General features: G+C 71.8%; 54 protein-coding genes (2 of these 54 running past the window's edge). 32 read left to right on the top strand and 22 right to left on the bottom strand.

Annotated elements, in window-relative coordinates:
* Together GPA04_RS19665 and GPA04_RS19660 are read left to right on the top strand one after the other, a co-directional pair.
* Positions 1-709: the 3' portion of a CPBP family intramembrane glutamic endopeptidase gene (locus tag GPA04_RS19665; RefSeq protein ID WP_156225917.1), read on the top strand. The gene continues 95 nt to the left of window position 1, outside the view; the window shows 709 of its 804 coding nt (coding positions 96-804); its start codon lies off the left edge, out of view; the stop codon is at positions 707-709.
* 70 nt (positions 710-779) lie between these two features.
* Complete coding sequence (locus tag GPA04_RS19660) at positions 780-1,472, top strand: histidine phosphatase family protein (RefSeq protein ID WP_156225916.1); 693 nt, start codon at positions 780-782, stop codon at positions 1,470-1,472.
* Between the two features lie 16 nt (positions 1,473-1,488).
* Here GPA04_RS19660 and GPA04_RS19655 read toward each other — a convergent pair whose 3' ends face one another.
* From GPA04_RS19655 to GPA04_RS19635, 5 genes are all read right to left on the bottom strand, one after another.
* Entirely contained in the window at positions 1,489-2,646 is a 1,158-nt protein-coding gene (locus GPA04_RS19655; RefSeq protein WP_241680933.1) for an NAD(P)-binding domain-containing protein, read from the bottom strand.
* 177 nt (positions 2,647-2,823) lie between these two features.
* On the bottom strand, positions 2,824-4,080 hold the full coding sequence (locus tag GPA04_RS19650; RefSeq protein WP_156225915.1) for an RNA polymerase sigma factor: 1,257 nt from the start codon (positions 4,078-4,080) through the stop codon (positions 2,824-2,826).
* A 19-nt stretch (positions 4,081-4,099) separates the two neighbouring features.
* Complete coding sequence (locus tag GPA04_RS19645; RefSeq protein WP_156225914.1) at positions 4,100-4,459, bottom strand: YciI family protein; 360 nt, start codon at positions 4,457-4,459, stop codon at positions 4,100-4,102.
* Positions 4,456-4,872: a YciI family protein gene (locus GPA04_RS19640; RefSeq protein ID WP_206674292.1), complete on the bottom strand. Its 417-nt coding sequence runs from the start codon at positions 4,870-4,872 to the stop codon at positions 4,456-4,458. Before GPA04_RS19640 ends, GPA04_RS19645 begins: the two co-directional genes overlap by 4 nt.
* A gap of 87 nt (positions 4,873-4,959) precedes the next feature.
* Positions 4,960-5,856: an EamA family transporter gene (locus GPA04_RS19635; RefSeq protein WP_156225912.1), complete on the bottom strand. Its 897-nt coding sequence runs from the start codon at positions 5,854-5,856 to the stop codon at positions 4,960-4,962.
* A 39-nt stretch (positions 5,857-5,895) separates the two neighbouring features.
* Between GPA04_RS19635 and GPA04_RS19630 the strand changes: the two genes are divergently transcribed.
* The 4 genes from GPA04_RS19630 to GPA04_RS19615 all read left to right on the top strand — a co-directional run bounded on the left by GPA04_RS19630 (position 5,896) and on the right by GPA04_RS19615 (position 11,148).
* Positions 5,896-6,393 carry a MarR family winged helix-turn-helix transcriptional regulator gene (locus tag GPA04_RS19630; protein ID WP_156225911.1) on the top strand — a complete coding sequence of 166 codons (498 nt, stop codon included), beginning with the start codon at positions 5,896-5,898 and terminating at the stop codon, positions 6,391-6,393.
* Between the two features lie 79 nt (positions 6,394-6,472).
* Positions 6,473-7,135, top strand: a complete 663-nt coding sequence (locus GPA04_RS19625; RefSeq protein ID WP_156225910.1) for a Pr6Pr family membrane protein — start codon at positions 6,473-6,475, stop codon at positions 7,133-7,135.
* A 56-nt stretch (positions 7,136-7,191) separates the two neighbouring features.
* Complete coding sequence (locus GPA04_RS19620; RefSeq protein WP_156225909.1) at positions 7,192-9,909, top strand: lysylphosphatidylglycerol synthase transmembrane domain-containing protein; 2,718 nt, start codon at positions 7,192-7,194, stop codon at positions 9,907-9,909.
* 57 nt (positions 9,910-9,966) lie between these two features.
* Entirely contained in the window at positions 9,967-11,148 is a 1,182-nt protein-coding gene (locus tag GPA04_RS19615) for a PP2C family protein-serine/threonine phosphatase (protein ID WP_156225908.1), read from the top strand.
* Here the strand turns inward: GPA04_RS19615 and GPA04_RS21255 are convergent.
* The gene (locus tag GPA04_RS21255; RefSeq protein ID WP_206674291.1) at positions 11,138-12,508 is read right to left on the bottom strand and encodes an LssY C-terminal domain-containing protein; all 1,371 of its coding nucleotides are present in this window, start codon (positions 12,506-12,508) and stop codon (positions 11,138-11,140) included. The two genes, GPA04_RS19615 and GPA04_RS21255, sit on opposite strands and share 11 nt — an antisense overlap.
* 115 nt (positions 12,509-12,623) lie before the next feature.
* Here GPA04_RS21255 and GPA04_RS19605 point away from each other — a divergent pair, with 115 nt between their 5' ends.
* Positions 12,624-13,703: a DNA glycosylase AlkZ-like family protein gene (locus tag GPA04_RS19605; RefSeq protein ID WP_241680932.1), complete on the top strand. Its 1,080-nt coding sequence runs from the start codon at positions 12,624-12,626 to the stop codon at positions 13,701-13,703.
* Positions 13,704-13,793: 90 nt separating this feature from the next.
* On the opposite strand, the gene GPA04_RS19600 is transcribed toward GPA04_RS19605, so the two are convergent.
* Positions 13,794-14,828: an LLM class flavin-dependent oxidoreductase gene (locus tag GPA04_RS19600; protein ID WP_206674290.1), complete on the bottom strand. Its 1,035-nt coding sequence runs from the start codon at positions 14,826-14,828 to the stop codon at positions 13,794-13,796.
* 128 nt (positions 14,829-14,956) lie between these two features.
* On the opposite strand from GPA04_RS19600, the gene GPA04_RS19595 reads away from it, so the two are divergent.
* A complete protein-coding gene (locus GPA04_RS19595) occupies positions 14,957-16,936 on the top strand; it encodes an ABC1 kinase family protein (RefSeq protein ID WP_156225905.1) in 1,980 nt (659 codons plus the stop codon).
* A gap of 165 nt (positions 16,937-17,101) precedes the next feature.
* Positions 17,102-17,563, top strand: coding sequence for a MarR family winged helix-turn-helix transcriptional regulator (locus tag GPA04_RS19590; RefSeq protein ID WP_206674289.1), 462 nt, complete (start codon positions 17,102-17,104; stop codon positions 17,561-17,563).
* Positions 17,564-17,581: 18 nt separating this feature from the next.
* On the opposite strand, the gene manD is transcribed toward GPA04_RS19590, so the two are convergent.
* From manD to GPA04_RS19565, 5 genes are all read right to left on the bottom strand, one after another.
* Positions 17,582-18,817 carry a D-mannonate dehydratase ManD gene (gene manD, locus GPA04_RS19585; protein ID WP_156225904.1) on the bottom strand — a complete coding sequence of 412 codons (1,236 nt, stop codon included), beginning with the start codon at positions 18,815-18,817 and terminating at the stop codon, positions 17,582-17,584.
* A gap of 112 nt (positions 18,818-18,929) precedes the next feature.
* Positions 18,930-19,319 (bottom strand): VOC family protein, encoded by a 390-nt coding sequence (locus GPA04_RS19580; RefSeq protein WP_156225903.1) that lies wholly within the window; start codon positions 19,317-19,319, stop codon positions 18,930-18,932.
* A gap of 91 nt (positions 19,320-19,410) precedes the next feature.
* A complete protein-coding gene (locus tag GPA04_RS19575; RefSeq protein WP_156225902.1) occupies positions 19,411-20,010 on the bottom strand; it encodes a methylated-DNA--[protein]-cysteine S-methyltransferase in 600 nt (199 codons plus the stop codon).
* Positions 19,994-20,491 carry an RNA polymerase sigma factor gene (locus tag GPA04_RS19570; protein WP_156225901.1) on the bottom strand — a complete coding sequence of 166 codons (498 nt, stop codon included), beginning with the start codon at positions 20,489-20,491 and terminating at the stop codon, positions 19,994-19,996. The genes GPA04_RS19575 and GPA04_RS19570 overlap by 17 nt, the downstream gene beginning before the upstream one ends.
* Positions 20,492-20,534: 43 nt before the next feature.
* Positions 20,535-21,005 carry a MarR family winged helix-turn-helix transcriptional regulator gene (locus GPA04_RS19565; protein WP_156225900.1) on the bottom strand — a complete coding sequence of 157 codons (471 nt, stop codon included), beginning with the start codon at positions 21,003-21,005 and terminating at the stop codon, positions 20,535-20,537.
* Positions 21,006-21,099: 94 nt separating this feature from the next.
* Here GPA04_RS19565 and GPA04_RS19560 point away from each other — a divergent pair, with 94 nt between their 5' ends.
* Positions 21,100-21,636: an NADPH-dependent FMN reductase gene (locus GPA04_RS19560; RefSeq protein ID WP_162458672.1), complete on the top strand. Its 537-nt coding sequence runs from the start codon at positions 21,100-21,102 to the stop codon at positions 21,634-21,636.
* A 9-nt stretch (positions 21,637-21,645) separates the two neighbouring features.
* Here the strand turns inward: GPA04_RS19560 and GPA04_RS19555 are convergent, their stop codons facing one another.
* Positions 21,646-22,221, bottom strand: coding sequence for a 1-acyl-sn-glycerol-3-phosphate acyltransferase (locus tag GPA04_RS19555; RefSeq protein ID WP_156225898.1), 576 nt, complete (start codon positions 22,219-22,221; stop codon positions 21,646-21,648).
* Positions 22,222-22,268: 47 nt separating this feature from the next.
* On the opposite strand from GPA04_RS19555, the gene GPA04_RS19550 reads away from it, so the two are divergent.
* Complete coding sequence (locus tag GPA04_RS19550) at positions 22,269-22,577, top strand: MTH1187 family thiamine-binding protein (protein WP_156225897.1); 309 nt, start codon at positions 22,269-22,271, stop codon at positions 22,575-22,577.
* On the opposite strand, the gene GPA04_RS19545 is transcribed toward GPA04_RS19550, so the two are convergent.
* On the bottom strand, positions 22,567-22,926 hold the full coding sequence (locus GPA04_RS19545) for a YciI family protein (RefSeq protein ID WP_156225896.1): 360 nt from the start codon (positions 22,924-22,926) through the stop codon (positions 22,567-22,569). The two genes, GPA04_RS19550 and GPA04_RS19545, sit on opposite strands and share 11 nt — an antisense overlap.
* A 156-nt stretch (positions 22,927-23,082) precedes the next feature.
* Between GPA04_RS19545 and GPA04_RS19540 the strand changes: the two genes are divergently transcribed.
* From GPA04_RS19540 to GPA04_RS19505, 8 genes are all read left to right on the top strand, one after another.
* Positions 23,083-25,023: a DUF5107 domain-containing protein gene (locus GPA04_RS19540; RefSeq protein ID WP_156225895.1), complete on the top strand. Its 1,941-nt coding sequence runs from the start codon at positions 23,083-23,085 to the stop codon at positions 25,021-25,023.
* Positions 25,024-25,063: 40 nt separating this feature from the next.
* A complete protein-coding gene (locus GPA04_RS19535) occupies positions 25,064-26,044 on the top strand; it encodes an aldo/keto reductase (RefSeq protein ID WP_156225894.1) in 981 nt (326 codons plus the stop codon).
* A 294-nt stretch (positions 26,045-26,338) separates the two neighbouring features.
* Complete coding sequence (locus GPA04_RS19530; protein WP_156225893.1) at positions 26,339-27,349, top strand: siderophore ABC transporter substrate-binding protein; 1,011 nt, start codon at positions 26,339-26,341, stop codon at positions 27,347-27,349.
* Between the two features lie 26 nt (positions 27,350-27,375).
* The gene (locus GPA04_RS19525; RefSeq protein ID WP_241680931.1) at positions 27,376-28,395 is read left to right on the top strand and encodes an ABC transporter permease; all 1,020 of its coding nucleotides are present in this window, start codon (positions 27,376-27,378) and stop codon (positions 28,393-28,395) included.
* Entirely contained in the window at positions 28,385-29,419 is a 1,035-nt protein-coding gene (locus GPA04_RS19520) for an iron chelate uptake ABC transporter family permease subunit (protein ID WP_156225892.1), read from the top strand. Before GPA04_RS19525 ends, GPA04_RS19520 begins: the two co-directional genes overlap by 11 nt.
* Entirely contained in the window at positions 29,416-30,174 is a 759-nt protein-coding gene (locus GPA04_RS19515) for an iron ABC transporter ATP-binding protein (RefSeq protein ID WP_156225891.1), read from the top strand. Before GPA04_RS19520 ends, GPA04_RS19515 begins: the two co-directional genes overlap by 4 nt.
* Positions 30,175-30,203: 29 nt before the next feature.
* Entirely contained in the window at positions 30,204-31,193 is a 990-nt protein-coding gene (locus GPA04_RS19510) for an aldo/keto reductase (RefSeq protein ID WP_156225890.1), read from the top strand.
* 63 nt (positions 31,194-31,256) lie between these two features.
* Positions 31,257-31,652: a VOC family protein gene (locus GPA04_RS19505; RefSeq protein WP_156225889.1), complete on the top strand. Its 396-nt coding sequence runs from the start codon at positions 31,257-31,259 to the stop codon at positions 31,650-31,652.
* On the opposite strand, the gene GPA04_RS19500 is transcribed toward GPA04_RS19505, so the two are convergent.
* The 4 genes from GPA04_RS19500 to GPA04_RS19485 all read right to left on the bottom strand — a co-directional run bounded on the left by GPA04_RS19500 (position 31,653) and on the right by GPA04_RS19485 (position 34,443).
* Positions 31,653-32,567: a phosphotransferase gene (locus tag GPA04_RS19500; RefSeq protein ID WP_156225888.1), complete on the bottom strand. Its 915-nt coding sequence runs from the start codon at positions 32,565-32,567 to the stop codon at positions 31,653-31,655.
* Positions 32,568-32,656: 89 nt separating this feature from the next.
* Positions 32,657-32,998, bottom strand: coding sequence for an HIT domain-containing protein (locus tag GPA04_RS19495; protein WP_156225887.1), 342 nt, complete (start codon positions 32,996-32,998; stop codon positions 32,657-32,659).
* Positions 32,999-33,068: 70 nt separating this feature from the next.
* Positions 33,069-33,530 carry an anthrone oxygenase family protein gene (locus GPA04_RS19490; protein WP_156225886.1) on the bottom strand — a complete coding sequence of 154 codons (462 nt, stop codon included), beginning with the start codon at positions 33,528-33,530 and terminating at the stop codon, positions 33,069-33,071.
* A gap of 142 nt (positions 33,531-33,672) precedes the next feature.
* Positions 33,673-34,443: a sulfite exporter TauE/SafE family protein gene (locus GPA04_RS19485; RefSeq protein WP_241680930.1), complete on the bottom strand. Its 771-nt coding sequence runs from the start codon at positions 34,441-34,443 to the stop codon at positions 33,673-33,675.
* Positions 34,444-34,540: 97 nt separating this feature from the next.
* On the opposite strand from GPA04_RS19485, the gene GPA04_RS19480 reads away from it, so the two are divergent.
* From GPA04_RS19480 to GPA04_RS21250, 6 genes are all read left to right on the top strand, one after another.
* A complete protein-coding gene (locus GPA04_RS19480; protein ID WP_206674288.1) occupies positions 34,541-35,245 on the top strand; it encodes an EcsC family protein in 705 nt (234 codons plus the stop codon).
* Positions 35,246-35,326: 81 nt separating this feature from the next.
* The gene (locus GPA04_RS19475) at positions 35,327-37,045 is read left to right on the top strand and encodes a nitrite/sulfite reductase (RefSeq protein WP_156225884.1); all 1,719 of its coding nucleotides are present in this window, start codon (positions 35,327-35,329) and stop codon (positions 37,043-37,045) included.
* Positions 37,042-37,782 carry a phosphoadenylyl-sulfate reductase gene (locus GPA04_RS19470; protein ID WP_156225883.1) on the top strand — a complete coding sequence of 247 codons (741 nt, stop codon included), beginning with the start codon at positions 37,042-37,044 and terminating at the stop codon, positions 37,780-37,782. The genes GPA04_RS19475 and GPA04_RS19470 overlap by 4 nt, the downstream gene beginning before the upstream one ends.
* Positions 37,783-37,808: 26 nt before the next feature.
* Entirely contained in the window at positions 37,809-38,738 is a 930-nt protein-coding gene (gene cysD, locus GPA04_RS19465) for a sulfate adenylyltransferase subunit CysD (RefSeq protein WP_156225966.1), read from the top strand.
* Positions 38,738-40,066, top strand: a complete 1,329-nt coding sequence (locus GPA04_RS19460; RefSeq protein WP_156225882.1) for a sulfate adenylyltransferase subunit 1 — start codon at positions 38,738-38,740, stop codon at positions 40,064-40,066. The genes cysD and GPA04_RS19460 overlap by 1 nt, the downstream gene beginning before the upstream one ends.
* Positions 40,067-40,834: 768 nt before the next feature.
* Complete coding sequence (locus GPA04_RS21250; protein WP_206674287.1) at positions 40,835-41,272, top strand: DUF559 domain-containing protein; 438 nt, start codon at positions 40,835-40,837, stop codon at positions 41,270-41,272.
* Positions 41,273-41,409: 137 nt separating this feature from the next.
* Here GPA04_RS21250 and GPA04_RS19450 read toward each other — a convergent pair whose 3' ends face one another.
* On the bottom strand, positions 41,410-43,749 hold the full coding sequence (locus GPA04_RS19450; RefSeq protein WP_156225880.1) for a beta-galactosidase: 2,340 nt from the start codon (positions 43,747-43,749) through the stop codon (positions 41,410-41,412).
* 87 nt (positions 43,750-43,836) lie between these two features.
* Between GPA04_RS19450 and GPA04_RS19445 the strand changes: the two genes are divergently transcribed.
* From GPA04_RS19445 to GPA04_RS19420, 6 genes are all read left to right on the top strand, one after another.
* Entirely contained in the window at positions 43,837-47,214 is a 3,378-nt protein-coding gene (locus tag GPA04_RS19445; protein ID WP_156225879.1) for a GH36-type glycosyl hydrolase domain-containing protein, read from the top strand.
* Positions 47,215-47,270: 56 nt separating this feature from the next.
* On the top strand, positions 47,271-48,941 hold the full coding sequence (locus tag GPA04_RS19440; protein WP_156225878.1) for an ABC transporter substrate-binding protein: 1,671 nt from the start codon (positions 47,271-47,273) through the stop codon (positions 48,939-48,941).
* A complete protein-coding gene (locus GPA04_RS19435; protein ID WP_156225877.1) occupies positions 48,938-49,924 on the top strand; it encodes an ABC transporter permease in 987 nt (328 codons plus the stop codon). The genes GPA04_RS19440 and GPA04_RS19435 overlap by 4 nt, the downstream gene beginning before the upstream one ends.
* A gap of 12 nt (positions 49,925-49,936) precedes the next feature.
* Entirely contained in the window at positions 49,937-50,986 is a 1,050-nt protein-coding gene (locus GPA04_RS19430; protein WP_156225876.1) for an ABC transporter permease, read from the top strand.
* Positions 50,986-52,698, top strand: coding sequence for an ABC transporter ATP-binding protein (locus tag GPA04_RS19425; protein WP_156225875.1), 1,713 nt, complete (start codon positions 50,986-50,988; stop codon positions 52,696-52,698). Before GPA04_RS19430 ends, GPA04_RS19425 begins: the two co-directional genes overlap by 1 nt.
* Before the next feature lie 81 nt (positions 52,699-52,779).
* Positions 52,780-53,430 (top strand): hypothetical protein, encoded by a 651-nt coding sequence (locus GPA04_RS19420; RefSeq protein ID WP_156225874.1) that lies wholly within the window; start codon positions 52,780-52,782, stop codon positions 53,428-53,430.
* Positions 53,431-53,467: 37 nt separating this feature from the next.
* Here the strand turns inward: GPA04_RS19420 and GPA04_RS19415 are convergent, their stop codons facing one another.
* The gene (locus GPA04_RS19415; protein WP_156225873.1) at positions 53,468-53,953 is read right to left on the bottom strand and encodes a DUF1269 domain-containing protein; all 486 of its coding nucleotides are present in this window, start codon (positions 53,951-53,953) and stop codon (positions 53,468-53,470) included.
* Positions 53,954-54,039: 86 nt separating this feature from the next.
* Here GPA04_RS19415 and GPA04_RS19410 point away from each other — a divergent pair, with 86 nt between their 5' ends.
* Complete coding sequence (locus GPA04_RS19410) at positions 54,040-54,945, top strand: macrolide 2'-phosphotransferase (RefSeq protein WP_156225872.1); 906 nt, start codon at positions 54,040-54,042, stop codon at positions 54,943-54,945.
* A 17-nt stretch (positions 54,946-54,962) separates the two neighbouring features.
* Here GPA04_RS19410 and GPA04_RS19405 read toward each other — a convergent pair whose 3' ends face one another.
* Positions 54,963-55,337, bottom strand: coding sequence for a DUF2200 domain-containing protein (locus GPA04_RS19405; protein ID WP_436277931.1), 375 nt, complete (start codon positions 55,335-55,337; stop codon positions 54,963-54,965).
* 38 nt (positions 55,338-55,375) lie between these two features.
* Positions 55,376-55,748 carry the 3' portion of an RtcB family protein gene (locus GPA04_RS19400; protein ID WP_156225871.1) on the bottom strand. It continues 800 nt past the right edge of the window, so only the last 373 of its 1,173 coding nucleotides appear in the window; its start codon lies off the right edge, out of view — the gene reads right to left on this strand; it ends in the stop codon at positions 55,376-55,378.

The following is a 55,748-nucleotide window of genomic DNA, read 5'->3' as shown; positions in this document are numbered from 1 at the left end:
CGGTCGCTCGGGCGTGTACGCGGTCGTCAACATCCTCGACCGCCTCACCCGCGGCCCGCTCGGCGAGCAGACCGCGGAGATCAACACCTCGCAGGCGGACCGGTCGCTGCTGGACCTGACCTACCAGGTGCTCTCGATCGGGTTCGCGCTGGTGCCGGTGGCGCTCGCGCTGTACCTGCTGTCCGAGGGTGGGCGCAGCGCCGTCAGGCGGATCGGTCTCGACGGCTCGCGACCCGGCAAGGACGCCCTGTGGGGGCTGGCGCTGGGTGCGGCCATCGGCATCCCCGGGCTCGCGATCTACCTCGCCGGCCGCGCGCTCGGGGTCACGGTCGCGGTCTCGGCCTCGGGGCTGGACGACTACTGGTGGACGGTGCCGGTGCTGATCCTCGCGGCGCTGAAGAACGGGCTGATCGAAGAGGTCATCGTCGTCGGGTACCTGGTGGAGCGGCTGCAGGAGCTGCGCTGGCGGGTGGCCGTGATCGTGATGACGTCCTCGCTGATCCGCGGCTCCTACCACCTGTACCAGGGGTGGGGACCGTTCGCCGCGAACATCGCGATGGGCGTCGTCTTCACCTGCTTCTACCTCTCGCGATGGGGTCGACGGCGGGTGATGCCGCTGGTCGTCGCCCACACCCTGCTCGACGTCGTGGCGTTCGTCGGGTACGCCTACCTCCCCGCGTCGTGGCTGGACGCGCTCGGCATCACCTGACCCTCAGGGCTCTCGCCCCGCTGCCGCACCCGAATTGGCGAACGGTCCCTCCTGCCACGAAGATTCACGCATGCGCTTCGTGGTGATCAGACATGGCCAGTCCTCCAACAACCTCTTGTACGAGCAGACCGGGGTCTCGACGGGCCGGCACCACGACCCGGAGCTGACCGACCTCGGCCGGACGCAGTCGGCCCGGCTCGCCCAGGCGGTGACCGACGGAGTGCTGCCCTGGTCGATCACCCACATCCACACGAGCCTGATGACGCGTGCGGTGCAGACCGCCGCGCCGCTGGCGGATGCGCTGGACCTGCCGCTGCTCGGCCACCTGGACGCCCACGAGACGGCGGGCCCGTTCACCGAGGACGAGGCCGGTGAGCGCACGCCGCACCCGGGTGCCGCGGCGTCGGTGCTGCAGGCGGTGAGCGCCCGCCTGATGCTGCCCCCGAGCGCGGGCCCGGACGGCTGGTACACCAAGGCCTACGAGCACGAGGACGCCGCGCGCGCCGAGCGGGCACGCACGCTGGTCGCGGGCCTGCGTGAGCAGCACGACCAGGACGACGTGGTCGCGATCTTCACGCACGGGGCGTTCTTCCAGCACCTGTTCCGCGCCTTCCTCGGCATCGAGCAGATGACCGGCTGGGTGACCAAGCACAACACCGCGATCAGCCTCTTCGCCGACGAGCCCGAGACCGACTACGCCACGGTCACGGCCCACAGCATCGACTGGATGCCGCACCTGAGCGCCGACCTCGTCTCGGAGTGACGACGGGCTCGCTCGCTCAGCCGCTCAGCAACGACACGACGCCGGCGGCAGCCTCACGCCCGGCCCGGTTGGCGCCGATCGTCGAGGCGGAGGGGCCGTAGCCGACCAGGTGCACGCGCGGCTCGGCGGCCACCTGGGTGCCCGCCATCTGGATGCCGCCGCCCCGGCCGCGCAGCTGCAACGGGGCCAGGTGGTCCAGCTGCGACCGGAACCCGGTCGCCCACAAGATGGCGTCGGCGCGCTGCTCGGTGCCGTCCGGCCACCGGACCCCGGTCGGCGTGATCTCGGAGAACATCGGCCGCCGCTCCAGAACGCCGCGCTCGGCCGCGGCACGCAGCGTGGGTGTCCAGACCAGCCCGGTCACGCTCACGACGCTGCGGGGCGGCAGCCCCCGGCGCACCCGGTCCTCGACCTGCGCCACGGCGGCTCGCCCGGCCTCGGCGTCGAAGCTGTCCAGATCTCGCCAGACCGGTTCCCGCCGGGTCACCCAGGTGGTGCCGGCGACGTGGGAGATCTCCTCGAGCAGCTGCACCGCCGAGATCCCGCCACCCACGACGATCACGTGCTGGCCCGCGAGCTCCTCCGCGCCGACGTAGTCGGCGGTGTGCAGCTGCCGGCCCCGGAAGCTGTCCTGGCCCGGGTAGATCGGCCAGAACGGCTTCGTCCAGGTCCCGGTCGCGTTGATGACGGCGCGGGTCGAGACCTGGCCCGCGTCGGTGTCGACCCGGAGTCGGCCACGCGGGTCGGCATCCTCGCGCTCCACCCGGTGCACGTGCACCGGCCGCAGGATCGGCAGGTCGAAGTCGCGCTCGTACTCCCCGTAGTAGGAGGGCACCACCTCGCGGGAGGGCGCGCACGGGTCCACCTCGGGAAGCTCGCGGCCCGGCAGGTCGTGGACCTTGTTGACGGTGGCCATCCGCAGCGTGCGCCAGCGGTGCCGCCACGCCCCGCCCGGCCCCTGCTCGCCGTCGAGCACCACGAACGAGCCCGACGGCGACCGGTCGCCCTCCGCCGTCGAGCTCGCCTCCTCGGTCGCCGGCCCCAGGCCGCGCCGGCGCAGGTGGTAGGCGGCGGACAGGCCGGCCTGGCCGGCGCCGATCACCACCACGTCCGCGCGAGCGGGCAGCGTCACCGCCGCCTCCTCGGGCGGGCGGACCGCGGGCTGGGCGCTCACGTCGGCCTCAACGCCGCCGACTCCGGGGATCTTCCGGCGTGCTGCGCTCTCCCAGGAGGACGTGCGGGCAGAACTCGTCGCCAGACGGGAGGTGAGCGTTCACATCCGGGCCTGCGGGTCGGCCGACGACGACTTCTGCCCGGCGGTGCGGCCGGACCGGGACCTCACAGGGTGGCGTCACAGGGTGGCGAGCCGGGCGCGCAGGTGCGCGAGCTCGGCCTCGTGGCGGCAGCGGTCGATCGCGACCTGCAGCTGCCGGCGCGCGGCGTCCGTCTCGCCGGCCCGGGCGAGCAGCTCACCGCGCACCGCGGGCAACCGGTGCGACAGCGGCAGCAGCTCGTCGAGGCCGTCGAGCAGCGCGAGCCCGGCCCGGGGGCCGTCGGCCTCGGCCACGGCGACCGCGCGGTTGAGCCGCACCACCGGCGACCCGCTGAGCCGCTCCAGCCGCACGTAGTCGGCGGCGACCGCGCTCCAGTCCGTTCCCTCGGGGTGCACCGCGGTGGCGTGGCGAGCCGCGATCCGGGCCTGCAGCCGCAGCTCCTCGGCCCTGCCGGTGGTCGGCGGCAACGCGGCCAGCAGGGCCAGGCCCTCCGAGATCTCCTCGTGGTGCCAGCGCGAGCGGTCCTGGTCGGCCAGCAGCACCAGCTCGCCGTCGGCGCTCACGCGGGCGTCCCGGCGCGAGTGCTGCAGGACCATGAGGGCGAGCAGCGCGAGCACCGCGGGCGCCACCTCGCCGCGACGCTCCAGCAGCGCGGCGAGCAGCCGCGCCAGCCGGATCGCCTCACCCGCGAGGTCGGCACGCACCACGGCGTCGCCGAAGCCGGGCGCGTACCCGGCGGTGAAGCACAGGTAGATCGCCTGCGAGGCGACCTCGACACGACCGGCCAGAGCGCCGTCGTCGGGCAACGTGAACGGCAGCCCCGCCGTCGCGATCTTCTTCTTCGCCCGGGTGATCCGGGCGGCCATGGTCGGCTCGGTGACCAGGAAGAGCCGGGCGATCTCCGCCGTCGGGACGCCCAGCACGAGCCGCAGCGCCAGCGCCGCCTGCGACTCCGGCGCGAGCGCGGGGTGGCAGGCGAGGAACAGCAGCCTGAGCTCGTCGTCCCCGACGTCGTCCATGTCCACCACCTCCTCGCGCTGTGCGCGTTCCTCCTCCCGCACGTGGTCGACCACGAGCAGCGGCAGCTTGCGACGAGCGGTCTCGGCGCCGCGGACCTTGTCGAGCGCCCGGCGGCGGGCTGCGGTCAGCAACCATGCCGCGGGGTTGCTCGGCACGCCGTCGGTCGGCCACGTCCGCGCGGCCGACTCGAACGCGTCCGCCAACGAGTCCTCCGCCAGGTCGACGTCGCGAAACCGCCCGACGAGCAGACCCAGCAGCCGCCCCCACTCCTGCTGCCAGGCCCTCTCGAGCGCGGCGCTCGCCTCGTTCGTCATGCGGCTGCCGGCGCCCGGGTCAGCTGACCGAGGTGTCGACCGGGCGGATCTCGATCACGTAGGGCGTCAGCGCGGCGAACAGCTCGACGGCGACGTCGAGGTTCGGCGCGTCCAGGAGGTAGAAGCCGCCGATGCCCTCGGTGGCCTCGCTGAACGGGCCGTCGGTGAGCGTCACGTCACCGTCGACCTGGCGGAGCACGGTCGCGCTGTCACCGTCGGTCAACGCCTCGCCACCGAGGAGGGTGCTGTCCTCGCGGCGCTCCACGGCCTCGGTGAAGGCTCCGTGCGCATCCATCTCGGCTGCCTGCTCCGCCTCGCCGGCGCTCGCCCAGCTGTAGTCGGGATCGTTGTAGCCGACCAGGAACCCGATGTACTTCATGTCCTCGCCTCGGCGGCCACGACCATCACGTCGTCCTCGACCGCACGGCCCAGCTGCCTGATCTCGATCGGGACGTGGTGCGCCAGGATCCCGCAGGCCTGCTCGAGATCCGGGAGATCGTCGGTCTCGATCAGGTAGTAGCCGCTCAGCTGCTCGACGGCCTCGGTGTACGGGCCGTCGGTGACCGTGATGCCGTCCGGCCCGGAACGGACCGTGCGTGCGGTGCGCGGGAGGGTCAGCTCGGCACCTCCGGTGACGCGATGACCTCCGCGCGCGAGCCGTGCGGCGAACACCTCGTGCTCGGCGTAGACCTCGTTGCGCTGCTGCGGCGTCATCGCCTCCCACGCGTCGTAGTCATCAGGGATGAGCACCATGTACTGGGCCATCGCGAACCTCCACTCCTCGTTGGTCATCATCGTCGATCCGGTGCCGTTCGGTGCCGGACATCGTGATGACGATCGAGGAGCGACGTTCTCGACAGCCGGTGCGCGAGAGTCCGCTCAGGCGGCTGGGCAGATCTCGGGCGCCCGACGGCGGCGCCACCGTTCCGCGATCGCCGGCTGCCCGAGCAGCACGCTCCCGAGCACCAGCCCGGCGCCGATCGCCTGCATCGCGCCGAACGCCTCGTGCATGACGATCACGCCCAGCACGGTGGCGACGACCGGGTTCACCAGACCGATCAAGGAGACGGCGGCGGCCGGCAGGTGGGCCAGACCGGTGAACCAGCACACGTACGCCACCCCGGTCCCGACGACCGCGATCCACGCGTATCCCAGCGCTGCCGGGACGTCGATGGCAGGCGGCGCGCCCTCGACGACCAACGCGATCGGCAGCAGCACCAGACCACCCATGACGAGCTGCCAGGAGGTCACCGTGATCATGTCGGTCGGCGCCGGCCAGCGCTTGATCAGCACGAACCCGAGGGCGGAGACCGTCATCGAGGCGAGCGCAGCCGCGACGCCCCAGGGCTCGAGCGCGCTCGGCGCCCGGACCACCAGCAGCGTCACACCGACCAGGCCGACGAGAGCGGCAGCCACCCGCAGCAGCGTGGGCCGCTCGCGCAGCAGCGGCCAGGCGATCGCCATCACGAGCAGCGGTGACGCCGCCTGGAGGGTCGAGGCGAGGCCGCCCGGCAGCAGGTAGGCGCCCAGGAACAGCAGCGGGAAGAACAGCCCGATCGTGCACAGCGCGAGCACCGCGGTGCGCCACCACCAGCGTCCCTGCGGCAGCTGCCGCCGCCAGGCCAGCATCACCAGGCCGATCGGCAGCGCGCGCACCACGGCGGAGAACAGCGGCCGATCGGGCGGCAGCAGCGCGCCGGTGACGACGTACGTCGTCCCCCATGCCGCAGCGGCGAACGCCGCCAGCAGTCCCGCACGCACCGAAGTAATTTCCATGGAAGATATAATACCTTCCGTGGAAGGTATAGTGCAACCATGGACCACGACGCCGGTGATCTCGTCGACATGATCGTCGCGCAGTGGCGCCTGGAGCGCCCCGACCTCGACCCCTCCCCGATCGCGGTCGTCGGCCGCATCAGCCGTGCCTCGCGAGCGCTCGACGTGCGCCTCAAGGAGGTCTACGCCACGTTCGGTCTCGGCGAGGGCGACTTCGACCTGCTGGTCACCGTGCGCCGCAACGGCCCGCCCTACCGGCTCACCCCCACCCAGCTCGGTGAGCAGATGATGGTGACCAGCGGCGCCGTCACCAAGCGGGTGGACCGGCTCGCCGAGGTCGGACTGGTGCGCCGCGTGCCCGCGGAGGACGGCCGGTCGTGGCCGGTGGAGCTCACCGCCGAGGGCGTCGCGCTCACCCAGGAGGCGATGGCCGCGCACGTGGCCAACGAGGACCGCATCCTCGCGGCGCTCTCGCCGGCCGAGCGGGAGCAGCTCGCCGCACTGCTGCGCACGCTGCTGATCTCGTTCGAGTCCTGAGGAGGGCTGCCGCGCACGCCGACCGGCGCCCCCACGCGGACTACCGGACCGAGGTCACCCGCGAGTACCGTGACGCCGCATGACCCCCGCTCGCGTCTGGCACGCCATCACCCTGGTGGTGGCCGTCGCAGCGCTGGTCCTGCAGACCCTGCTCGTGCTCGACGGCGGGCGGGTTCTCGACGAGACCGAGGTGCCACCGCTGGCGACCCGGATGCTGCGGCTCTTCAGCTACTTCACGATCCAGTCGAACATCGCCGTCGCGATCGCTGCCGCCGTCCTCTCGGCGAACCCGGCGGCGAGCGGCCGCGGGTTCCGGGTGCTCCGCCTGGACGCCGTCATCGGCATCACGGTGACCGGGCTCGTCGCCTGGTTCCTGCTGCGGCCGTCGATGAGCCTGACCGGCGCGGACGCGCTCGCGGACACGCTGCTGCACATCGTGGTGCCCGCGCTCGCGTTCGTCGGCTGGCTGCTGTTCGGGCCGCGCCCGCGGATCAGGCTCTCGACGATCGGCCTGGCGCTGATCTGGCCGGTGCTGTGGCTGGGCTGCACGCTCGCCATGGGTGAGATCAACGGCTGGTACCCCTACCCCTTCATCGACGTCGGCGAGCTCGGGTACCCGCAGACACTGATCAACGCGGCCGGCGTGACGGCGCTGTTCCTGGCGCTGTTCGCTCTCGCCGCCCTGATCGACCGGAAGCTGCCCGCCGCGCCGCGGGGCGCCCCCCGGCTCGCACGCGGCTAGCGGCGTCCCCGCGCTGCGACGTGGCCCCGGCGAGACCGCAACCTACTATCGAGTCCATGTCCGGTTCGCGAGCTGCCGTCGGCACCACACCGCCGGCACCCGCAACGGGACCGGTCCGCGTGGTCGACCTGCCGTTGCAGCGGGTCCGTCGACCCTCGGACCTCGTGCTGATGGTCACGTCCGTCGTGGGCATCGCCGCCGTGCTGGTGCTCGGCGTCTACGCGAGCCGCACCACGACCGGCGTCATCGACGACATCGAGGCGTCCCCGCTGCAGCGGGTCATCGACGTCGTCAGCAGCATCCTGCTGCTCCCGGTCAACGTCATCGAGGGCTGGCTGACGCTGATCCTGCCGATCGTGGTGATCGCCGAGCGGCTGATCCGGCGCAACCCGCGCGCGGTGCTCGAGGCGCTGGGCGCCGCGATCGTGGCCGCCGTCCTCGCCGTGGTCCTGTCCTGGCTGATCCTCGACCACGCCCCCGTGGTGCTGGTCGACGAGCTCCAGGTCTGGCAGGTCGCGCTCGACGGCTCGGGGCAGTGGGTGATGACGATCACGCCGACGGTCGCCGCGCTCTCGGCGCTGCTGACCGCCACCGGTACCCGCGACCGGAGCCGGATCATCGCGATCTCGTGGAACCTGCTCTGGATCGTGCTCGTCGTCGCCGTGATCACCAGCACGTCGACGATCGTGGGCGCGCTCGTCTCGGTGCTGATCGGCCGGGCCGTCGGGCTCGGCGGGCGCTACCTGTTCGGCGTGCTGTCCGAGCGCGTGCACGGCGACGCGCTGGTGACGGCGATCCGCCGGTCCGGCATCGACCCGGTCAGCGTCATCCGCCTGGGCGGCGCGTCCGCCGTCGAGCACATGCGGGTCGAGACCGTGGTGACACCGGCCGTGGTCGGCTACACGACCGCCGACACCCGGCCCGACCCCCTCGAGCCGGACGTGGTGACCGCCCCGATCCCCCGGGTGCAGCGGCTGCCGGCGGCCGCCCAGCCGGCCGGCGCCGAGGCCGACCCCCCGGCCGGCACCGAGCCGATGACGGACACCGCGTTCCGTGGCATCGCCGCGGTGATGCCCGAGTCCGCGACCGTCGCGATCGAGCGCGAGGGCCTCAACCGGATCTACGCGGTCCTCGACCGCGACGGGCAGCGGTGGGACGCCGTGGTGCTGGACCGCGACCGCCAGGTCATCGGTCTGCTCGCGTGGCTGTGGTCGGCGATCCGGTTCCGCGGTTTCGGTCGCCGCAACGCGGTGTCGCTGCGCCAGGCGGCCGACCGCGCCGTGCTGATGACCTATGCCGCCTCGGCAGCCGGTGTCAACAACCCCCGGCTCCGCGGCATCGCCCGCTCCGACGACTCGATCCTGCTGCTCGGCGAGCACGTCGAGGGCGCCCAGAACCTGTCCGACTACACGATCGAGGCGGTCACCGACGAGGTGATGGCGCAGGCGTGGGAGCAGCTGGGCCGCGCCCACGCCGCAGGGCTCTCGCACCGCAACCTCTCCGCGGAGACCGTGCTGCTGGTCGGGGAGGGCCCTGAGGCCGGCGACGTGTACATCAACGGCTGGGAACAGGGCGACATCGCCTCCTCCTCGCTCTCGCGCCGCATCGACGAGATCCAGATGCTGATGCTGTTCGCCGTGCGGGTCGGCGCCGACCGCGCCTGCGCGGCCGCCGCGCAGGCGCTCGGGACCGACCACCTCGCCGCCCTCGCGCCGCTGCTCCAAGGCGTGGCGCTGCCCCCGGAGACCCAGGCCGAGGCGCGCAAGGACAAGACCGTGATGCGGGACGTGCGGAACAAGCTCGTCACGTACCTGCCGGCGTCGGAGTCCGAGGTGCAGCCGATCCAGCTCACCCGGTTCCGCCCGCGCACGATCGTCACGATCGTCGTGGCGGTCGCCGCGGGCTGGGTGCTGCTGACCGCCGTCAACTTCCGCGAGATCCTCACCTACGCCGCCAACGCCAACCCGATGTGGATGCTCGCGGCGTTCGGTCTGGGTCTGATCACCTACCTCGGGTCCGCGATGGGGCTGGTGGCGTTCTCGCCGGAGAAGCTCGGGCTCTGGCGGACCACGCTCGTGCAGGTCGCCGCCTCGGTCATCGGCATCGTCGCACCCGCGGGCGTGGGCCCCGCCGCGCTCAACCTGCGCTTCATGACCAAGCGCGGCGTCGAGACCCCGCTGGCGGTCGCGACGGTGGCGCTGCTGCAGGTCTCGCAGTTCGTCACCACGGTGCTGATGCTGATCGCGATCGCGCTGCTCACCGGGAGCCAGGGCGCGCTGGCGTCGCTGCCCTCCGGCACCATCGTGATCATCCTGGTGATCGCGATCGTCATCAGCGGCGTGCTGTTCGCGATCCCGAAGCTGCGCAGGTTCCTGATCGCGAAGTCCCGCCCCACGCTGCGTCAGGTGATGCCGCGGCTGATCTGGGTGCTCGGCCAGCCGAGCCGCCTGCTCATGGGCATCGGCGGCAACGTCATCATGACGGCGGGCTACCTCGCCGCGTTCGCCGCGACCCTCGCCGCGTTCGGCCAGAGCCTGCCGCTGACCACGCTCGCCGTCATCTATCTGACCGGCACCGCGATCGGCTCCGCCGTGCCGACCCCCGGCGGCATGGGCGGTGTCGAGACCGCGCTCACCGCGGGTCTGCGCACCGCCGGCATCGGGACCGCCGCGGCGCTGCCGACCGTGCTGATCTTCCGCGTGCTGACCCTCTACATCCGGGTCCCGCTCGGATGGGTGGCGCTCCGCCACCTGCAGAAGCAGAACGCGGTCTGAGACGCACTATCGTGAGGACGTCCACCGGGGCCGGGTGTCGATGGTGAAAGGCGAGACATGGAGGTGACGTTCCGCTTCGCTGTGCGCTCGGACCTGGGTACCGTGCGGACGAACAACGAGGACTCCGCGCTCGCCAGCTCGAACCTGCTCGTGCTCGCGGACGGCATGGGCGGCCACGCCGCCGGTGAGGTGGCCTCGACGGTGGCCACGCGCGTGTTCGCGCAGCTGACCGACGAGCTGCCCGACGACGACGACACCGCGGTCGAGGACGTCGTCTCGCGCATCACGCACGCCGGTCGCTCGACCCGGTCGGCGCTGCAGCAGATGTCGGATGCCGACCCGCTGCTGGAGTCGATGGGCACCACGCTGCTCGCGGTGGTCAGCCACGCGGGCCACGTCACGGTCGGTCACATCGGCGACTCGCGTGTATACGCGCTGCGGGGCAGCTCGCTGTACCAGGTGACCACCGACCACACCCACGTGCAGCGGCTGGTCGACACCGGCCAGCTGACGCCGGAGAAGGCCCGCACCCACCCCTACCGCGCGATGCTGCTGCGGTCCCTCGACGACCAGCCCGGCGGCCCCGACCTCGACGTCATCGCTCTCGAGATCGAACCCGGTGACCGGTTGCTGCTGTGCAGCGACGGGCTGTCCGACTACCTCGCACCCGAGGAGATCGGGGAGGTGCTCGCCCACCCCGACCGCGAGGAGGCGGCCGAGCGACTCATCGACGCCGCGCTCCGGGTCGGCACGCGCGACAACGTCACGGTCGTCGTCGCCGATGTCGTCGGCGAGCCCTCCGACGGCGTCCCGCCCGAGCTGGCCGGCGCCGTCATCGACGGCCTCGAGCTGTCCGAGCCCGCCAGCGCCGCGCTGCGCGAGACGCTGCCCGCGCTCGCCGCGCTGATCGTCCGCGAGCCCGGCCTGCGCTCCGTCGGCGAGCCCACCGTCGAGAACGAGGTGAGCGCCGCCGTCGAGCCCGAGCCCGAGCCCGATCCTCACCCCGCCGAGCCGGTGGCCGCCGAGCCTGAGCCCGTCGAGCCTGAGCCCGTCGCGCCTGAGCCCGTCGCGCCTGCGGCTGCTGAGCCGGCCGAGCCGCCTGTGCCGGCCGAGCCCGCCCCGGTGAGCGCCGCCGTCGAGCAGCGGCACTCGAGCGATCAGCGCGAGTCGGTGGTCCCGGCCGTGCTGGCGAGCGCGCTGCTGGCGCTCGTGACGCTCGCGATGTGGTTCATCCTCTGACCTCGCCGGCGGTGTCGCGCTCCGGCTCACCGGGGCGGCTCCCCACGTAGATGCGGGCGGTGTCGCTCGAGAGCGCGAGGATCACGAGGATCTCGAGCGCCGTGCCGAGCAGGCTCATCACGGTGGCGCCGCGCTCGATGCCGAACCACCACAACGACGCCCACGCGAGCACACCGGCGGTGCTCAGCATCAGCCCGGCGGTGCGCGCCCAGCGGTGCCCGCGGTAGACGAGGATCCCCAGCAGGCCGAACAGCACGAGGTAGACGACGAGGAGCACGCGGCTCGCGGTGACGAAGGTCTCCAGCGCCAGCCCGCTCTCCAGCAGGTTCGCGACGATCGGGATCTGGCGCAGGCCGCCGCCGTCGGTCGGCACCATGAAGCTGAGGCCGAGCATCCCGACGATCGCCCGCAGCAGCGCCAGCCCGACGCCGAGTGCCACGGTCAGCGGAACGGGTCGCAGATAGGAGGCCTCGGCCCGCTCGGCGTCCATCTGGTCGCGCAGCTCGGTGGACGCAGCGGGCGTGGCGCGCAGGTCGACGATGGGGAGGTCGCCGTCGGTCGTGATGCGGTCGCCGCCGCCGTTGCGGTGGTGGTAGCCCGAGGAGAAATGGCGCAGCCGCTCGACAGTGACGCCCGTGTTGCCCGCCGCCGTCGCGGTGATCGTCTCGACGATGTGGTCGCGCTCGGCGTCGGTGTCGGCGTCGATGCGGTGCGTGAACTGCCCGGTGAACAGGGACAGTCCGACCGCGCGGTCGAACGTGCCTGCGGCGAGCCACTCGACGCGGCGACCGCCCGGGAGCAGCCACCCGTCCGGCGTCGGCCAGAAGCGGACGTGATGGCGCTTGGCCGGGTTGCCCTCGACCTCCTGCTGGTAGGTGAAGGCCTGGCGGCGGCCGAAGAGGAACAACGGGCTGACCGGGGCCTCGGAGTAGGAGCGGCGGCTCAACGTGGCGCGCACGGTCCGCCATCCGGTGAACAGGTTGAGCTCGTCGGCGCGGTGCCAGCCGGCGCGCAGCATCGCCGCGTGGATCTGCTCCTCGTCGCCGAGGATCGCGAGGTTCACCGGGTCGCCCAGCACCCCCTCACGGGTCCGGGTGCGGCCGATGAAGTAGTCCGGCAGGTAGATGCGTGAGAGCAGCGAGTGGATCCGCGGCAGGATCAGGTACGTCACCAGCAACCAGAACGGCACGAACGCCCACAGGTGCGTCCACCCCTCCTTGGCGAGCTGGTAGATCAGCAGGAACGCGAGCCACGCGGCGGCGAGCGTCGCGAACCCGGCGAAGACGCGGTCGATCCACCGCACCGGCACGTGGAGGCTCTCGACCGCCGCCTGCGCACGTTCGGTGAGCGATCGGGGCATGGCTGAAACCGTAATCGCCGCAGCCACCGTTGGACATCCTGGTTTCCCCGCCGCAGCCACGGGGGCATCCCCCACCGCGGGCTCGGCCGTCGGCGCGCAGGGCTACCGTGCTGCTGTGCACGAGCTGTCGAGGCAGGAGGCCCGCCGGATCGCGGTCGACGCGCAGTGGCTCGGCGCGGACCGGCCGGCGGACCTGCTGGCGTTCGTCCGGCGGGCGACGTTGCTGCAGCTCGATCCCACCAGCGCGATCGCGCCCAGCGCCGACCTGGTGCTGTGGAGCCGGCTCGGCAGCGGCTACCGGCGGGAGGACCTCAGCGGCGCGCTGGCGCGGCGGGACCTCATCGAGCTCGACGCCCTGCTGCGACCCGCGGAGGACCTCGCGCTGTACACCGCGGCGATGGCGGGGTGGGCGGAGCGGAACGAGGGCAGCGCGGTCGCCCGCTGGGCGCAGGCGAACGAGGCTTGCGCGAACGACATCCTCGCCCGGCTCCGAGACCACGGAGCGATGGTGTCCCGGCAGCTGCCCGACACATGCGTGGTGCCCTGGAGCTCGACCGGCTGGACCAACAACCGCAACGTCACGCAGATGCTCGAGGTGCTGGTGGCGCGGGGGCTGGTCGCCGTCGCCGGGCGCTCGGGCAAGGAGCGGCTGTGGGATCTCGCCTTGCGCGTGTACCCGGACGTGCCGGCCGTGCCCGCCGAGGAGGCGTCCCGACGGCGGGACGCGCGCCGGTTGCGCTCCCTCGGTCTCGCGCGGGCCAGGGCGGCGAAGCACCCGATGGAACCGGTGCACGTGGGCGCCGCCGGCGAGGAGGCCGTGGTCGACGGCGTCCCAGGGACGTGGCGGGTCGACCCCGCCTACCTCGGCGGGCCGCTGCAGCCCCGGGTGGCGCTGCTGTCACCCTTCGACCGGCTGCTCCACGACCGCAAGCGCCTCGAGCAGCTGTTCTCCTTCACGTACGTGCTGGAGATGTACAAGCCCGCGGCCGCACGGCGCTGGGGCTACTACGCGCTGCCGATCCTGTACGGCGCCGACCTGGTCGGCAAGCTCGACGCGGCCGCGAAGCACGACGAGGGCGTGCTCGCCGTCAACGCCGTCCACTGGGAGGGCGAGCCGAGCGCGGCGGTGCGCTCCGCCGTCGACGAGGAGATCGAGGCGCTCGCCACCTGGCTCGGCCTGACCGTTCGCCGCTGACCCGACCCCCTCCCCCCATCTGATCGGAAAGCGCTCTGGGGTCACGAGGGGCCACGTGGTGGACCGAGATACCCCCGGTTCGGGCAGAGGTCAGCGCGACCAGGCCGCCCCGATCGACTCGAAGCTCGCGATCCGGGCGGCGCGGTCGAGCCCGGGCGTGACCAGCACGACCTCGTCGGCCTGGCTCTCCTGCTGGAGCTGCCGCAGCCGCTCGACCACCTGGTCGGCGGGACCTGTCGCCATCCGATCGGGGTCGCGCGGGGCGTCGCGGAACTCGGCGGAGGCGGCGAACTCGTCGACGGCCTCCGGGCGGATCGGCTCCCGGATGTTGCGACGCAGGTTGAGCATCGTCAGCGCCCAGCCGGCCTCGAAGCGCGTCACCTCGGCGGGGTCGTCGCTCGCGAACGCCAGCACCGAGATCGCCGACCACGGCTCCTGCTCGACACCCGGTTCGAAGTCCGCGCGGTAGCGGCGCAGCACCGAGGTCGCGATCTCGGGGCTCATGTGGTGGGCGAACACCGCCCGCATGCCGTTGACCGCCGCGAACTGCGGCCCGTAGCCGGAGGAGCCGAGCATGAAGATGTCCGGGCGGCTCGCCACGATCGGGGCGGCGATCAGGCGGCTGTAGGGATGACCCTCGGGGAACCCGTCACCGAGGAACCCGAGCAGCTCGGCGACCTGCCCCGGGAAGTCGGCGGCGGGTTCGGTCTGGATACCGCGGCGCAGCACGTGCGCGGTGAGCGGGTCGGTGCCCGGTGCGCGTCCCAGGCCCAGGTCCACCCGGTCGGGGGCGATCGCGAGCAGCGTGCGGAAGGTCTCGGCGACCTTGAACGGCGAGTGGTTGGGGAGCATGATCCCGGCGGCGCCCACCCGGATGCTGCTGGTCATCGTGAGCAGGTGCGCGATCAGGATCTCCGGCGCGCTGCACGCCAGCGAGCTCATGTTGTGGTGCTCCGACATCCAGTAGCGCCGAAAGCCCGCCGCCTCCACCGCACGCGCCACCTCGGCAGCCCCGGCGATCGAGTCGGAGGCCGTCTCGCCGTACTCGATGCCGACGAAGTCGAGCACCGCCAGCGGAAGTGTCGAGGGAGCAGGGGCAGCGGTCGTCTCATCGGTCACCTTCACCGCAACCACGAGGGCCCCGCTCTCCTTCCCGGATTCTCAGATCCCTGCCGACAACCCTCGTGCCGGAGGTGAGGTCGGGGCAGAAAGGCACTACCGGGACCGCCCGCGATGATGAAGACTCGGGCCCGATGGAGTCCCTCGACGTACTGCTCACCGTCGTCGCCACGCTGCTCAACGCCGTCGTCTTCGCCGTGCTGGTGCGGCGCATCGCGGGGGCGCCGATCAGCCTGGTGCGCGCGACGATCGCCTCACTGCTGGCCACGTCGATCGCGCAGCCGATCCTCAAGGCCCTGGTCGGCGAGCCGCTGCCGGTCGAGGGCGAACCCACGGTCGCCCTGGGGCTGTACCTGTGCCTGCTGGCCGCGTTCGCGGTGGTGCTGGCCCTGCTGCTGCTGGTTCTGGCGGAGATGATCATCCCCGACGGGAGCCTGCCAGGCCCGGTCGAGCTCTGGCGAAGCTGGCGGTCCCGGCTGTCGCGGGGGCGGCGCTACGCGGAGATCGTCGGCATCGTCACCAAGCACGGCCTGAGCCGGTTCCTGCGCGGGCGTCGCCCCGCCGGGGCGTCGAGCTCGGCCGAGCGCCGTGAGCTCGCGCGCGCCCTGCGGCGCACCCTCGAGGAGGGCGGCGTCACCTTCGTCAAGCTCGGTCAGCAGCTCTCGACGCGTCGCGACCTGCTGCCGCCGGAGTTCATCGACGAGCTGTCGCTGCTGCAGGACGCCGCGCGACCGTTGGCATGGCCGCTGGTGCACGCGACGATCAGCTCCGCGTGGGGCCGCCCGCCGGAGTCGGTGCTGAGCACGATCGATCCAGAGCCGCTGGGATCGGCGTCCGTGGCGCAGGTCCACGCGGCGACGCTGCTGGACGGCACCCCGGTGGTGATCAAGGTGCAGCGCCCCGGGATCGCGGACAACGTCGAGCGTGATCTCGACATCGTCCGGCGGCTGGCGGCCACGCTCGCCGCCCGGACCGAGTGGGCCGACCGGCTCGGGCTCCGCGCCCTGGCCGACGGGTTCGCCGCCGCGCTGCGCGAGGAGCTCGACTTCTCCGTCGAGCTGAGCAGCACCACCCTGGTCGCGTCCGAGCTGGCCCGGACGCACGCGAACCGCGTGCGTGGAGCCCGCACCTATCCGCACCTGTCGACCCCGCGGCTGCTCGTCATGGAGCGGCTGAGCGGGACCCCGCTCGGGGCGGCCGAGCCGCTGCTCGCCTCGCTCGGCCCGCAACGACGCAGCGAGATCGCCGACACCCTGCTCGACGTCGTGATGGGCCAGGTGCTGCGCACGGGCGTCTTCCACGTCGATCTGCACCCGGGCAACATCCTGGTCGACGACGACGGCACGCTCGGGCTCCTCGACCTCGGCTCGGTCGGCCGGCTGGGCGAGGCCACCCGCGACGGTCTGACGCGGCTGTTCGGGGCGATCGGCACGGGAAGCTCGCAGGCGGCCGCCGATGCGCTGCTCGACGTCGTCGAGCGCCCCGAGGAGGTCGACGAGCAGGCGCTGGAGCAGGCGGTCGCCGAGGTGATCCTGCGGTTCGGCTCCGGCGGCCAGGGCGCCGGTGCTGCCGCGTTCACCGCCCTGTTCCGGGTGGTCTCCGACCACGGGCTCGGCATCCCGCCGGCCGTCGCGGCGGTGTTCCGCGCCGTCGCGACGCTCGAGGGGACGCTGCTGGTCGCCGACCCCGGCTACGACCTCTCCGAGCGGGTGCGCGTGATGGGCCGCGAGCAGCTCGGGCAGGCCACCAGCCCGGCGCAGCTGCGGGCCGGCCTCGAGCGCGAGGCGATCACGCTGCTGCCGGTGCTGCGCCGGCTGCCCCGCCGCCTCGACCGGCTCACCGACGCCGCCGAGCACGGCCGGCTCTCGCTCGGGGTGCGGCTGCTGGCCGACCGCCGCGACCGAGAGCTGGTCACCAGGCTCTGGCACCAGGGCATCATGACCGTCATCGCCGCGACCGCCGGGATCATGGCCGCGCTGCTCTTCACGGTCGGACCGGGCCCGTCGGTGGCGCCGGGGATCGGCCTGTTCTGGGTGCTGGGCGGTGCGCTGCTGTGCATCGCGACCGTCCTCGCCCTGCGGGTGCTCATGGCCGTGCTGCGCCGACCGGAGTGAGGCGACCAGGGTGAGGTCCCGCCGTCGGGGATGAGATGGGGAGTTCTCCCCTCACCCCCTCAATCCCACCGCTCCCATCCTTGCCACGTCGCCAGGTTCCGCGGACCCGTGCATAGCCTGTGCTGACGTCAGGGGGACTGATGTACACGAGGGGATGGAGGGACCGTGGCTACGCAGTGGCTCACACCCGAAGAACGACAGGCCTGGGCGGCGCTCACCGGCCTGCTGATCAAGCTGCCGACCGCGCTCGACGCGGCCATGGCGAGGGAGTCCGGATTCACGTTCTTCGAGTATCGAGTGCTCTCGATGCTCGCCGAGGAGGCTGACGGCACGCTCCGCATGAGCACCCTCGCGGACCGCACGAACGGATCGTTGTCGCGGCTCTCGCACGTGGTGCGGCGGCTCGAGGACCAGGGGATGGTCCGCCGCGAGGGGGCGCCGGAGGACCGGCGCGCCACCAACGCGATCCTCACCGAGGAGGGGCGGCGCCGCGTCGAGGCGACCGCACCGGGTCACGTGGACTTCGTGCGGGACCTCGTGATCGACGGCGCCACCCCCGACGAGCTGGAGACCTTCGCCCGGTTCGGCGAGGGTGTCCTCGACCGGCTCGAGTCCGTCTCGGGCTGACGCCCGGCCGGCTGGGCGCTACCAGTCGTGAACGGTGCCATCGGCGAGCCGGTTGAAGGGCAGGTAGGCCTGCTCGTAGGGGTACTTGCCGGCCTCGTCGACGTCGAGATCGACGCCCAGACCCGGGTTGTCGCCCGGGTGCAGGAGGCCGTTCTCGAACGTCATCGACTGCTGGAAGGTGGCGTTGGTGCGCTCGCCGTGCTGCATGTACTCCTGGATCCCGAAGTTGTGGATCGCCAGGCCCACGTGCAGCTGGGCGGCGAACCCGACCGGGGAGATGTCGGTCGGACCGTGGCAGCCGGACTTGATCTGGTACTGCGCCGCGAAGTCCATGACCTTCTTGAGCGGCGAGATGCCGCCGAAGTGGGTCGATGCTGCGCGCACGTAGTCGATCAGCTGCTCGCTGATCAGCGTCTGGAAGTCCCACACGGTGTTGAATATCTCGCCGATGGCCAGCGGTGTGGTCGTGTGCTGCCGCACCAGCCGCAGGGCGTCCTGGTTCTCCGCCGGGGTGCAGTCCTCGAGCCAGAACAGGTCGTAGGGCTCGAGCGACTTGCCGAGCTTCGCGGCCTGGATCGGGGTCATCCGGTGGTGGCCGTCGTGCAGGAGCGGCAGGTCGGGGCCGAACTCGCTGCGCACGGCCTCGAACACCGTGGGCAGGTGGTGCAGGTAGGACCGCGTGTCCCAGTCCTCCTCGGCCGGGTACGCACCGCGGCGGGCGGGCTCGTGGTCGTACCGCTCCAGGCCGCCGTCGATCACCGACTGCGCAGCGATCCCGTAGATCGCCTTCAGGCCCGGGACCCCGGTCTGCACGCGGACCGAGCGATAGCCCAGCTCGCGGTGCTCGCGGATGGAGTCGAACAGCGCCTGCAGATCGACGCCCGACGCGTGCCCGTACGCCATCAGCCCCGTGCGGCTGGCGCCACCCAGCAGCTGGTAGACCGGCATCCCGGCCGCCTTGCCCTTGATGTCCCACAGCGCCATGTCGACGGCGCCGATCGCGGCCATGGTCACGGGTCCGCGACGCCAGTACGCGCTGCGGTAGAGGAACTGCCAGGTGTCCTCGATGCGGTGGGCGTCCTTGCCGATCAGCAGCGGCACCACGTGGTCCTTCAGGTAGGACACCACCGAGAGCTCCCGACCGTTCAGGGTGGCGTCCCCGAGGCCGACGTGGCCCTCGTCGGTCTGCAGCCGCAGCGTCACGAAGTTGCGGTTGGGGCTGGTGACGATGACCTCGGCCCGCTCGATGATCACGGTGTGGTTCCTCCTGTGCTCGGCGCGCCGCCGTCGGCACGCACCGCCCATCCTGCCCCGCCCACCGCCTCAGGCGGCAACCGGTTGTCGCGCCTTGCTCGCCCTGGCCACCTCACCGGATCAGGCAGAACTCGTTGCCCTCGGGGTCGGCGAGCACGATCGTGCCTGATCCGGTGTCCCGGATGACCGTGGCGCCGAGCGCCACCAGTCGGGCAACCTCGGACGCGACATCATCCGCGGCCAGGTCGACGTGCACACGGTTCTTGGTGATCTTGCCCTCTGGCACCTGCTGGAACCAGAACCGCACCCCGGGGCCACCGGCCACGGGGTGCACCAGCACGGTCGGGTCGTCCTCGAGGTCCGTGATGCCGAGCCCGGCCAGCCGTGCCACCTCGGCGTCGTCGTAGGGCGCCACCTCGTAGCCGTCGAGCACCTGGGCCCAGAACCGCGCGAGCGGAGCGGGGCGGGCGCAGTCGGTCACCACGTCGCGCAACGTCGCCATCGTCCCAGTGTGCTCCGACCAGGGCCGCGGTGGGTCGGGTCGTCACGGAATCGTGGTGAAACCGGGAGGTGGACGGAAAGGTGTTGAAACCTCAGAGGTGGGCGAGCTCCAGCTGGAGCAGCGCGGTCTTGGCCTCGGGGCCGCCGCGGTAGGCGCCCGTGGTGCCGTCGGACCGGACCACCCGGTGGCAGGGGAGCACCAGCGGCACCGGGTTCCGGGCGCACGCCGTGCCCACCGCGCGCGTCGCGCCGGGGTTCCCGGCCATCGCGGCGAGCTCGGCGTAGCTGGCCGTGCGTCCGTACGGGATCGTCGGCAGCAGCTGGACCACCTCCCGGCGGAACCCCATCACCAGGGTGAGGTCGATCGCGAGATCGAAGTCGCGCCGTCGGCCCGCGAAGTACTCCTCCATCTCGCGCGCCGCGGGATCGAGGCGGCGGGCGTCGGCGAGCACGCGCGGGCTGACGCGCGCGGCGAGCTCGTCGAGCACCTCGTCCTCGGTCTCGGTCTCGAACGCGACGCGGACGATCCCGCGCGGGGTCGCCGCCAGCAGCAGCCTCCCGAGCGGGGAGTCGACCGTGCGGTAGGCGACGTCGAGCAGGTCGGCGGCCTCGGCCGCGCGGCCCAGGCGGTCGGTCAGGCGGCGGAGCGTGTCGGCGTCGTCGGGCATCTGCAGGTCAGCGATCTCGGTCATCATCGGTTCCTTCTGCGTGGGTGCGTCGGAGGGCGGCGATGCCGTCGGCGCTCGCGCGCCGGGCCGCCGCGGCGGTGCCGCCGAGGATCGCTGCGACCTCCCGGTGCGGCAGCCCCGCGACGTGGTGGTAGACGACCGCGGCCCGCTGCTTGTCGGGCAGCGTCGCCAGGTCCTCCCAGAGGTCGCGCTGCCAGCCCGCGAACGCGGGCTGGGTGCGGGTGTGTCGCGGTTCGGGCACCTCACCCGCGGGGACCGGTGCCCGACGGCGGGACCTCAGCTGGTCGATCGCCTTGCGATGGGCGATCGTCACGAGCCATGCCTCGACGTTGGCGCCGGCGGGCAGGTCCGGGTAGGCGCGCAGGGCCGCCAGGAACGCCTCGGACCACGCGTCCTCGGCGTCGTCGGGACCGGCCACGGCCCGGCAGACCCGCAGCACGGTGGCGCCGTGGGCCCGGACGAGGGCCTCGAACGGTTTCTTCATCACACCCTGCAGACGCTCGGCGGGTCCGAGATGTGAGGTCGGGTCAGCACTCCGGCTCGAGCTCGGTGTCGGACGTGGTGCGCTCCAGCAGCGCGCCCAGGCGATCGCGCAGCGCGGCGAGCTCGCCGTCACCGAGATGCCGACCCCAGTCCTCCTCGATGTCGCGGAAGGTCTTCCGGACGAGCTCCATCGCCCTGCCGCCACGTTCGGTGAGCACCACCAGGCGCGCCCGCTGGTCCGCCGGGTCCGGCTCGGTCCGGACCAGACCGACGCGCTCGAGCTGCACGATCTGCTGGCTGATCGCCTGCTTGGTGACGCCGGAGAGCTCCACGAGGTTGCTCGCCCGCTGCGGCCCGTCGCCCAGGTGCCGGAGCACGTTGCGGGAGTGCGCGAGCGAGAGCGAGCAGAACTCCGAGGTGCGGAGCCGGTGGTCGAACTCGGCGAGGTAGGCCGCCTCGAGCCTGCTGAGCATGGAGACGAGCGGCAGCGCAGCGGTACGCGTCGTCGTCGGCATCCCACCATGATAGCGATCTGGTCAAGGACTTGACAGTGATGCCGCGATCGCCCACTCTTGGTCAAGCACTTGACCGTTCGACCTGAGGACATCCGTGAACGTCTTGGTTCTCGTCGGGAGCGCCCGCCCCGACTCCTTCAACGCCCAGCTCGCCGAGGCCGCCGTCGCGGCGCTCCCCGAGGGCACCGCCGTCGAGAGGTTCGACCGGTTCCACGAGCTGCCCTTCTACAGCGACGACGCCGATGCGAACCCGCCCGCAGCCGTGGCCGAGCTCCGCGAGGTGTGCGGCCGCGCCGACGTCCTCGTGATCGCGACCCCCGAGTACAACGCCTCGGTCCCCGGCTCCCTCAAGAACGGCATCGACTGGGCGTCGCGGCCGTACGCGGACTCCTCGATCCGCGGCAAGCGCGTGGCCGTGCTGGCCGCCAGCCCAACCGCCGGCAGCGCCGAGAGCGCCCGCGAGCACCTCGTCGCGATCCTCGCCCGGGCCCGGGCCGAACCGCTGGCGCGCACGGTGGGGATCGCCGCGGCCCACGAGGCGTTCGTCGCGGGTGAGCTGGCCGACGCCGAGCACGCGGCCGCCGTCGAGAACCTCATGCACGAGCTCGTCAGCGCGCCCGTCCACGCCTGACCCGCCCGGTCAGGGCGCCGTCGTCTCGTTCCTGAGCCGGGGGACCGACTCCAGACCGGGCCGCAGGCCCACGAACGAGTCGTAGAACGCCCGGATGCGATCCATGTCGGCCCGCACGTCACCGGTGAGGTCGAGATGCGGGCCGATGCCGCACGCCATCCGGGAGCGGTCGACGAACCCGAGGATGACCGGCAGCTCCGCCGCCATGGCGAGCCGGTAGAAGCCCGACTTCCAGTGCTCGACCTTGCTTCGCGTCCCCTCCGGGGTGATCACGAGCATGAAGTGCTCGCCGCGGTCCGCCATCTCCACGAGCTGGCGGACCAGCCCCGAGTCGGAGCCCCGGTTGACCGGGATCCCGCCCAGCGCCCGCATCAGGGTCCCCAGCGGCTCCCAGAACACCGACTTCTTGGCGAGGAAGCGGAAGTTCACACCCACGTGCCAGCTCACCATCACCATGAGCACGAAGTCCCAGTTGGAGGTGTGCGGGGCGCCGAGCAGCACGCCGCGCGGAGGTAGCGGCTCAGCCACCGGGGTCCACCGACTGAACCGCCAGTAGACGCTCGAGAGCCACCGACGGATGCGCACGGGCCTACCGTACGGGTGAGCGAGGCTCGGTGTGGCACGCTGCCGCCATGCTCGCCGCCTTCAGCATCGCACCGCTCACCTCCGACCCGACCGGCAGCGTCACCGACGCCGTCGCCCGCGCCGTCAAGGTGGTGCGCGACTCCGGGCTGCCGAACGAGACCACGGCGATGTTCACGACCGTCGAGGGCGAGTGGGACGAGGTGATGGCGGTCGTCAAGGACGCCGTCGACGCCGTGGCGCAGGTCTCGCCGCGGGTCAGCCTGGTCCTCAAGGCCGACATCCGGCCCGGTCACACCGGCCAGCTGACCGCGAAGGTCCAGCGCATCGACGAGGCGCTGGGCGAGGTCAGCCCCTGATCGACCCCGGCTGGAACCGCCGGACCTGCTGCGGCCAGCCGCACGCCTCGGCGACCTTGCCCGCCCACAGGCGCGCGGTCTCCTCGTCCGGCACGTCCACCACGACGAACCCGCCCAGGAACTCGGCGCTCTCGGTGTACGGGCCTTCGGTGAAGACCAGGGTGCCGCTGGTGGCGTCGGCGGCGACGGCCTCCGCGATGTTCTCCTCCAGACCGCCACCGAAGATCAGGACGCCGGCGTCCCGCATCTCCTCGACGACCGCGGTGGCGAGCGGTGCGCGGCTGACGAACCACTCCCCCGTGTGGTCGCCCACCCACTGCTGGTGGAAGTAGATGATGTACTCGGTCATGTCACTCCTCCTCGGGTGAGCCGTTCGGCTCCGACACCATGACGCACGGCGGTGGGACGAATCGACAGCCTCGCCGGGACATGCGCCAGGATGTCGTCGAGATCGTCCCCCCGACGGCCGAGCGTCGCTGCTCGGTGACCAGGAGAGCACCCACCGATGAGCACATCCCTGCGCGCCACCACCGTGTCGGTGACCGGGTCGCTGCCCGGGCCGGAGAGCCCGCTGCCGGCCTTCGCACCCATGCGCGCGCTGCCCCCGATCGAGGCCGGTGACGGCGTCGACGCCGCGATGGCGGAGCGAATCGCGTACGGGCGTCTGCAGACCCCGCTGCCCTACGCACGGCACAGCGACTACACCAGGGCGCGCGAGGACGTCGAGCTCCCCGCCCTGGTCCTCGACAACGGGATCCTGACGGCGACCGTGCTCCCCTCCCTCGGGGGTCGCGTCTGGTCGCTGCGCGACCAGACGCGCGGGCGCGAGCTGCTGTTCGTGAACCCGGTGCTGCAGCACGCCAACTTCGGCCTGACCGACGGCTGGTTCGCAGGCGGCATCGAGTGGAACCTCGGGTCGACCGGGCACTGGACCCTCTCGAACCGGCCGCTGCACGCCGCCCGGATCACCACCCCGTCCGGCGACGGGCTGCGGCTGTGGGAGTGGGAGCGCACGCGCGACCTGATCCTGCAGATCGACCTCGAGCTCGACGGCGACCGGCTCCTCGCGCACACCCGGGTCATCAACCCCGACCCGGAGAGCAAACCGCTCTACTACTGGACCAACATCGCGGTCCCCGAGACGCCGGGCACGCGCGTGCTCAGCGCCGCGGAGTCGGCGTGGCGCACCGACTACACCGGGCGGCTGAGCAGGGTGGCGGTGCCGCACCCGGACGCACCGGACGTCGACATCAGCTATCCGGCGAGCGCCTCGCACCCGGCGGACTACTTCTTCGACAGCCCGGCACCGGGTCGGTTCGTGGCCGCCGTGGAGCCCGACGGCACCGGCTTCGCCCAGACCGCCACCGACGAGCTGCGGGGGCGCAAGCTGTTCCTCTGGGGCACCGGCCCGGGCGGGCGGCGCTGGCAGGAGTGGCTCAGCGGCTCGTCGCAGGGCTTCTCCAGCTACGCCGAGATCCAGGCCGGCTGGTGCACCACCCAGATGGAGCACGACGTCATCGAGGGCCGCTCCGAGCTGTCCTGGACCGAGGCCTTCGGCGGCATCGAGCTCGAGCAGAGCGCCGTGGCCGGGTCGTTCGGCGCGGCCGCCGAGGCCGCTCGCCACGCGGTGCACGAGGCCGCAGCTCCGGCCGACCTGTCGGCTCGCCACGCGCGCTGGCGCGCCGAGGTGGCCGACGGCGCACCGGAGGAGATCGTGTTCGCCGGCTCGGGTGGGGGCCGGGCCGAGCTGGACCTGCGGGACCTGCTCGGCGAGGAGGCCGCCGTCCCGGCCGCCGCACTCCCCTTCTCCTCGCAGGAGGACTCCTCGAGCGGGACCTCGTCGGGGGACGCGCACAGCCTCCCGCTCGGCGGCATCCCGGGGGTCTCGGACCGGTGGCGGCAGGCCTACGCCGACCCGCGGTGGGACGCCGAGCCCTGGGTCCGCTACGCGCGTGCCGTCAACGCCCACGTGCGCGGCGATGCCGAGCTGGCCGACGCCGAGTACGCGGCTGCCGAGGACCTCGCCGCCGGACGCGGGGAGGGCACACCGGTCGCGGCGGTGCGGGGCCGGGCGCTGCTGGCGGCGGCACGCGGCGACGTCGAAGGAGCCCGCGCGCTCTACGCACGCGCCCTGGCGGCAGCGCCCCAGGAGCGGACGCTGCTGACCGAGGTGGTGGGGTTCCTGCTGACGGCGGGAGACCCGGCGGCCGCGCTCGCGGCGCTCGACCGGGCGCCGGCTGCGCTGGCCTCGCACGGCCGGCTCCGGCTGCAGCGGGCGCTCGCGCTGGTCGCCACGGGCGATCGCGCCGGGGCCGCCGCGATCCTGGAGGACCTCGAGGTGCCCGACCTCGCCGAGGGCGGGCGCGAGCTCGACGCGGTGTGGGCGCTGGTCCATCCGGGCGAGCCGGTGCCCGACCGGCTCAACTTCCGCATGCACGCCGACTGATCGCAGACGCCCGGGCGCCCTCGGCCAGTAGGTTCGAGACATGGACTATCGCCAACTCGGCCGCACCGGCCTCAAGGTCGCCCCGCTGTGCCTGGGCACGATGAACTTCGGCCCCCGCACCAGCGAGGCCGACAGCCACTCGATCATGGACGCCGCTCACGAGAACGGCCTCAACTTCTTCGACACCGCCAACCGCTACGGCACCCAGCCCGGCGAGACCGAGGAGATCCTCGGCCGCTGGTTCGCCAGCGGCGGCGGTCGCCGCGAGCGCACCGTGCTCGCTACCAAGCTCTACGGCGACATGGGTGACTGGCCCAACGAGGGCAAGCTCTCGGCGCTCAACATCCGTCGCGCCGCGGACGCCTCGCTGAAGCGGCTGCAGACCGACTACATCGACCTCTACCAGATGCACCACGTCGACCGGGAGACCCCCTGGGACGAGATCTGGGAAGCGATGAGCGTGCTGCGGCAGCAGGGCAAGATCCTCTACGTCGGGTCCTCGAACTTCGCCGGCTGGCACATCGCCACCGCGCAGGGCGTGGCGGCCTCGCTGGGCATGGTCGGGCTCGTCAGCGAGCAGTCGCTGTACAACCTGATGTCGCGCTGGGTCGAGCTCGAGGTGCTGCCGGCAGCCGAGCACCACGGGCTCGGCGTGATCCCGTGGTCGCCCCTCGCGGGTGGTCTGCTGGGTGGCGTGCTCGCCAAGGAGCGTGACGGCGTCGAGGGCCGCGGCACCGCGAACACCGAGGGCATCGAGAAGAACCGTGAGGTGCTGACCGCGTACGAGGAGCTGTGCTCCGACATCGGCGAGAAGCCCGCGGACGTCGCGCTCGCCTGGCTGCTGACGCGCCCGGCGGTGACCGCGCCGATCATCGGCCCGCGCACCATCGAGCAGCTGACCGACAGCCTCCGGGTGCCCGAGATCGACCTCGACGACGCCGCCCTCGACCGCCTCGAGGAGCTCTTCCCGGCGCCCTTCCCGAAGGGCAGCAACCCGGCCCCCGAGGCCTACGCCTGGTAGTTCCCCCTCCCCCTTCCCCTCTCTCCCCGTCTCCCCTCTCGCCCGTCCCCGTCTCTCCCGGGAAAGCGCTTTGGGGCACCTGCGGTCCGCCACATGGACCGAGGTGACCCCGGAGCGCTTTCCCACATCGTGGGCACCGGCGCCCGCGCAGCTCTCGATATACGTTAGGTTAGGCTTGCCTTAACGGACGACATCGTCCGTGATCCGCGTCAGCGGGGGCATCACAGCCGACGGCGGCGCGCGTCGCTGTCGCGCGCCCGCCGCAGGGTCGACCTATCACCTGGGAGCTTCGCCATGTCCACGCACCGACCACTCGCCGCGGTCTCGCTGATCGCGGTCTCCGCCCTCGTCGTCGCCGGTTGCGGGGCCGCGGGGGATGCCGGCGCCGGCGGCGACGACGCGTCCGCCGAGACCGTCAGCTACACCTGGGAGCGCAACGTCGCGGGTGAGGACGAGGAGCCGGTCTACGAGGCGACCACCGTCGAGGTGCCGCTCGACCCGCAGCGCATCGTCGCCTTCGAGATGGCGAGCGTCGACACGATCGGCTCTCTGGGCGGGGAGATCGCCGGTGCGCCGCTGGAGTCGGTGCCCGACTACCTGCAGGGATTCCTCGCCGAGGACGCCTTCAACGCCGGCACCCTGTTCGAGGCCGACCTCATCGAGATCGAGTCGCAGCAGCCCGACCTCATCATCATCGGCGGTCGTTCCGCGCCGCTGTACGAGGACCTCAGCGAGATCGCGCCCACGATCGACCTCGGGATCACCGGCAGCTACCTCGACACGCTCGAGCGCAACGTCAGCCTCCTGGGCGAGGTGCTCGGCGCCGAGGACGAGGCAGCCGCCGCGCTGACCGAGCTCGACGAGGGCATCGAGGAGGCCAAGACGGCGGCGGCCGCGGCCGGCACCGGGCTCGGCGTCATGGTCTCGGGCGGGCAGCTCAACGCGCTCGCGCCCTCGGGCTCCGACGCCGGGAGCTCGAACGTGCGCGGCGGGCTGCTCTACGACGTCTTCGGCGTCACGCCGGTCGTCGACGACATCGCCTCGGCCACCCACGGCGAGCCGATCTCCTTCGAGTTCCTGCTCGAGCACGACCCGGACGTGCTGTGGGTCGTCGACCGTGACGTCGCCACCGGTGAGGCCGAGAACGGTGCGGCGGCCCAGGTCCTCGACAACGAGATCGTGCACCAGACCACCGCGTACACCACGGACTCGATCGTCTATCTCGACCCGGTCGCGTGGTACATCGTCTACGGCGGCATCACCACCACGCAGCTGCTGATCGACGACGTCATGCAGGTCTCCTAGGCCGCGAGCAGAACCGAGATCCACCCGTGAGCACAGCGGTCGCCGCGATCGCCAGCGCCCCCGCCCAGCGCCGTCCCCGACGGACCTGGGTGGGGGCGCTGATCGGCGTCCTCTTGGTGCTGCTCACGGTGCTCAGCGTGTTCGTCGGCGTCTCGGACGTCTCGCCCGCGGCGCTGCTGGACGGCGGCCGCGGGAGCACCGCAGCGTTCCTGCTGGTGGCCAGCCGGGCGCCGCGCACGATCGCCGTCGTGCTGGTGGGTGCCTCGCTCGGGATCGCGGGCCTCATCATGCAGATGCTCGTGCGGAACAAGTTCGTCGAGCCCGGCACCACCGGCGTCACCGAGTTCGCGACCTTCGGGATGCTGCTGACCATGGTGCTCTGGCCCGGGATGGCGGTGATGGGCAAGATGGGCGTCGCCGCGGCGTTCGGGCTGCTCGGCACCTGGGTGTTCCTGCGCGTCATCCGCGCCATCCCGGTGCGGCAGCTCGTGCTGGTGCCGATCGTCGGCATCATGCTCGGTGGCGTCGTCGGCTCGGTGACGACGTTCTTCGCCTACCGGCTCGACCTGCTGCAGTCGCTCGGGCAGTGGGCCCAGGGCAGCTTCTCGACCGTGATGCAGGGCCGGTACGAGCTGGTCTGGATCGCCGCGGCGATGGTCGTGGTGGCGTGGTTCGCCGCCGACCGCTTCAGCGTGGTCGGGCTCGGCGAGGAGTTCGCCGTCAACCTCGGCCTCGACTACCGGCGCGTGGTCGGCATCGGGATGGTGATCATCGCCGTCATCACCGCGGCGGTGCTGGTGACGGCCGGGATGATCCCGTTCCTCGGGCTCGTGGTGCCGAACGTCGTCAGCCTCATCATCGGCGACAACGTGCGCCGAGCGATCCCGTGGGTCGCCGGTCTCAGCGCCGTGTTCGTCCTCGCGTGCGACATCCTCGCCCGCGTGATCCGCTTCCCGTACGAGATCCCGCTGTCGGTGATCGTCGGCATCATCGGTGCGGCGCTGTTCCTCTGGCTGCTGCTGCGGAGGCGGAGCCATGCGCACTGAGACCTTCGAGATCGGCACCGCGCCGGCCGCTCCCGCGCGCGCGACCCGTGCGAGGCGTGGCATCCGCGAGCTGTGGGCGCTGCCCTGGGTCCGGCTGGCCCTGCTCGCCGCGGTCATCGTGGCGGCGGTCGTGGTGTACCTGTTCACCGACGTGCCCGGCTCGCTGGCGTTCGCGCTCCGGATCCGTGGCCTCACGGTCGCGGCCATGCTCGTGGTCGCCACGGCGGTCGGCGTCTCCACGGTCGTCTTCCACACGATCACGGGCAACCGGATCCTCACGCCGTCGATCATGGGTTTCGACGCGTTCTATGTGCTGATCTCCACGCTCATCGTGTTCTTCCTGGGCTCCCAGTCGTTCGTGAGGTTCGACCCCGTCACGCTCTGGCTGGTCCAGGTCGGCGTGATGATGGCGTTCAGCGCCGCCCTGTTCAGCTGGCTGTTCGGGGGCCGGCGCCGCTCGGTCCACCTGATGCTGCTCGTCGGCATCGTGCTGGGGGTGTTCTTCCGCAGCTTCAGCGAGTGGATGCAGCGGATGCTCGACCCGCTCGACTTCCAGATCCTCTCCGACGCGATGTTCGCGTCGCTGACGCGGCCCGACGAGCTGCTGCTGACGCTCACCGCCGCGCTCGTGCTCGTGGGCGCGATCGCGCTCGTACCGCTGCTGCGCACCTTGGACGTGCTGACGCTGGGCAGCCCGGCCGCCATCGGCCTGGGGGTGGAGCACCGACGCGTGGTGCTCACGCTGTTCCCGATCGTCTCGCTCATGGTCGCGGCCTCGACGGCGCTGGTCGGCCCGATCCTGTTCTTCGGCCTGATCGTGGCCAACCTCGCGTACTCCTACGCCGGCTCGTTCCGGCACACCTGGACGCTGCCCGCCGCCGTCGGCATCGGCATGCTCTGCCTGATCGGCGGCCAGCTCGTCCTGGAGCAGCTCTTCGGCTTCGCCGGCACGCTCTCGACGGTCATCGAGTTCGCCGGCGGCCTGTTCTTCCTCTTCCTGGTGCTGCGAAAGGGGGCGCGATGATCGCGCTCGAGAACGTCACCAAGCGCTACGGCGCCACGACCGTCGTCGACGACGTCTCCCTCACCTTCGGGGGTGAGGGCATCGCGGCGCTCATCGGGCCGAACGGTGCCGGCAAGTCGACGCTGTTCTCCCTGGTCGGGCGGCTGCTCAAGCCCGACGACGGCCGGGTGGTGGTCGACGGCGTCGACGTCGCGACGGCGTCCTCGCGCGAGCTCGCCACCGCGCTCGCGGTGCTGCGGCAGGACAACCACGTCGCCGCCCGGCTGACGGTTCACGACCTGGTCGAGTTCGGGCGGTTCCCGCACTCGCGCGGACGTCTCACCGTGACCGACCGGGACCACATCGAGCGTGCGATCGACTACCTGGAGCTCGACGCCTACCGCGGCCGGTTCCTCGACGAGCTGTCCGGTGGTCAGCGGCAGCGCGCGTTCATCGCGATGGTGCTCGCCCAGGACACGCGCTACGTGCTGCTCGACGAGCCGCTCAACAACCTCGACCTGCGCCACATGACCGAGATCATGAGGCTGCTGCGGCGGATGGCCGACGAGCTCGACAAGCGCATCGTCGTCGTCCTCCACGACATCAACTTCGCCGCCACCTACGCCGACCGGATCGTCGCGATGCGGGCCGGGAGGGTGGTGGCCGACGCGGCCGCCGGCGAGGTGATGGACCCCGACGTGCTCGAGGCGGTCTACGACACCCCGGTCGACGTCCGGGACATCGACGGCAGACCCGTGGCGTTGTACTACTCCTGACCCCGGCGCGGCCCTAGGGTGTGATCTCGATGCAGACACGAGCTCTCCCCCAGCGTCCGGACGTGCGGCTCACCACGGTCGGCCTCGGTGGTGCGCAGGCCGGCAACCTCGGCGCCGCGCGCAGCGACGAGACGGTGCGCGAGACCTTCGAGACCGCCTGGGCGGCGGGCGTGCGGTACGTGGACACCGCCCCGCACTACGGCCTGGGTCTGTCCGAGCGGCGGCTGGGTGCGCTGCTCGCCGAGCGCACCCGCGACGACTTCGTGCTCTCGACCAAGGTCGGCCGACTGCTCGTGCCCTCCTTGCAGCCCGACGCCGAGGACCTCGCCGAGGGGTTCGCGGTGCCCGCGACGCTGCGCCGGGAGTGGGACCTGTCGCGTGACGGTATCCGCCGCTCCATCGAGGACTCGTTGGAGCGGCTCGGCCTCGACCGGATCGACATCGCCTTCCTGCACGACCCCGACGAACGCATGGACGAGGCGGTGGCCGAGGCGATGCCGGCCCTGATCGAGCTCCGCGAGGAGGGCGTGCTGCGCGCGGTCGGCGCCGGCATGAACTACTCCGCGCCGCTGACGCGGTTCGTGCGCGAGTGCGACATCGACGTGGTGCTGTGCGCCGGCCGGTACACGCTGCTCGACCAGTCCGCACTGGCGGACCTGATGCCCGCGGCGACCGAGCGCGGGGTGGGGGTCGTGATCGGCGGCGTCTACAACTCGGGCCTGCTCGCCGTCGACCGGCCGGGCGCCGACGCCACCTTCGACTACGTCCGCGCACCCGCCGAGCGCATCGAGCGGGCGCATGCGATCGCCGACGTCTGCGAGCGTCACGGCGTCACCCTGCCGGAGGCCGCGCTGGCGTTCGTGAACGCCCATCCGGCCGTGGTGTCCACGGTCATCGGGATGCGCCACGTGGGCGACGCCGAGGAGGCGGTGGCCCGCGCCGCCGCCGAGGTGCCCGCCGAGCTCTGGGACGACCTCCGCAGCGCCGGGCTGATCCCCGCGGACGCACCGACGAGCTGAACCGGCGCAGCGGCGCGACCACCGCGGAAGCGCCGCGTCCGGGAACGCTCCTACCGTGAGGCCATGGCGGTGCACTGGACGCTCGGCGGCGACGCGAGCGACCCGCACGCGCTCGCCGCGTTCTGGGCGACCGCGCTGGGCTACGTGCCCGAGCCGGGGTACGACGAGCCCGACGGCGCCTCGATCGTCGATGCCGAGGGCCGCGGTCCCGCGATCGGGTTCCTGCGGGTACCTGAGGGCAAGACGGCGAAGAACAGGTTCCACATCGACGTCCGGGTCGCGGGCGAGCCACCCTGGGACTGGGCCGCGCGAACCGGTCAGATCCGCGCCAAGGTCGCCGAGCTGGCGGCGCTCGGTGCCACGGTGGTCCGGGAGGAGCGATATCGCGACGAGCGGGGCAGCGTGCTCGGCCACGTCGTGATGCTCGACCCGGAGGGGAACGAGTTCTGCGTCGCGTGATCACGCCGGGGCGTGCGCGACCTCCGCGGTGATCAGCCGGAGTGCCGCGCCCGCGAGCCGCACCATGCCGGGGTTGGTGTCCCAGTAGTACGGGAGCGCGTTGAGCGCCTGCAGCTGCGCCCAGCCGCGAGCCCGGAGCACGTCGGCCTCCGGAGCGCTCAGGTCACCGAGGAAGCGCCGCGCGGCAGCGGTCTCGACGCCGCCGAACAGGTACCAGCACGGGGTGAGGTCCAGCGCCGGGTCGGTCACGTTCAGCGCACCGAGGTCGATCGCCGCGGTGAGCACGCCGTCGGTGGTGAGCAGGTTGCCCGGCAGCAGGTCGCCGTGGGTCCACCGCTCCTCGCCCGGTGCGCCGGCGGCCCGGGACTGCTGCCAGGCACGGGCCAGCGCGGCGCCGTCGACCCGGTCGCCGAGCTCGGCGATCCGCTGCTCGACCGTGCCATCATGCTCCGCCAGGTCACCACCGCGAGCGCCGGGGCGCCGCGGCGGCGCATCGGCCGTGCTCACCGCCCGGAGCGAGGCGACGAAGCCGGCGAGGTCACCCGCGAGGCGCGTGTCGCCGTCGAGCGCTCGCCCGACGAGGTCCCGACCCGGCAACCAGGACTGCACCGACCAGCCCAACGGGTAGTACGGCGTGGCTCGGCCGAGGGCCAGCACCCGCGGCAGCGCGAGGCTCACCAGCGGAGCCAGGCGCGGCAGCAGCGCCGCCTCCTTCTGGGCCTGCGCGGCGGCCCACGCGGTCCGCGGCAGCCGGAGCGACATCTCCTCGCCGAGCTGGTAGACGTCGTGATCGGTCCCGAAGTGCTCGACCGCCCTCAGCGGCAGGTCCGCCCACTCGGGCAGCTGGTCGGCCAGCAACCGCCTGGCGAGAGCGGCGTCGGTGAGGTTCTCGTCGTCGTGCATCCGGGTGCGCATCGCCTCGATCCTCGCCGCTCGGAGGCCGCGGGGTCGAGGGCATTGCGAGCGACGAGGACCGCAGGGGCGTCCTGGCGTCGACCGCCCGGTCACAGCGCGCGGGAGAGCGCCTCTCCCGAGTGGACGTGGACATGCAGGTGCTTCGAGTCCTGGTAGCCGCCGAGGTTGGTCATGACGCTGGCACTGCCGTGCTCCGCCACGACGTCGGCGGCGACCGACTGCACCACCTCGAGCAGCCGTGCGGCCAGTGCGGCATCCTGCAGCGTCAGCAACGAGTCGACGTGGACCTTCGGGACGACCACGACGTGCACCGGCCAGAACGGGCGCGTGTGGTGGAACGCGAGCACGTCGTTGTCCTCGTGAACCACGACCAGCGGCTCCCGCCGGGGGATCGCCACATCGCAGTAGAAGTCGTCCCCGGAGTACGGCATCACCTGGCGAGCGTACTCAGGCGTCCATCGGGGTCAGCACGCGATCGTCGTCGATCCAGGCGACGTGACGTCACACGAGCGCGACCGTGGCTGCGACCGCCCCGAGAAAGGAGAGAACGCAGCGCAGGGTGTTCGCGCGCGACCACGTCCGGGTGAAGGCCGACCACGTCGCTCCCCGGTCGCGTTCTCGCGCGAGGCGATCGTTCCACGGGATGTTCACGGCCACGCTGACGACAAAGGCCAGCAGGGTCGCTGCGATCGCGGCGATCATCCACGGAGCGGCTTCCGCGCCACCGCTGGTGACCAGGAGCACGCCGGCGAAGACGGCGGCGAGCGGGGCGCCGATGAAAGGCACCATGAAGAGCGAGCGGGGAGCCCTGAGGTTGATGTCGCGCATAAGGTCGGCTGCCGCTCGCGGCTCGGCCGCGTCACGGAGTGCAGGGCTCACCATCGTCGTGAAGGCCAGGAAGGCCCCGGTGTTCACGAAGTCGAGAGCCAGAACGACGACGACGGCGATCGTGACGGTGCCCATGTCAGCTCACGGCCCAGGACGTGGAGGTGTTCATGCGTCCCATTCAAGGTGCCGCTGCCCGGACGGGGAATGTGTGAGCGTCGCTCAGACATACGCGAACGTCCACATCGCGGCGGCGGACTCGTCACCACGACGAGGTGCGTCAGCGCACCAGGAGGTAGACAGCCCCGAGGATGCTGAGCGTGATGACGGTCCACTCGAAGACGCGGCGGCTGATCTTGTCCACGATCAGCCGCCCCACCAGAGCCCCGATCACCACGAACGGCACGAGCACGAGGTCGAGCAGCAGCAGCTCGGTGCTGAACAGCCCGAGCCCCACCGAGAACGGCACCTTGCTGAGGTTGACCACGAAGTAGAACCAGGCCGAGGTCCCGAGGAACACCGTGATCGGCAGCCGGACCGCGAGGAAGTACATGCTCATCACCGGGCCGGCGGCGTTGGCGACCATCGTGGTGAACCCGCCCAGACTGCCGTAGACCGCGCTCTGGGCGAGCACCGCCCCGCGCCCGGCCTCCGGCGGCGGCCCCTCGCTCGCCCGCTCGCGACGCTCGGCGCGCCGTCGCTGCACGAGCCCGAGCGCGATGACGCCGATGAGGATCGCCGCGATCACCCGGCCCACCAACGCGTCCGAGGCCTGCGACAGGAAGATGGTCCCCAGCACCAGCCCCACGAGTACCGGCGGTATCAGACGCCGCAGGATCCGCCAGTCCGCGTGGCGGCGGTAGAACACGACCGCGAACACGTCGGCGACGATCAGGAGCACCAGCAGCGCCGCCGTCGAGGGCTTCGCCGGCAGCACCATCGCGAACAGCGCGACGGCGATGTTCGCCCCCGGGATCGCCGTCTTGCTGATGCCGACCGTCACGGCGCCGATCGCGAGCGCGGCCCAGGCGAGCAGAGACAGATCCGGCACCCGTGCAGCATGACAGTCCCGGGAACGCCTCGCTCTCTCGCTCGTTGTACAAGACTGGGCAGCACCGCCGTGCGGCCGAGCTCGGGAAGGACACACCATGGGCATGCTCGAGAAGTTCCGTCCGAGCCGCAACGAGATCGTGCAGGCACGCACCGCGCTGGAGGAGGCCCGTGAGGGCAGGCCCGACGGCGGAGCGATCGATCGTCTCGTGCGGATGGTCATGTCCGTGGGCATCGATGGCAAGGGTCCCTTCCGGTCGGCGACCGCCGTCGCGGAACGGGCGCTGGCCCAGGCCGACGGAAACACCGAGAAGGCCGTGCACGCGGTGACCAGCTCGGCGATCCGGTGGGGCGCCGTCGGCGGTTTCGCCACGGGCCTGGGCGGGTTCGTGACCATGCCGGTCGCACTCCCCGCCAACCTGCTGGAGTTCTACGTGCAGGCGACCCGCATGGTGGCCGCGGTCGCGACGCTGCGCGGCTACGACATCAGCCGGCCCGAGGTCCGGACCGCGGTGATGCTGACGCTGGTGCGCTCCGACGCCGAGGACGTGCTCGCCAAGGCGGGCATCCCGACGGCGACCGGTCGGATGGCCTCGTTCGCCCTCAAGCGGCTGCCCGCCTCGGCGCTGATGCTGGTGAACAAGGCGATCGGGTTCCGGCTGCTGCGGGGCGTCGGCGAGCGGTTCCTCACCCGGCTGGGGCGGGGGCTGCCGTTCGTGGGCGGCATCGTCGGCGGGATGCTCGACGCCTGGATGATGCACCTGATCGGTGCCGCCGCGCGCCGCCAGCTGCCGCCGCACTGACCCGCGGGAACGGTCCGCCCACATCGTGGACCCTTTCTGACGCCTCCCCCGCGCCGCAGCCCGCTGGGTCATCGTGGACGCATGGCCGGAACCACCACCACGCAGGAGACGAGCGCGTCCTCGACGCCGCGCGCCCGGGTGTCGGGGCCCGCCGCCGACCGGTCGAACGGCCAGTGGCTCGTCGACGGCACCGCTCCCCTCAACCACAACGAGGAGTTCAAGGCCGCTGACAACCCGCTCAACGTGCGGCAGCGGATCATCGACACCTACGCCCAGGCGGGCTTCGATGCGATCCCGACCGACGATCTGCACGGCCGGTTCCGCTGGATGGGGCTGTACACCCAGCGCAAGCAGGGCATCGACGGCTCGCGCACCTCCAAGCTGGAGGCCGACGCGCTCTCGGACCGGTACTTCATGCTCCGGGTCCGGATCGACGGCGGAGCGCTCACCACCGACCAGCTGCGCACGATCGCGACGATCTCCCAGACGTTCGCACGCGGCACCGCGGACATCTCCGACCGCCAGAACATCCAGCTGCACTGGATCCGCATCGAGGACGTCCCCGAGATCTGGGAGCGGCTCGAGGCGGTCGGGCTCCAGACGACCGAGGCGTGCGGCGACACCCCCCGCGTGATCCTCGGGTCGCCGCTCGCGGGGATCGCCGCCGACGAGATCATCGATCCGACCCCGGCGATCCGCGAGATCACCGAGCGCTTCATCGGCGACCCGGAGCTGGCCAACCTGCCCCGCAAGTTCAAGTCGGCGATCACCGGGCACCCCAGCCTCGACGTGGTGCACGAGATCAACGACGTCTCGCTCGTGGGCGTCATCCACCCCGAGCTCGGTGCCGGTTACGACCTCTGGGTGGGTGGCGGTCTGTCCACGGCGCCGCGGCTGGCCGAGCGGCTCGGCACGTTCGTGCCGCCGGAGCGGGCGGCGGAGGTCTGGCACGGCGTCGTGCAGATCTTCCGTGACTACGGGTACCGCCGCCAGCGCACCAAGGCCCGCCTGAAGTTCCTGCTCGCCGAGTGGGGCGCCGAGAAGTTCCGGCACGTGCTGGAGTCCGAGTACCTGGACGCGCCGCTGCCGGACGGCCCGCCACCCGCACCCTCGGTCGGACCCGGCGACCACATCGGCGTCGGTGAGCAGAAGGACGGGCTGCGCTACATCGGGGTCGCCCCGGTGGTGGGGCGGGTCAGCGGCGACGTGCTCGCCGCCGTCGTCGAGATCGCCGAGTCGGTGGGCTCGTACCGGGTCCGGCTCACGCCGCACCAGAAGCTGCTGGTCCTGGATGTGGCGCCCGCCGACGTCGAGGGGGTCATCGCACGACTGGACGCGGTCGGGCTGTCCGCCCGACCCAGCCCGTTCCGCCGCTCCACGATCGCCTGCACCGGCATCGAGTACTGCAAGCTCGCCTTCGTCGAGACCAAGGAGACGGCCAGCCGGGCCATCGCCGAGCTCGAGAAGCGGCTCGCCGGCATCGACCTGCCGCACCCGATCGCCCTCAACATCAACGGCTGCCAGAACTCCTGCGCCCGGATCCAGACCGCCGACATCGGGCTGAAGGGCCAGCTGCTCGGCGGCAGCGAGTTCGGCTACCAGGTCCACCTGGGTGGCGGGCTCGCCACCCAGGACCGCGACGAGGCCGGTCTCGGACGCACCGTGCGCGGCCTCAAGGTCGCCGCCGACGAGCTGGCCGACTACGTCGAACGGGTCACCCTGCGCTTCCTCGCGGACCGCGAGGACGACGAGACGTTCGCCGTCTGGGCGCACCGAGCAGACGACGAGGCCCTCCGATGAGCCACACGACGAGCCTGACCAGCGTCCCGACCCGGCGCAGCGAGGACGAGCTCCGCGCGATCGCTGCCGAGGGCGCGGCCCGGTTCGCCGACGGCGGTTCCGAGGCCGCGGCGGAGGTGCTCGCCTGGGCGGCCGAGCAGTTCGGCGACCGCCTCGCGGTGGCGTGCTCGATGGCGGGTGACACGGTCGTCGTCGACCTGGCCGCGACAGCCCGGCCCGGTGTCGACGTGCTGTTCCTCGACACCGGCTACCACTTCGCCGAGACGCTCGGCACGCGGGCCGCCCTGGAGGCGGTCAAGGACGTGCACATCGTGGACGTCAAGCCCGAGCAGACCGTGGCCGAGCAGGACTCGCTGTACGGCAAGGACCTGTTCGTGCGCGACCCCGGCCAGTGCTGCCAGCTGCGCAAGGTGATCCCGCTCGAGCGCACGCTGGCCGGCTACGAGGCCTGGGTGACCGGGGTGCGGCGGGAGGACAACGCGCTGCGCGCCAACGCCCAGCTGGTCGAGTGGGACGAGACCCACCGCATGGTCAAGATCAACCCGGTCGCGCCGTGGAGCTTCGACGAGCTGCTCGAGCACGCCGAGAACAACAAGGTCCCGGTCAACCCGCTGCTCGCCGACGGCTACCCGTCGATCGGGTGCAAGCCGTGCACGCGGCGGGTGGCCGAGGGCGAGGACCCCCGGGCGGGCCGCTGGGCCGGCTTGGGGAAGACCGAGTGCGGGATTCACCTGTGACGACGACCTCTGAGCACCTGACCGATGTGACCGACCTGCGAGCGGAGGCCCCGCCGTCGGGCACGACCTTCGACCAGCTGGACCACCTCGAGAGCGAGGCGATCCACATCATCCGGGAGGTCGTGGGCGAGCTCGAGCGGCCCGTGATCCTGTTCTCGGGCGGCAAGGACTCCGTGGTGCTGCTGCACCTGGCGGCCAAGGCGTTCTGGCCGGGCAAGGTTCCGTTCCCGGTGATGCACGTGGACACCGGGCACAACTTCGAGGAGGTCCTCGCGTTCCGCGACCGCACCGTCGAGCGCCTCGGGATCCGCCTCGTGGTGGCCTCGGTGCAGGACTACATCGACGACGGCCGGCTGGCCGAGCGGGCCGACGGCACCCGGAACCCGCTGCAGACCCAGCCGTTGCTGGACGCGATCACCGAGCACCGGTTCGACGCCGTGTTCGGCGGTGCGCGCCGTGACGAGGAGAAGTCGCGGGCCAAGGAGCGGGTGGTGAGCCTGCGGGACGCCTTCGGCGCGTGGGACCCGCGCAACCAGCGACCGGAGCTGTGGAGCATCTACAACCCGCGGCACCGGCCCGGCGAGCACGTGCGCGTGTTCCCGCTGAGCAACTGGACCGAGCTCGACGTGTGGCGCTACATCGAGCGCGAGGGCATCGAGCTGCCGCCGCTGTACTACGCCCACGAGCGTGAGGTGTTCGCCCGCGACGGCATGTGGCTCGCGGTGACGCCGCACTCGCTGCCGCGGCCGCGCGAGGAGGTGGTGACGCGCCGGGTCCGCTACCGCACCGTGGGCGACGCCTCGTGTACGGGCGCCGTGCTGTCGGAGGCGGCGACCACGGCCGAGGTGATCGTCGAGGTCGCCTCGACCACCGTGACCGAGCGCGGCGCGACCCGTGCCGACGACCGCCTCAGCGAGGCCGCCATGGAGGACCGGAAGAAGGAGGGGTACTTCTGATGAGCACCCTGCAGGCGGTGGTCGAGCCGACCACCCGCACCACCTCGTTGCTCCGGCTCGCCACCGCGGGATCGGTCGACGACGGCAAGTCCACCCTCGTGGGCCGGCTGCTGCACGACAGCAAGAACGTGCTCGCCGACCAGCTCGACGCGCTCGAGCGGCTCTCCGCCGAGCGGGGCCTCGACGGCGCCGACCTCGCGCTGCTCACCGACGGCCTGCGGGCCGAACGCGAGCAGGGGATCACGATCGACGTCGCCTACCGGTACTTCAGCACCGGCGAGCGGGCGTTCATCCTCGCCGACTGCCCCGGCCACGTGCAGTACACCCGCAACACCGTGACCGGCGCCAGCACGGCCGACGCGATCCTCGTGCTGGTCGACGTCCGCAAGGGCGTGCTCGACCAGACCCGCCGCCACCTCGCGGTCGCCTCGCTGCTGCGGGTGCCGCACGTGGTGGTCGCCGTCAACAAGATCGACCTGGTCGACTTCGACGAGGCGACCTACCTCGGTGTGCTCGCGCAGGTGACCGAGCTCGCCGAGGCGCTCGGCATCGAGCGCGTGGTGACGGTACCGACGTCGGCGCTGGCCGGCGACAACGTCGTCGAGCGCTCGACCCGCACCCCCTGGTACGACGGGCCCGCCCTGCTGGAGCTGCTCGAGCAGCTGCCGCCCGCCGAGGCGGTGCTGTCGGAGTCGCTGCGGTTCGGCGTGCAGCGCGTGATCCGCCCGCAGTCGGCTGCGCTCGAGGAGCAGTACCGCGAGTACCGCGGCTACGCGGGCCGCATCAGTGCGGGCGTGGCACGGCCCGGCGACGAGGTCGTGGTGCTGCCCTCGGGCGTGCGTACGAGGATCGCCGGCGTCGACACGCCGTCGGGCGAGCTCCCGGAGGCCGTCACCGGCCGCTCGGTGACGATCCGGCTGACCGACGACGTCGACGTCACACGCGGTGACGTGATCGCCGCCGCCGCCGATGCCCCGCCTGCCGTGACCGAGGCCGAGGCGATGCTGTGCTGGCTCGCCGAGGTGCCCCTGCGCGGTGGCCAGCGCGTGCTGCTCAAGCACGGCTCGTCCACGGTGCAGGCGATCGTCACCCAGCTGCACGGCCGTCTCGACCTCGACGAGCTCAAGCTGCACGCCGCGAGCGCGTTCGACCTCAACGACATCGGCCGGGTGGCGCTCCGGCTGGCGCGCCCGCTCCCGCTCGAGGACTACCGCACCTCCCGCAGCGGCGGCGCGTTCGTGCTCATCGACCCGGTCTCCGGCGGCACCCTCGCGGCCGGCATGACCCGCGAGCCCGGTCGCGCCGGCGGCATCGAGTGGGAGATCTGACGCCGCCACCCGCTTGACGTCATACGCCGCGAGGAACCCCCACCACCCAACGTATGACGCAACGCGCCCCACAGCGCGGTACCGCGCAGCGCCGCCCATCACCCGCCGCGACATCGGCACCCCTCCGTGCTTGCGTCATACGTTGTGAGGGACCACTGCCACACAACGTATGACGCAAGAGTTCGCCTTCGTTGACGGGCACCCTGCTGCAGGTGCTCTATCCACAGGATGTCGTCCGGGGCATGCGCGCGGCGGGCCAACCGGACCACGATCGACGCCATGCCGCGCGCCCTGGAACCCTCCGATGAGCGGCTCCGACGCGCTCGTCAGCTGGGACGGCAACAAGGTGATGTGCTCTCACGGCCACAGCTGTACGCATGCGGGTTGACCCGATGGGAGATCGCCGGAGAGATCAGGGCGCGTCGATGGCAGGTGTTGAGCGACCAAGCTGTCGCGTTGCACAACAGCAGCGACGTGAGTGCCGTCGGGCACGCCTGGGCCGCGGTCCTGCAAGGCGGTCCCCGCGCACACCTCGACGGCGCGTCGGCGCTGATTGCTGACGGCCTGAGGCGCTTCGAGCAGGAACGCGTCCGCGTCAGCGTTCCTCGAGGCGCCCGGGTGCGCCGCACGCGCTTCTACGACATTCGACAGACCCGGCGTTGGTGCGCCGAGGACATCGTGCCCATCGGCATCCCTCGGAGCCGCCCACCTGTCGCTGCGATCCGGGGTGCCCTCTGGGCGCGCACTGACCGCGAGGCTGCCTATCTGGTGACCGCCACCGTTCAGCAAGGGCTGGTGCACCCGAACGATCTCGGTCTCGAGCTGCTCCGCGTGAAGCGCCATCGCCGCCGCGTTCCCCTGTCGGAGATCGTCAACGACATCCTCGACGGCGCCCGAGCGCTCGGCGAGCTCGACTTCGCCAAGGAGTGCCGCCGTCGAGAACTACCTCGACCTGACCGGCAGGTGTTGCGGCAGGACAACCGCGGCCGCTACTACCTCGACGTCTACTGGGACGCGCACAGCGTCGTGGTCGAGATTGACGGCATCCACCACACGTGGGCGGAGAACGTCGTGGGTGACGCACTGCGCCAGAACTTCCTGACGCTCGAGAGCGACACGGTGCTGAGGCTTCCGCTGCTCGGTCTCCGACTGCAGCCCGACGCGTTCTTCGCCCAGATCCGGGGGGCTCTCGGGCGAATCGCGTAGCGTCATGCATCGTGAGCAACCCCCACCACCGAACGTATGACGCAACGAGTGGAGCGGTGACCACGCCGTGGGGCCTCTCCCTTTGCGTCATACGTCGAGGGGCACTGCTTCCACCGAACGTATGACGCAAGGCTTGGTCAGAGCGGTAGGCGGCCGTCGGTCGGGACACTGACCTCGACGCCGTCGAGCCAGGCGCGTCGGGGCGTGCCGTCGAGGGCCTCGGCCAGCAGCACGTGATCGCCGTCGACCTCCTCGATCTCGGCCGTCGCCGCGAGAGTGCGGCCGCCGATGCGCACCCCGATCGGCAGCGCGAGCCCGGTCCGCGGGGGCAGCGCCAGCTCGGTGCCGCCGAGCAGCGCCTCCCCGTCCAGCTCGACGGCGGAGCGGAGCGTCGACCCGCTGACGTTGAGCAGGTGGAGCAGCCGTGAGCCGTCGCCGGCCCGGGTGGTCGTCGAGATGAGGCCCGGCACGGCGTCGCGGCGCAGCCCGGGCGTGACGCCGAGCCGCTCCAGCGCGGTCGCGAAGAACGCGAGGTCGGCGCCGAAGTCGCAGCCGATCACCACTGCAGGTCCGCTGCCGGTCGGCTGCACCAGCAGCCCGGCGGGCGCCCCGGACATCGCCTCGGTCAGCAGCACCTGCGCGTCGGGGGCGTCGTAGGTCTGGAGGCGTCCCACGCGCCGCTCGGTCCCGTAGCCCCAGCCGGCGACCTCGATCACCGAGGTGAACCGGCCCGGCCCGTCGCGCATCTCGCGGACGACCGCGACCCCGAGGGCGTCGGCCAGGATCGTGCACGGGGTCCCGTCGAGCTCGGTGGTGGGCAGCGCACCCAGCAGCAGCAGCGCTCCGCCGGCACCCACGTGCTCGGCGAGCCGTTCCTGGACCGCGCGGTCGCGCGCGGTGGGCGAGCCCAGCACGATCAGGTGGGGCCAGCCGTCCGGGCCGGGGTCCCGCTGCAGGTCTGCGGCGCCGTACCGCAGCCCGAGCGTCAGCAGCACCCGGCCCAGCAGGTCGCGCGGGCCGGCGCCGCGGCCGTGCTCGAGATCTCTCACCGCATCGGCGTCGTCGCCCTCGGCGAGCGGCGGCTGGTACTCGGTGAGGTAGTCGTCGAGGACCATGCCGAGCGCCAGGTCGTCGTGCTCCTCCCGGGAGTCCGCGAGCCAGGCCTCCAGGCGCCTTGCGACCCCGAACGCCTCGGCCGTCGCCTCGTAGGTGGCACCGGGGCGGCCCTCGGGGTCGACCGGTGCGGAGAAGCCGTGCCGCTCACCGGTGATCGCGAACCGGGTGGTGCCGTCGGTGCGCGGCGGGTCGGCCACGAAGTTCGTGCCGCCGGCGAAGAGGTAATAGCTGAGCAGCCGATGCCCCTGCGCGAGCGAGAGCCGCGTCTTGAGCACCACCGCGCTGGGGTCGACCTCGTGGCCGAGGTCGTCGCCGTAGTCACCACGGCCGGCCTCGAACTCGAGGGTCATGCCGGGCTGCTCGGGTGCGGCAGCCGCCATGAACGCGTTGATCAGGTGCAGGTCGGCAGCGGTGCGCAGAGTCAGGTCGCCGAGGTAGTGATCGGAGCCGGCTGCCATCTGGCTGCGCCCCACGTACGTCTCCAGCACCTGCGACAGCCCGATCGGGAACGAGGCGCCCGATCCACCCGAGGTGCCGTGGATGTTGATGAGGAAGGGCACGCCACCCATGCCGGCCGACGTCGCCATCGAGGCCAGCTCGGTGCCGTACCGGCCGAACTGCCCCCGGAAGAACAGCCCGAGGTCGAGCCGCAGCGCACGCGCCCACTCGGGGCGGGGCGAACGGACCGCGTCGGCGAAGCCGACTGCGGCGGGGAGCCCGGGGTAGCGCTCGAGCAGCGCGGAGCCGTACCTGCTCGCCAGCCAGTCGTGCAGCTCGGTGCACGCACGGTCGGTGAGCTGCGGCGTGTTGGAGACCCACGCGAGCATCCCGATCTCGTTGTCGAGCTGGACCGCGATGACGGGACCGCCGCGGGGTGCCGTGCGAGGTCCGACCACCTCGCCGAGGGCGGTGTACCAGCGGGCGACCTCGGTGAGGAACCCCGGCGCGAGGTAGTCAAGGTCCGAGGACGCGGCCGGCTCGCCGTGCCAGCCGACGGGCAGGGCCTCGGGGCGCTCGCGGCGGATGCGGTCGGGCACCCCCTCCCCCGCCATCTCGGCCATGATGAACGGCCCGGGGCGCAGCAGCACCCGCAGCCCGGTCTCGGCGGCCAGGTCGAGGAACGCGCCGAGATCGAGGGTCGGGTCGGTGCGGCCGGTGAGGTCGATGCTGCCGTCGCCGCGCTCGTGGACGACCCACGGCACGTACGTCGCCACGGTGTCGCCGCCGGCGGCGCGGAGCAGCCGCAGCCTGCCCGCCCAGTCGTCCCGCTTCAGCCGGAAGTAGTGGATCTCACCGGCGCGGACCAGGCTCGGTCGGCCGTCCACGAGCACCTCGCGTCGCTGCAGTCGGACGTCGCTCACGGGTCCTCCAGATCGCTGGAAAGGCTTGCCAAAGTAACCTAGTGTGCACTAGGTATGTGATGTACGGCACCCCGACCGAGGACGATGATGACTTCCAGGTTCACCGTGGGCGAGCGCGACGGCGTGTGGGCCGACGTGCAGCCGCACGGCGGCCTCGCCTGGCTGAGCTGGCGCACCACGCGGCTGAACATGTACGCCGCGAACGCTCTGGAGACACCGCTCGCCACCCCGTGGCTCCGGCTCCGTGACGGCGATGTCGTCACGGCGGTCCACCCCGTGCTCGGCCCGGCCTCCGGGTCGAGCATCTCGACCGTCGACGGCCGGCTGCTCGTGCACGGCGAGTGGGCCGGTGTCCGCTACACCGCGCGCCTCGAGCTGGCCGAGACCACGTGGGCGTGGGTGGTCGAGCTCACCGGCTCCGGAACGGTCGACGTCGTCGCCGTCCAGGACGTCGCGCTCGCGCCGCCCTGGCTGGTGCGCATGAACGAGCACTACGGGGCCCAGTACATCGACGTCACCCCGTTGCGCCATCCCGCGGCGGGCACGGTGGTCGCGGTCCGGCAGAACCAGCGCTTCGAGGGAACCAACCCGTGGCTGGTCATGGCCGCCACCGACGAGGTCGTCGGCTACGCCACCGATCTGCTCGACCTCGCCGGCCTGTCGTTGCGCACCGGCCAGGTCCCGGAGGGCCTGTTCGCACCGACGCTGCCCTCGCGGCGGTGGCAGCACGAGCACACGCTCGTCGCGCTGCAGACCGCGGCGACCGAGCTGAGCGTCGACACCCCGCACCGGCTCGCCGTCGTCGGCCTGGTCGTGGCCGACCACCCGGACGCGACGAGCCCGGCCGACCTGACCCACGCGGACCAGGCGCTGACCTGGGCGCGCGAGCTGATCGAGCCCGCCGGCCCGGGCGCCGTCGACGGCGGCGAGGAGACCGTCCCGACGCTGCTCGCACCCGCCGCGCTGCTCCCGGCGCAGGACGTGGCGGACCTGCCGGGCCTCGCCGAGGCGACCTACGTCGAGCGCGACGAGCACGGCGTGCTCGCCTACTTCCTCGGCAACGCCCGGCACGTGGTCACGCGGCGCAAGGAGCTCGGTCTCGTGCGCCCGCACGCCCACCTGCTGCGCTCCGGCGGGCGGTGGCTCCCGGAGGAGTCGATCCTCACCACGACCACCACGATGGGCGGCCAGCTCGCCTCCTACCTCACGCAGGGTCATGTCTCGAAGGACCGCCTGCTCTCGATCGGGCGCGGCTACCTCGGCCACCACCGCGCCGCCGGGCTGCGGGCGTTCGTGGAGATCGACGGCGTCTGGCACCTTCTCGACGCGCCCTCGCTGTGGTCGATCACGCCCGGCGCCGTCTCCTGGACCTATGTCACCGACACCCACGAGATCGAGGTGACGACGACGGCGCCCACCGACGAGCAGGTCGTCACGGTGGACGTCTCGGTCACCTCGGGCGAGCCGGTGCGGCTGCTGCTCGCGCTCAACCTCGCGCTCGACGGCGACGACGGGCTCGACGCCTACCCGCTGGAGCGCACCGACGGCCCCGAGGGGTCTGCCACCAGCACGTTCCTGGCGCCGGCCGGCTCAGCGCTGGCGGAACGGCGCCCGGGCGGCGGGCTCGTCATCGAGCGGACCGGCTCTGCCGCCGACGTCCCGCTCGGCGACGACGCACCGTTGTTCGCCGACGCGCGTCCGCGCGGTCTGCCCTGGGTCACGGTGACGACGGAGCCGACCACGAGCGCCGGGCTGCGGCTGTCGGCCACGCTGGTCCCGCTCCCCGAGGAGGTCGGTCCGGCGGACTTCTGGGACGGCGTGCTCGGCGGCCTCGACATCGAGCTGCCGCGCGAGGAGGCGCACCAGGCCGGGGGCGCGCTCGCGCAGGTCGATCGGCTGCGCCACGTGCTGCCGTGGCTGGCCGACAACGCCCTGACGCACTACCTGTCGCCGCGTGGGATCGAGCAGTACACCGGCGGCGGCTGGGGCACGCGCGACGTGTGTCAGGGACCCGTCGAGATGCTGCTGGCGCTCGAGCGGCACCCCGAGCTGCGGGCGCTGCTGCTGCGGGTGCTCGCCTCGCAGAGCCCCGAGGGCGGCTGGGGGCAGGCGTTCGAGATCTTCGAGATCGACCGGATCGCACCGAACGGTGACGCGCACGGCGACGTGATCTTCTGGCCGGTCCTCGCCGTGGGTCGGTACCTGCTCGCCACCGGGGACGCCTCGCTGCTGGGCGAGATGGTGCCCTTCTACACGGGCAGCGAAGGCGCCGGCGAGGCGACCGTCGCCGAGCACCTGCGCCGCGCCGTCGAGCTGGGCGCCTCGCTCGTGGTGCCGGGGACGCATCTGAGCGCCTACGGGCACGGCGACTGGAACGACTCGCTGCAGCCGGCGGACCCCGCCATGAAGGAGGGCATGACCTCCAGCTGGACGGTGACGCTGCACCACCACGCGCTGGTCACCCTCGCCGCCGGGATCGAGGCCGCCGGAGCGGACACGGCGGTGGCCGCCGGTGCGCTCAGCCCGGAGCGGCTGCGCAGCGACGCGGCGACGATCCTCGCGGAGCTCCAGGAGCACCTGGTACCCGACGGCACGGTCGCCGGTTACGGCCTGCTGCCACCCGGTGCGAACGAGTTCACCTACCTGCTCCACCCGCGTGACCACGAGACGGGGCTGACCTACTCGATCCTTCCGATGATCCACGCGATCATCGACGAGATCTTCACGCCGGAGCAGGCGGCCCATCACGCCGAGCTGATCGCCGAGCAGCTGGTGCTCCCGGACGGCGCCCACCTGTTCGACCGACCCCCGGTCTACCGCGGCGGCCCGATGCTGCGTTTCCAGCGTGCCGAGAGCGCGAGCTTCTTCGGCCGCGAGATCGGCACGATGTACACGCACGCCCACCTGCGCTACGCCGAGGCGATGGCCACGCTCGGCCGCGGGGCGGACCTGCTGCACGCCCTGGACCTGATCAACCCGGTCGACACGCGTGCCGCGACCGGCCACGCCCGTCGCCGGCAGGCGACGACGTACTTCTCCTCGAGCGACGCCGTCGTGCCCGACAGGTACGCCGCGCTCGAGCGCTGGGACGAGATCGTCCGCGGCGAGGTCGAGGTCGAGGGCGGGTGGCGCGTCTACTCCTCCGGCCCCGGGATCGCGCTGCGGATCGTGGTCGAGTGCCTGCTGGGGCTCACCCGCCGCGGCGACGCGCTCGTCGTCGACCCGGTACTGGTGCCAGAGCTGGACGGCCTGCAGGTGACGCTGCCGATCTGGGGCGTCCGCGCGCGGCTGCGGTTCCACGTGGGTGAGCGCGGCCACGGCCCCAGCGCTGTCCACGTCGACGGCGCTGCGGTGCCGGCGCGGCGCGAGCCGCACGCCTACCGCGACGGTGGGCTGCGGATCTCCAGGACAGAGCTGCAGCCGAGGCTGTTCGACGGGGTCGTCATCGACGTCGACATCCCCTAGCAGACGGTCGCGGCCACCCGGCCGCGACGGCGGGACCGAGCACAAGGAGGTGCCTGATGAGACGACGCAGAGCAAGGTTGAGGGCAGCGGCAGCGCTGCTCACCGCCGGCCTGGGGCTGTCGGCGTGCGCCACGATCGGGATCACGGATGTCCCCGAGGCGCCCGAGGGCATGATCGACGTGCTGCGGCTGCCCGCCGAGGCGACCGGCGCGGTGCAGGGTCTCATCAACTACAACTGGCTGAGCACGAACCCGATCACCTCGACGTGGCTGTACGAGCCGTTGATGATCCGTGACGAGTTCACCTGCGAGGCGATCGGCTGGCTGGCGACCGGATACGAGTGGGAGAGCCCGACCCGGCTGCGGATCGACCTCCGGGAGGGCGTGCAGTGGACCGACGGCGAGGACTTCACCTCCGAGGACGTCGCCTTCAACTTCCTCATGGCCAAGGAGTACCCGGCCGCTGACCGAGGAGGGCTGTGGAGCGACCTGTTCGGCGCGCCGGCCGAGTCGGTCGAGACCCCGGACGAGCACACCGTGATCGTCACCTTCACCGGCAGCGCGGTCGCCAAGACCGACAAGATCCTCAACGAGATCAAGATCGTCCCCGAGCACGTCTGGGCCGACGTCGGCGACCCGACCCAGTACGTCGACACCGACCCGGTCTCGACCGGACCGTTCGTGCACGAGTCCTACAACGGCCGCCAGCTGACGCTGGAGCGCAACGAGAGCTACTGGAACGCGGAGAACGTCAAGGTCGAGCGGCTGATCCTCGAGGGTCAGTACGACGCCAACTCCGGGGCACTCGCGATGCGCAACGGCGCGCTCGACCTGTACACCGGTGACATCCCCAACCCTGAGCGATCGGTCTCGCGCAGCGGCGTCGAGTACTACTACCCGCCGGGCGGTACCACCGTGCTCGCGATGAACATGACGCGACCGGTCACAGGCGACCTCGCCTTCCGGCAGGCGACGGCCTACGCGATCGACAAGGAGGCGCTGGCGCTGCGGGCGAGCTTCGGGATCATGGACGTCGGCAGCCAGACGATGCTCAAGCTGCCGATCCAGCAGGACCAGGTGCCGGAGCAGTGGCGCGGCGAGGAGTTCATCCCGCACGACCCTGCGACGGCGAACCAGATCCTCGACGAGGCCGGCTACGCGATGGGTGAGGACGGCTGGCGCACGGCACCCGACGGCTCCCCCATCGCCCTCGTGTTCTCCGTGCAGGCCGGCTGGATGGACTACATCGCGATGGCCGACGTCGTCGTCCGCAGCCTCCAGGCGGTCGGGATCGACGCCAAGGTCGTCACCACGGACCCGAACGCCGTCGACTCGATGAAGAAGTCCGGCGAGTACGACATGGTGCTCGACTCGATCGGCGGCGGGTGCCAGCGCTCCCGTGACCTCGGTGGCCGGCTGACGACCTCGCAGATCCCCGACGGGGACACGATCCTGCTCAACATCGCGCGGTACGACGACCCGGAGGTCGACCAGCTCGTCGAGGACTGGTCGGCCAGCACCGACCCGGCGCAGGAGGCCGGCTACCTCAGCGAGATCGTGGACGTGTACATGGAGCAGATGCCCTACATCGCGCTGCAGTACTCGCCGGTCCGGTTGATCTACCGCGAGGACAACGCCGTCGGCTGGCCGAGCGAGGACGACCCCTACCCCACCAACAACATGCTCCGTGTCATCACGACCCTCCGCCCGCCCGAGGACGCGGCATGAGGTACTACGCGCGCAAGACCGGCTACTTCCTGCTCACGCTGTGGGCGGCGGTCACGCTCAACTTCCTCATCCCGCGGCTGCAGCCCGGCGACCCGGCCGAGGTGATGGTCCGACAGCTGACCGGGCGCGACGGCGAGATCGACCCGACGCAGATCGAGGCGGTCCGGGCGATGCTGGGCTACGCCGACGAGAACGTGTTCGTGGCGTACTGGAAGTACCTGCAGCAGCTCGCTCAGGGAGATCTCGGGGTCTCCTTCACCTACTACCCCTTCACGGTCGGGGAGGTGATCGGGCAGGCGCTGCCGTGGACGCTCGGGCTGATCGGGGTCACCCAGATCCTGGCCTTCCTGCTCGGCACCTTCCTCGGCACCTACGCGGCCTGGCGCCGCAACTCGCGGTTCGACTCCTTCATCTCCGTGGGCTCGACGTTCCTGGGGAACCTGCAGTCGTTCTGGATCGGCATGATCATCCTGTTCGTGCTGGCCTACGAGCTGGGCTGGTTCCCCGCCGTGGGCGGCTACGGCTACACGACGCCGGGCTGGAACTGGCTGTTCGTCGCCGACGTCCTCTCGCACGCGTTCCTGCCCGCGCTGACGCTGATGGTCACGGCACCGATCGGGTTCATCCTCGGGATGCGCAACACGATGGTGCAGGAGCTGGGCGGCGACTACATCCGGCTCGCGCAGGCGGCGGGACTGCCCGACCGGAAGGTCGCCCTCGGCTATGCGGCCCGCAACGCGCTGCTGCCGACCGTGACCAGCTTCGCGCTCTCCCTCGGCGTGCTGATGAGCGGCTCGATCCTGGTCGAGCAGCTCTTCGACTACCCCGGCATGGGGCGGTTGATGGGTGAGGCGACCAGCAACCGCGACTTCCCGTTGATGCAGGCGATCCTGCTGACCACGATCACGATCGTGCTGACGGCGAGCTTCGTCGTCGACTTGCTGTACGGCGTCATCGACCCGCGTGCACGCAAGAGCCGGTGAGGAGGAGCCGAGATGACTGAGAACGAGACGTCCGCACCCGCCGGGCCGCCGCCGGCCCAGCTGGCACCGGTCGGCACGGCGGCCGAGGCCGACGCGACCAACGCGCCCCCCGGTGGCGCGGGGTCCGGACAGCGCCCGCCTGCCGAGGACCGCTGGAGCCGTGCGACCAAGCACGTCGAGGGCGCACCCGAGGTGCACGTCCACGTCCCCCGGCCACCGCGCTGGTACGCGGTGCTGTGGTCGAGCAAGAAGGCGCGGATCGGCATCGTCATGCTGGCCTTCTTCGTGTTCATCGCGATCTTCGCGCCGATGCTGACGCCCCACGACCCGAACGACTCCTCGTTCGTGCCGGTGCAGGACCCGAGCGGCGAGCACTGGCTCGGCACCAACACGCTCGGCTTCGACATCTACACCCAGCTGCTCTTCGGCACCCGGCTGTCGTTGGCGATCGGTGTCCTCGGGGGTCTCGGCGTCACCCTGATCGCGCTGCTGATCGGCATGGTCTCGGGCTACGCCGAGGGCACCTGGCTCGACGACGGCCTGTCCTTCCTCACGAACCTGGCGCTCGTGGTGCCGGTGCTGCCGCTGATGATGGTGATCGTCGCGTACTCGGAGACCCGCGGCCTGGGTCTGCTGGTGTTCGTGGTGGCGATCACCGGATGGGCCGGTCACGCGCGCACCAAGCGGGCGCAGATCATCACGCTGCGCAGCCGCGAGTTCGTGACGGCGGCGCGGTTCGGCGGCGACGGCATGCTCCGGATCGTGTTCCGCGAGATCATGCCGAACATGACCTCGCTGGTGGTCTCGGGCTTCATCGCGGCCTCCACGGCGGCCATCGCGGCCGAGGCCGGCCTGTCCTTCATGGGCTTCGGCGACCCGAACACGGTCTCGTGGGGACAGATGCTCTTCCAGGCGAACGCCAACGGCGCGCTGGTGCAGGGCCTGTGGGTGTGGCTGCTGGTCCCGGGTGTGTTCCTCGCCCTGATCACCACCTCGCTCAGCTTCGTCAACTTCGGTGTCGATCTGCTGAGCAACGCCCAGCTGCGCGAGGAGGAGAACTGATGGCGAACGAGCGCACCACCCCGGTCCTGCGGGTCGAGGACCTGAGCGTCCGGTACGAGCCCAGGCTCGGGACCGCTGTGGACGCCGTCAAGCACGCCTCGCTGACCGTGTCCGAGGGTGAGTTCGTCGGCCTCGTGGGCGAGTCCGGGTCGGGCAAGACCACGCTGGCCCAGGCGGTGCTGCGGCTGCTGCGCAAGCCTGGCCGGGTCGCCAACGGGCGCATCTGGTGGGGCGAGGACGACGTCACCGACGCGACGGAGAACGAGCTGCGGCCGAAGCGGTGGCGTGACGTCGCGACCGTGTTCCAGAGCTCGATGAACAGCCTCAACCCGGTGGTGCGGATCGAGAAGGTCTTCACCGACGTGATCACGGCGCACTCCGACTCCGACGCGGACGCCGCGCACGAGCGTGCCTGCGAGCTGATGGACATGGTGAGGATCGAGCGGTCCTTCCTGCGGATGTACCCGCACGAGCTCTCGGGCGGCATGCGCCAACGGGTCAACCTGGCGCTCGCGCTCGCGTTGCAGCCGAAGCTCGTGCTGTTCGACGAGCCGACCACCGGGCTCGACGTGGTCGTGCAGAAGCAGATCCTCGACGAGATCCGGCGGCTGCAGGCCGAGCTCCGGTTCGGCGCGATCCTCATCAGCCACGACATGGGCACGATCCTGGACTTCTCGGACCGGGTCGCCATCATGCTCGACGGCGAGATCGTCGAGGACGTCGCCACCGACACGTTGCTGACCGGGGGCCCGCAGCACCCGTACTCGGTGCACCTGCTCGGCTCCTACGGCGAGCTGCTCGGCGAGGACGTCGAGGGTTACGACGCCGCGGGTCTGAAGGCCGTGGAGGAGCGCGAGGAGCAGGTCGCGCAGATCCAGGAGGCGGTCGAGGTCCCGACGATCGTCGAGATCACCAATCTCGTCAAGCGCTTCGAGCGCCGCCGCGGGTTCCGGGTCGAGCACGTCGACGCGGTGACGGACGTGTCCCTGACGTTGCGCAAGGGCGAGGTGACCGCGCTGGTGGGCCAGAGCGGGAGCGGCAAGTCGACGATCGCACGGATCATCACCACGATCGAGTCGCCGACCTCCGGGCAGGTGCGCTACCACCCCGAGGGCGGCGGCGAGCCATGGGACATCACCCGGCTGAACCGCAAGCAGCGCAGGGTCTACGGCAACGCCGTCCAGTACGTGTTCCAGGACCCCTACGCCGCGCTGAACCCGGCCCTCACCGTCGCCTACCAGCTGTCGCGGCCGCTGCAGAACTACCGCGGCATGACCAAGCAGCAGGCGCTGGACGCCGCCGCCGAGCTGCTGGAGCAGGTGGGGCTGACGCCGGCGGCCGCGTATCTGGCGCGACTCCCGCACGAGCTCTCCGGCGGCCAGCGGCAGCGCGTGGTGATCGCCCGGGCGCTCGCGCCCGACCCGACGCTGCTGATCGCCGACGAGCCGATCGCGAGCCTCGACGTCTCGATCCGCGCCGAGATCCTCGAGCTGCTGCAGTCGCTGGTGCTGCGGCGTGGTGTCGGGATGCTGTACATCACGCACGACCTGCTCTCGGCACAGATGCTCGCCGATCATGCGATCGTGCTGCAGAACGGGCAGGTGCAGGAGCAGGGCCCGGCCAAGGAGGTCATCGAGAACCCGCAGGCGGGCTACACCCGAGAGCTCCTCGACGCCATCCCCAACCCCTTCCAGGACCGCTCCGTGGCGTGAGCCGAGCGGAACCACCCGCTCGTCAGCGTCGTTGAGCCAGGTGCATGCGCATCACGCAGTCCACACGACGGGAGCACGATCATGGGATTCCTGGACAGGCTCTTCGGGCGCAACGAGTCCTACCAGCCGGGCGGCACGCCGCGCCACGTGACACCGATGACCCCGGACGATCGCGCCGTGGACCGGTACCGGTACCTGCTGCGCACCGCGCCGCCGGACCAGGTCGAGCAGGCGCACGCCGAAGCCTTCGCCAGGCTGACACCGGAGCAGCGCACGCAGGTGCAGGCCGAGCTCGGCTCTGCCGTCCCCGCCGCAGAACGACCGGCGACGGACTCGCCGACCGACCTCGCCCGCAGCGCCACCCGCGCCGAGGTGCGGGAGCCGGGCACGCTCGAGCGCACCTTCGGCGGCCGTGACGACCAGGGCTTCGGCAGGGGCGGGGCCGGGTTCGGCGGGGGCCTGCTCGGGACCGTGGCAGGCGTGGTGATCGGGACCGCCGTCGCGCAGTCGATGTTCGGTGCCGCCTTCGCCGACCCCGCGGCCGAGTCACCCACCGACGCCCAGTCGGACGGCGGCGGCGAACCGGGCAGTGAACCGGGTGGGAGCGAGGCAGGCGGCGACGGCGGAGCCGCCGGCGCCACCGATGCCGGCGCCGTCGAACCGGGCGGGTTCGACCCGGGCGCGTTCGACGCCGGCGGCTTCGATGCGGGCGGCTTCGACGGCGGCTTCTGAGGCGCCGCGTCCGCGTCCCGCGGGAGCCCCGGCGAGGTCAGCCCTCGAACGCCTGCTTGATGTCGTCGAGCTCGCCCTCGACGAGGTTGGTGCCGATCAGGTGCCCGCTCTGGCCGCGGAACCGCTCGGCCAGCCGGTCGAGGTCGCTGTCGGAGGAGACGACGAACAGCGCGGAGGTGCCGGGCACGACCTCCTTGCCGATGTTGTCGAGCTGGTCGGAGCTGATCCCGACCCCCTCCATCTTCTTGCGCAGGATGTTGACCGCCGCACCGGCAGCGGCGCCGATCATCGGCAGGAAGATCAGCGAACCGATCACGGTCCCGATCAGCGCGCCCCAGCCGGCGGCGCGCCACTCGTCACGGTTCTCGTACTTGACCTTGGGCTGGTCCGCACCGAGCGGCCACTCGATGACCGCGTAGTCCTCGACCTTGATGAGCTTCTCGCTCCACGCCTGCTTGAGCGTGGTCGCGGCGGTCTCGGCTCCCTCGGGGGTGCCGAACTTCCAGGCTGTGAACGTGGTCATCGTCGTGCCTTCATCGGAACGGATGGGCACCAGTGTCTCCTGTGTCATGGCAGCACCGCAGCCGAAATCCCTGGCAACCTGAGGAGATGACGACCCACGATGCCGCCAGCCCCGAGGCACTCGCGACCCTCGCGGCCAGTCATGGCCTGACGATCGACGTGGACTCGGTCCGCCTCAACGAGGCGGGCCTCGACTACCGGGTGGCCTACGCCACCGCCGCCGACGGCGGAGCCTGGGTCCTGCGTGTGCCTCGCCGACCGGGGATGGCTGAGTCGATGGGTCGGGAAGCGGCCGTGCTGGCGCTGGTGCGCCGGCACCTCGCGGTCGCCGTGCCGGACTGGCAGGTCGCCGCGGAGGACCTGATCGCGTACCCGCTGCTGCCGGGGTCGCCCGCGCTCACGCTCGGTGCGAACGGGCACCCGGTGTTCCACGTGGACGCCGCCTCGGAGCGCTACGCGATCGAGATCGGGCGACTGATGGCCGCGCTGCACGCGATACCCGCCGAGGAGGTCCGGGCGGCCGGCGTAGAGGTCCTCGGCCCGGAGCAGGTGCGTGCCGAGCGGCGGGGCGAGTACGACCGGGTCGCCGCCGAGTTCAGCGTCGCCGATCACCTGCGCACCCGCTGGGAGACCTGGCTCGACGACGACTCCACCTGGCCGAGCTTCACCGTGTTCAGCCACGGCGAGCTGTACCAGGCGCACGTGCTCGTGGACGCGCAGGAGCGGGTCACCGGCGTCCTCGACTGGACGACCGCCGGCGTCGAAGACCCCGCCCGAGACCTGATGTACCAGCAGATGACCGCACCGCCCGAGGTCTTCGACCTCACGGTCAGCACCTACCGCGAGGCCGGCGCCCGGACCTGGCCCGGCCTCGCCCAGCACTGCGCCGAGCTCAGCGCCTTCGGACCCGTCGGCTACGGGATCTACGCGCTGACGACCGGCAAGCCCGAGCACCGCGACGCCGCGCAGGCGCTGCTCGACCCGCAGGAGTAGCACGCCGCACGCCCTGACTAGGCGGTCCGGAGGATCTTCTCCATCTTCTTCCCGCCGGCGACCTCGTCGACGAGCTTGTCCATGTACCGGATCTTCTGCATCAGCGGGTCCTCGATGTCCTGCACCCGGTACCCGCAGATCGAGCCGGTGATGAGGGAGGCCGCCGGGTTGAAGGCAGGCGCCTCGGCGAAGAACGTCTCGAGGTCCACCTCGGTGTCGATCACCCTGCGCAGGCCGTCCTGGTCGTAGCCGGTGAGCCAGGTGATGACCTGGTCGACCTCGGCCTGGGTGTGCCCCTTGCGCTCCGCCTTGGCGACGTAGTGCGGGTAGAAGCTCGCCAGGGTCATCCGCCTGATGCGCTCGGTCGCCTCGGGCTGCGCGTGCATCGCCATGGTCGGCAAGGGTACGCGCGGCGAGGCGAGGGACGGCGTCAGTCGCCCTTGACGTTGACGATCTGCCGCAGCGTGTGCCGTACCTCGACGAGCTCGGCCGCATCAGCCATGACGACGTCGATGTCCTTGTACGCCTGCGGGATCTCGTCGAGGAAGGCGTCCGTGTCCCGGTACTCGATGCCCGCCATCGCCTCCCGGAGCTGGTCACGGGTGAACGTCTTGCGGGCCTTGGTCCGCGAGTACACCCGCCCTGCACCGTGCGGCGAGGAGTTCAGCGAGACGGGGTTCCCCAGGCCGCTGACCACGTACGACGCCGTGCCCATCGATCCCGGGATCAGGCCGGGCCGACCCGCCTCGGCGTTGATGGCTCCCTTCCGGGAGACCCACACCTGCTGGCCGAAGTGCCGCTCC

It is taken from the genome of Pseudactinotalea suaedae (assembly GCF_009733815.1).
Classification (GTDB): domain Bacteria; phylum Actinomycetota; class Actinomycetes; order Actinomycetales; family Beutenbergiaceae; genus Pseudactinotalea; species Pseudactinotalea suaedae.
Note: the sequence above shows the minus strand (reverse complement) of the source record. Positions and strands in the feature narration are given on the sequence as shown.

Coding starts and splice junctions, on each gene's coding strand:
- GPA04_RS19570 (WP_156225901.1), bottom strand. CDS start 20,491: ATGAAGAAACCGTTCGAGGCCCTCGTCCGGGCCCACGGCGCCACCGTG.
- GPA04_RS19440 (WP_156225878.1), top strand. CDS start 47,271: ATGAGACGACGCAGAGCAAGGTTGAGGGCAGCGGCAGCGCTGCTCACC.
- GPA04_RS19430 (WP_156225876.1), top strand. CDS start 49,937: ATGACTGAGAACGAGACGTCCGCACCCGCCGGGCCGCCGCCGGCCCAG.
- GPA04_RS19645 (WP_156225914.1), bottom strand. CDS start 4,459: ATGAAGTACATCGGGTTCCTGGTCGGCTACAACGATCCCGACTACAGC.
- GPA04_RS19615 (WP_156225908.1), top strand. CDS start 9,967: ATGGAGGTGACGTTCCGCTTCGCTGTGCGCTCGGACCTGGGTACCGTG.
- GPA04_RS19470 (WP_156225883.1), top strand. CDS start 37,042: ATGAGCCACACGACGAGCCTGACCAGCGTCCCGACCCGGCGCAGCGAG.
- GPA04_RS19550 (WP_156225897.1), top strand. CDS start 22,269: ATGCTCGCCGCCTTCAGCATCGCACCGCTCACCTCCGACCCGACCGGC.
- GPA04_RS19475 (WP_156225884.1), top strand. CDS start 35,327: ATGGCCGGAACCACCACCACGCAGGAGACGAGCGCGTCCTCGACGCCG.
- GPA04_RS19635 (WP_156225912.1), bottom strand. CDS start 5,856: ATGGAAATTACTTCGGTGCGTGCGGGACTGCTGGCGGCGTTCGCCGCT.
- GPA04_RS19415 (WP_156225873.1), bottom strand. CDS start 53,953: ATGACCACGTTCACAGCCTGGAAGTTCGGCACCCCCGAGGGAGCCGAG.
- GPA04_RS19480 (WP_206674288.1), top strand. CDS start 34,541: ATGGGCATGCTCGAGAAGTTCCGTCCGAGCCGCAACGAGATCGTGCAG.
- GPA04_RS19545 (WP_156225896.1), bottom strand. CDS start 22,926: ATGACCGAGTACATCATCTACTTCCACCAGCAGTGGGTGGGCGACCAC.
- GPA04_RS19515 (WP_156225891.1), top strand. CDS start 29,416: ATGATCGCGCTCGAGAACGTCACCAAGCGCTACGGCGCCACGACCGTC.
- GPA04_RS19620 (WP_156225909.1), top strand. CDS start 7,192: ATGTCCGGTTCGCGAGCTGCCGTCGGCACCACACCGCCGGCACCCGCA.
- GPA04_RS19510 (WP_156225890.1), top strand. CDS start 30,204: ATGCAGACACGAGCTCTCCCCCAGCGTCCGGACGTGCGGCTCACCACG.
- GPA04_RS19595 (WP_156225905.1), top strand. CDS start 14,957: ATGGAGTCCCTCGACGTACTGCTCACCGTCGTCGCCACGCTGCTCAAC.
- GPA04_RS19490 (WP_156225886.1), bottom strand. CDS start 33,530: ATGGGCACCGTCACGATCGCCGTCGTCGTCGTTCTGGCTCTCGACTTC.
- GPA04_RS19460 (WP_156225882.1), top strand. CDS start 38,738: ATGAGCACCCTGCAGGCGGTGGTCGAGCCGACCACCCGCACCACCTCG.
- GPA04_RS19565 (WP_156225900.1), bottom strand. CDS start 21,005: ATGCCGACGACGACGCGTACCGCTGCGCTGCCGCTCGTCTCCATGCTC.
- GPA04_RS21255 (WP_206674291.1), bottom strand. CDS start 12,508: ATGCCCCGATCGCTCACCGAACGTGCGCAGGCGGCGGTCGAGAGCCTC.
- GPA04_RS19500 (WP_156225888.1), bottom strand. CDS start 32,567: ATGCGCACCCGGATGCACGACGACGAGAACCTCACCGACGCCGCTCTC.
- GPA04_RS19660 (WP_156225916.1), top strand. CDS start 780: ATGCGCTTCGTGGTGATCAGACATGGCCAGTCCTCCAACAACCTCTTG.
- GPA04_RS19640 (WP_206674292.1), bottom strand. CDS start 4,872: ATGACCAACGAGGAGTGGAGGTTCGCGATGGCCCAGTACATGGTGCTC.
- GPA04_RS19625 (WP_156225910.1), top strand. CDS start 6,473: ATGACCCCCGCTCGCGTCTGGCACGCCATCACCCTGGTGGTGGCCGTC.
- GPA04_RS19580 (WP_156225903.1), bottom strand. CDS start 19,319: ATGGCGACGTTGCGCGACGTGGTGACCGACTGCGCCCGCCCCGCTCCG.
- GPA04_RS19540 (WP_156225895.1), top strand. CDS start 23,083: ATGAGCACATCCCTGCGCGCCACCACCGTGTCGGTGACCGGGTCGCTG.
- GPA04_RS19445 (WP_156225879.1), top strand. CDS start 43,837: ATGACTTCCAGGTTCACCGTGGGCGAGCGCGACGGCGTGTGGGCCGAC.
- GPA04_RS19425 (WP_156225875.1), top strand. CDS start 50,986: ATGGCGAACGAGCGCACCACCCCGGTCCTGCGGGTCGAGGACCTGAGC.
- GPA04_RS19575 (WP_156225902.1), bottom strand. CDS start 20,010: ATGACCGAGATCGCTGACCTGCAGATGCCCGACGACGCCGACACGCTC.
- GPA04_RS19520 (WP_156225892.1), top strand. CDS start 28,385: ATGCGCACTGAGACCTTCGAGATCGGCACCGCGCCGGCCGCTCCCGCG.
- GPA04_RS19420 (WP_156225874.1), top strand. CDS start 52,780: ATGGGATTCCTGGACAGGCTCTTCGGGCGCAACGAGTCCTACCAGCCG.
- GPA04_RS19405 (WP_436277931.1), bottom strand. CDS start 55,337: ATGGCGATGCACGCGCAGCCCGAGGCGACCGAGCGCATCAGGCGGATG.
- GPA04_RS19435 (WP_156225877.1), top strand. CDS start 48,938: ATGAGGTACTACGCGCGCAAGACCGGCTACTTCCTGCTCACGCTGTGG.
- GPA04_RS19630 (WP_156225911.1), top strand. CDS start 5,896: ATGGACCACGACGCCGGTGATCTCGTCGACATGATCGTCGCGCAGTGG.
- GPA04_RS19495 (WP_156225887.1), bottom strand. CDS start 32,998: ATGCCGTACTCCGGGGACGACTTCTACTGCGATGTGGCGATCCCCCGG.
- GPA04_RS19530 (WP_156225893.1), top strand. CDS start 26,339: ATGTCCACGCACCGACCACTCGCCGCGGTCTCGCTGATCGCGGTCTCC.
- GPA04_RS19650 (WP_156225915.1), bottom strand. CDS start 4,080: ATGACGAACGAGGCGAGCGCCGCGCTCGAGAGGGCCTGGCAGCAGGAG.
- GPA04_RS19535 (WP_156225894.1), top strand. CDS start 25,064: ATGGACTATCGCCAACTCGGCCGCACCGGCCTCAAGGTCGCCCCGCTG.
- GPA04_RS19505 (WP_156225889.1), top strand. CDS start 31,257: ATGGCGGTGCACTGGACGCTCGGCGGCGACGCGAGCGACCCGCACGCG.
- GPA04_RS19410 (WP_156225872.1), top strand. CDS start 54,040: ATGACGACCCACGATGCCGCCAGCCCCGAGGCACTCGCGACCCTCGCG.